Here is a 55442-nt window from a genome sequence, read left to right as displayed (position 1 = left end):
AAGGCGCAGCGTGGGGGCTATTTTTGCCGCCGGGCCGCCCCAAGGCAAAAACGGTGTATGGACCGGGGACATGGGTAACAGGTGTACGAGGACATAGGTGACACTTTTCCGGGTTAGGTGCCCGGGAGAGTTCCATGCCTTGGAGTCCAGTTACCGTGAACGATCAGAAGACCGAGTTTGTGGCGTTGGCCGGGCAGGCTAACGCCAACATGAGCGAGCTGTGCCGGCGTTTCGGCATCAGTCGTAAGACTGGATATAAGTGGCTTGGCCGGCATGAACAGCACGGGCCAGCCGGGCTTGAACCGCTATCGAGGCGCCCTCGGCACACACCGGGGCGTACAGCCGAGGCGCTTGAGGCTCAGGTCCTTGAGGTCAGGCAACATCATCCGGCCTGGGGCGGGCGCAAGATCGCCCATGTGCTGCTACGCGATCAAGGGGTAAGGCTCGCACCCAGCACCGTCACGGAGGTGCTGCGTCGCCATGGATGTTTGGCAGATACCCCGCCCGGCTCAGGCAGGGCCTGGCATCGGTTCGAGCACGAAGCCCCCAACGACCTGTGGCAGATGGACTTCAAGGGTCACTTCGCCACGGACCGTCAGCGTTGCCATCCGCTGACGGTCATCGACGACCACTCGCGTTACAACATCGTTCTGCAGGCCATGGCTGCCGAACGCTTCGAGCCAGTGCAGGCCGCGCTACTGCAAGCGTTCTCCCGCTACGGCCTGCCCAGGCGCATCAACACCGATAACGGCACGCCTTGGGCCGCCTCAGGCATGGATGCGTTGACGCGGTTGGCTGTCTGGTTCATACGGCTTGGCATCGAGCTGACGCATAGCAGGCCCGCACATCCGCAGAGTAACGGTAAGGACGAGCGCTTCCATCGCACCTTCAAGGCTGAGGTCCTCGGTACTCGGCGCTTCCGAGATCTGGACGATGCCCAGCGCCAGTTCGATCCGTGGCGTCGAATCTACAACCACGAGCGCCCACACCAGGCGCTAGACATGCAAACGCCCGCGCAACGTTATCGGCCAAGCGTACGCTCGATGCCACGGGTTCTGCCGCCCATCGTTTACGCCGCGGACACGTTGGTGCGCAAGGTCCAGTACGGAGGGTGGGTCGACCTACAAGGGCGACAGTTGCGTCTATCCGCCGGATTACGGGGTCAATACGTCGCCTTCAGACCGAGGCGAGACGAGGATGGCTCCTTCGACATCCTCTTCTGCCATCACTGCCTCGGACAAGTGGATCTGAAGGCCATGAAGTAAGCTGATCAACCTGTTACCCATGTTCCCGTACACCTGTTACCTATGTCCCCGGTCTGTACACTGGCCCGCCTTGGGGCGGCCCGGCGGCGGGCCGGCCATTCTTGCGGAGGCAGTGGATGCTCCCCCCATGCCGCGCACGCTACGCGCATTGCTGCCCCCCAAGGGGGCTGGCCCGCCTTGGGGCGGCCCGGCGGCGGGCCGGCCATTCTTGCGGAGGCTGTGGATGCTCCCCCTATGCCGCGCACGCTACGCGCATTGCTGCCCCCCAAGGGGGCTGGCCCGCCTTGGGGCGGCCCGGCGGCGGGCCGGCCATTCTTGCGGAGGCTGTGGATGCGCCCCCCATGCCGCGCACGCTACGCGCGTTGCTGCCCCCCAAGGGGGCTGGCCCGCCTTGGGGCGGCCCGGCGGCGGGCCGGCCATTCTTGCGGAGGCTGTGGATGCGCCCCCCCATGCCGCGTGGGGGTGTCAGACACCCGGGGAGGTTTGCTTTAATGTGAAAGGGCGTCTCGTACGGGTGTCAGACACTTGCAGATTTGTGTCTGACACCCGTACGAGACGCCCTTTCATCGTACGCCGACGCCCCCGGGGTGTCTGACACCCCCAAAAAACCTAGCCCCCGGCGGCGCCCCGCACGATGCGCCGATACCAGAAATGCAGCAGGGCGGCCGACAGCGCCAGGCCGACCATGGCCATCAGCCACATGCTGCCGGCGCCCTGGGGCGAGCCGGGTACGAGGATGGCACGCACGCCGTCCAAGCCGCCCTGGCCGGGACCGAAGCCGAACCACCAGCCGCCGATCAGGCCCACGCCCGCCAGGGCCACCACCTGCAGCAGCAGGGGCACCACCGCCACCTTGTAGGCGCGCAGCAGGTAGGAGTTGATGCATTGCATCGAATCGAAGAGGTGGAACAGCGGCAGCACGGCCAGCAGCGTGGTCGCCACAGCCGCCACGCCGGGGTTGTCGGTATAGGCCGCCAGGATGAGCGGTCGACCGATAAGCAGCACCGCGGCCGTCAGCAGGGCGCCCAGGATGCCGAGCGCCAGGCCGGCCATGCCGGTGCGGTGCGCGTGGTCCAGGTTGCCGGCGCCGATGGCCTGCGCGGTCAGGGCTGCCGTGGCCACGCCCAGCGCCATGGGCATCATGTAGCAAAGCGCGGCCAGGTTCGACATGATCTGGTGGCCGCCGGTCACGAAAGTGCCTTCGCGCGCCACCAGCAGGGCCATGAACGTGAAGGCCGAGACCTCCACCAGGTACGAGCCACCCATGGGGATGCCCAGGCGCAGCAGTTCCTTCAGCGTCTTCCAGTCGGGCCTGCCTACCCGCAGCTTGAAGCGCCGGTAGTAGCGGTCGTGCGTGATGACCCACAACCCCAGCCCTAGGCTGATCCACGAAACCATGGCGGTCGCGAGGCCGGCGCCGGTGGCGCCCATGGCCGGCAGGCCCAGCTTGCCGTAGATGAGCACCCAGTTGAAAAAGGCCTTGAAGCCGATGGCCGTCAGGTTGATCGCCATGACCAGCTTGGGACGCGATACCGAGGTGCCCAGCGCGTAGATGGTGCGGAACACTAGCGCGGCGGGCAGGGCCAGCACCAGGGCCTGCAGATAGGAGCCGACGCGCGCGCGCACCGCCGGGTCGACTTCGCCCGACAGCGATAGCCACATGTCGGGGAACAGCATCAGGGCCGCGCCCACGACGGACAGGCCGAGGGCCAGCCAGACGCCCTGGCCCCAGCTGCGTCCCACTTCGAGATTCTGGCCCGCGCCGAAGTGCTGGGCCAGGATGGGGATCAGGGCATGCACCACCCCCATCAGCCCAACGAAGATGGTGATGTAGATGGAGGCGGACAAGGCCATGGCGGCCAGGTCGTTGGCGCTGGAATGGCCCGTCATGGCGGTATCCAGCACGCCGAAGGAAATGCCGGCCCATTGGCTGACCAGCACCGGCCAGGCCTGCTTGGCTATGCCTCGCAGGGTGGCGCCGAAGGTCATCGGCGCGGGGGACGCCGGCGTCATCGGTTCGAACCGATGCGAAGCAGGCGGAATACTTCCTGCCGGTCCGCTCGCCGGCCACCTTGCCACAGCACGTCGGCGCCTTCGCTATAGGCGGCGGTGTTGTCGCGCAGGCTCTGGTTGCTGGTCTGCTGCAGGATCAGAGTGCACTTCGCGTCGAACGTGAACGTCAGGTTATTGAAGATCAGGAATGAGGCGCGCTGGCCGCTGCCCAGGCTCAGGCCGCGCACGCATTCGCCCGGACGGATGTTCTGCTCCAGGGCCTGGGCCAGTTGCCCTGATACGGTGCGGTAGCTGCGCGCATAGTCGACCGCCGGCTGCCACAGCAGCACGAGCAGGATCCAGGTCACGGTCAGCCCGCCGGCCGACAGCACGGTGCCGCGCCATAGCGCTTGCGGTTTCACGCGCAGCCGCCACACGACCAGCGCGATCCAGGCCAGCGTGAACACCACGGCCAGGGCGAAAGCGACCCAGGAAATGACCGGCTCGTAGCCCGTGGTCTGGCGGGCGATGTTGCGCGAAATCTGCGCGGGCCAGTGGAAGTGCAGGGCCACCCAGCCGAGCCAGACGGTGGCCGCGGTCAGCGAAAAGCACATGACGGCGAACCAGTCCAGCGTGTTGACCACGCCGCGGCGCAGCGTCGGCAGGGAAAAGGCGGCCAGCACGGCGCAGGGGGCGGCCAGCAGCACGTACTCGGCGTCAGTGGCCTCTTCCAGGCCGAACAGCACCAGCGTGGAGCAGGCGAGCAGGGTCAGGGGCAGCCAGATGTGTGGCGCGTAGATCCAGGAGCGCCAGCGCCAGATGGCCAGCAGGGCGAGCGGCCAGGTCGGCCACAGATACCAGGGGAGATCGCGCAGCGTGCGCCCCATGTCGTGCCAGGACGGCAAGGCGAAGGACGACAGGTTCCAGGTCTTCCAGTTGCGGATCCAGTATTCGCTGCCGTGGCTGGCGGGGATCCACCAGGCCAAGATCAGGACGACGGTGACCAGCGCCGCCCAGGGCAGCCAGCGGCGGCACCGCCACAGCTGGGTGCGCGGGTAGAAGGCAAGCAGCGAGCCGGCCATGATGGGGATCGCGCCCACCCAGCCGCGGGTCAGGAAGCTGGCGGCCAGGGCGATGCCCAGGGTGGTGCAGCCCGTGAAGGGACGGTCCACGCTGCGGGCGAGCGAATAGAAGGCCAGCGCCTGCCACGCCATGATGGCGGGTACGACGGTGGTTTCATGGGTGCGCTGCAGGATGCCGACGGTGGCGAGCAGCAGGAGCAGCGCGGCATCCGCCAACATGCGGCCGTAGTCGCGCGGCTCGGGTTCGCCGCCGAAGGGCAGGGCCAGGGGCTGGGCTTCGGCGCGGCGGCCCAGCAGATAGGTGCCGTACCAGACGCTGGTGGTGGTGATCGCGAACCACAGCAGATTGGGCAGGCGGCCGGCGGGGATGTCGCCGATGATCGGGCCGAACAGCCAGATGCAGAATGCGCCCACCCAGGTGATCAGCGGGCCTTCCTCGGCATGGGCCAGCAAGCCGACCTGCGGCAGCAGCCAGGTGATGCCGCCCTCGCGGATCGCCGTGATCATGGTCGCCAATCCGACCGCATCGTCCGTTTTCCACGGGTCGCGCATGAACAGGCCGGCCACGATATAGGCCAGCAACAGGCCCAGGAGTATCAGCCGGGGCAGTTTCGCGGTGGCCACGGACGTCAGCCGGGCCGGCGTGGAAAAGGATAGTGGGGACACGGGCGTTAATGTAACCGAGTGGTCGGGTTGCGCTAACCCCCAGCACAGGAATAGGCAGCTAGGGAGGAAAAAAAAGCAGCCCGAAGGCTGCCTTTTTGCTGTGGCTCCTGCGGGAGCGACAGGATCAGGAAGCGGACTTGACCGTGCCAGCGGTACGGGCGAAGCGGGCGCGGAACTTTTCCACGCGGCCGGTTTCGACGATACGCGTCTGGGCGCCCGTGTAGAACGGGTGCGATTCGGAGGTCACGTCGCACTTGAAGAGCGGGTACGTCTTGCCGTCCAGATCGATCGTTTCGCGCGTTTGCACGGTCGAACGGGTGATGAACTTGTTGCCCGTTTGCAGGTCGGCGAAGACGACTTCGCGGTATTCGGGGTGAATGCCTTCTTTCATGGTGCTTTCCTAGGGCTCTTTCGAGCCTTCCTCGGTTGTTAGGGTCGCCAGCCAGGACGCCAAGCATCCAACATCGGCGCTAGCCACGTATCCAAAAAGTAACCCTGAATTCTAGCACGGGAATTTTTTGCGGACCATGGAAAACCGACGGGTAGCGCCCGGACGATGCCCGTCGAAATTGGGGTCATAAGGCGCGCATTCCTTAGAGATCGGTGCGCAGCTTCCAGATTTCGGGGAACAGCACCACTTCCAGCATGCGGCGCAGGTAGGCGACGCCGGAGGTGCCCCCCGTGCCGCGCTTGAAGCCGATGACCCGTTCCACCGTCGTGACGTGGCGGAATCGCCACAGCCGGAACGCGTCTTCCAGGTCCGTCAGCTTTTCGCCCAGCTGATAAAGGTCCCAATAGCGCTCGGGCTGCCGGTAAACGGTCAGCCAGGCCGCCTCGACCCCTTCCGAGGATTGATAGGGCTGGGTCCAGTCCCGCTGGAGATGGTCCGCGGGCACGTCCAGGCCCTGGCGCGCCAGCAGCCGCAGCGCTTCATCGTACAGGGAGGGCGCCTCGTAGGCGCTCTGCACCTGGGCCAGCAGGTCCGCCCGGTGCCCGTGCGGCTTGAGCATGGCTGCGTTCTTGTTGCCAAGCAGGAATTCGATCTGGCGGTACTGGTAGCTCTGGAATCCGCTGGAACGCGCAAGATAGGGGCGCAACGCGGAATACTCGGGTGGCGTCATGGTCGCCAGCACGTCCCAGGCGTGCACCAACTGCTCCATGATTTTGCTGACCCGGGCCAGCATCTTGAAGGCGGGCTGGAGGCGGTCGGCCGCCACGTTGTCGATGGCGCCGCGCAATTCATGCAGCATCAGCTTCATCCAGAGCTCGCTCGTCTGGTGCTGGATGATGAAAAGCATTTCGTTGTGCTCGGGCGACAGCGGATGCTGCGCGCCCAGCAGGGCGTCCAGGTGCAGGTAGTCGCCGTAGGTCATGTCGCGCGTGAAATCCAGCTGCGCCTTTTCCTCGCGGACGATGTCTTCGGGGCGTTCGGTCTGGCTCATGCGCGGCCTCCTTGGCAGGGCGGGGCGGCACGGCGCGCCGATGCGGGCAGCGCGCGCCAGCAGGGCGCATGGACGCGGGCGCAAGCCAGTGCCGCGCGAGGGGCTAGATGATGTCTCATTGTGGTGCTTCCAGAATGGGGCGGCGGGAAGATCGCATTGCGCCGCCCGAAGGCCGTCGGACCAGCCTACAGTTCGCGCAGGACTGCGCGGACCGGGCTGGCATCCGCCTGGACCAGCGCCAACGGCAGCGCGATCAACTCGTAATCGCCTTCCGGCACGGCATCGAGCACCAGGTTTTCCAGTACCCGCATATCGTGCCGCAAGATCGTGTGGTGGCTGTCCAGGGTCTTGCTGGAGGCGGGGTCGATGCTGGCCGTATCCAGCCCGATCAGCATGACGCCGCGTTCGGCGAGCCACTCGATGGTCTGGGGGGCGTAGGCGGAAAAATCGTCGGTCCACCAGTCTTGCGCGGCATGCTTGGCCGTGCGGACCAGCACGCGGGGCGGCAGGTTCAGGGCGGCATGGGCCAGGTGGTCGACGGTGATGAGCGGGCCGCAGTCGATGGCGTGGATGACGCGGCAAGGGCCCAGGAAGGGCTCCAGCGCGACGGACCCGATGGCGGCGGCGCCATTCTGGTAGTGCAGGGGGGCATCGGCATGCGCCCCGATATGCGGCGACAGCGTGATTTCGCTGACGTTTACCGGACAGCCGGGCTCGAGCGACCATTTCCATTGCTGGCGGTACGGCGTGTCGCCTGGAAAGACAGGCGAAGCAGCGGAGACGGGCGGGGAAATATCCCACAGGCGCTTCATGTCGGGCGGAAATGTCGGGCGGAAAAAGGGGAGCGCAATGCTGGAATTAGGTTAAGCCTAAAGCAATAACGGGCGGTAGTCTAACGAATTCCGGCGCGTGGCGCAGTGCCTACAGGGTGCCCCGTTCCGCCATGGACACCACGGTGCCGCCGGCGACCACCAGATGGTCCACGAGCTTGATGTCCACCAGGGCCAACGCTTTCTTCAGGTGCTGGGTAAAGCTGTGGTCGGCGGCGCTGGGCTCGGCCACGCCCGAGGGGTGGTTGTGGGCGATGATGAGGGCGGCCGCATGGTGGCGCAGGGCCTCGCGCACGACTTCGCGGGGATAGACCGAGGCTTGCGACAGCGTGCCGCGCGCCAGTTCGCCGGTGGCGATCAGCCGCAGCTGGTTGTCCAGGTAGAGGGCGATGCAGTGCTCCACCCGGCGGTGGCCCAGCGCGACTTTGCAATATTGTTTTACCTGCCAGGGGTGGTCCAGGCTGCTGACCTGGGGCAGTTCCTCTTCGATGGCGCGGCGGGCCAGCTCCAGCAGTGCGGCAAGCATGCAGGCCTTGGCGGCTCCCAGGCCGGGAACCGCCATCAGTTCTTCGGGCGCGGCCCCCAGCAGGCCCCGCAGGCCGCCGAACTGCCTGAGCAGCCGGTTACATAATTCCACTACGTGCAGGCCGGGAATGCCCGTGCGCAGGGTGACGGCGAGCAGCTCCGCGTCCTGGAGCGCGGCGGCGCCGTGACGCAGCAGCCGCTCCCGGGGACGCTCGTGTTTTGGCAGCCGGACGGACAATTTCATAAGAAGCTCTAAAATCAAGGTTCATTCAATTGCCTATACGGTGGCAGATCTTGAGCACCGCCTCTAATGAAGTGAACGTTTTGGTCCGTCCGGATTCCTACCTGACGCTGCACTACCGGATTACGCTGGCCTCCGGCCCAGGCAAGGATTCAGTGTTCGCCGACACCTTCGACGGCCGTCCCGGCACGCTGCAGATGGGCAGCGGCCAGTGGGCGCCCGGCCTGGAAGCGGCGCTGATCGGCCGCGCCGAAGGCGAGCGCTTCAGCGTTACCGTGGCGCCCGCCGACGCCTATGGCGAGCGCAATCCGGAACTCATCCAACGCGTCACGCGCGCGATGCTCGCCGAGCACGCCGGCGCCGACGCCACGTTCGAACCGGGCGACCTGGTGGAATTCGCCGCGCCCAATGGCGGACGCTATTCGGGCGTTCTGAAGGAAATCAACGAGGAATCGGCGCTGTTCGATTTCAACCACCCGCTCGCGGGCATCAGCCTGCGGGTCGACGTGGCGCTCCTGGGGGTGCTCTGATGAGCCAGGCTGTAACCGCTTCCGACGCCGAAGTCCTGCTGGCGCAGCCGCGCGGCTTCTGCGCGGGCGTGGATCGCGCCATCGATATCGTCGAGCGCGCGCTTGAATTGCACGGCGCGCCGATCTACGTGCGCCACGAGATCGTCCACAACCGTTACGTGGTGGACGACCTGCGCGCCAAAGGCGCCGTTTTCATCGACGAGCTGGACGATGCGCCTTCGGGTTCCATCGTGGTGTTTTCGGCCCATGGCGTGTCCAAGGCGGTGCGGGCCGAGGCCGAGGCGCGAGGCCTGCAGGTGTTCGACGCCACGTGTCCGCTGGTCACGAAAGTCCATATCGAAGTCGCGCGCATGAGGGCGGCGGGGCGCGAGATCGTCATGATCGGCCACAAGGGCCATCCCGAGGTCGAAGGCACGCTGGGCCAGGCCCAGGGCGGCATGTACCTGGTCGAGACGGTGGAAGACGTCGCCGGCCTGCAGGTGGCCGATCCGGAGAACCTCGCCTACGTCACGCAGACCACCCTGTCCGTGGATGACGCAGCGGCAGTGTCCCAGGCCCTCAAGGCGCGCTTCCCCAGCATCGTCGAGCCCAAGAAGAGCGATATCTGCTACGCCACCCAGAACCGCCAGGACGCGGTCAAGGTGATGGCGCCGGATTGCGATCTGGTGCTGGTGGTCGGCAGCCCCAACAGCTCCAACTCGAACCGCCTGCGCGAGGTGGCCGAACGCAAGGGCGTGGCGTCTTTCCTGATCGACGGCGCGCAGTCCATCGATCCGGCCTGGCTGGTCGGCCGCAAGCGCATCGGCGTGACGGCGGGCGCCTCGGCGCCCGAGATTCTGGTGCAGCAGGTGATCGATCGCGTCAAGGAGCTGGGCGCGGTGTCGGTGCGCACCATGCCGGGCCTGGAGGAGAACGTGGCGTTCCCGCTGCCCAAGGGCCTGTCGCGCAAGTCGGCGCAAACGGAATCGCTGGAATAGGCGCGGGCGCCGCCGCGGGCGGCCCCGGATCAGAACATCAAGGAGACTTCATGCAGTTGTACAGCTACTTCCGCAGCTCGGCCGCGTACCGGGTGCGCATCGCCCTCAACCTGAAGGGCCTGCCCTACGAGTACGTGCCGGTGCACCTGCTGAAGGACGGCGGGCAGCAGTTGTCGGCCGAGTATCGCAAGATGAATCCGACCGGCCTGGTGCCGACGCTGGTCGACGGCGACGCCGTCATCGGGCAGTCGCTGGCCATCATCGAGTACCTGGAAGAAACGCATCCGCAGACGCCGTTGCTGCCGGCCGACGCGATCGGCCGCGCGCGCGTGCGGGACCTGGCCCTGGGCATCGCCTGCGATACCCATCCGCTGAACAATCTGCGCGTGCTCAAGTATCTGAAGCACACCCTGGGCGTGGACGAAGACGCCAAGACCGCCTGGTACCAGCACTGGGTGCACCAGGGCCTGGAAGCCCTGGAGACGCAGCTGGCGAACTCCGGCGCCACCGGCCGTTTCTGCCACGGGGATGCGCCGACGCTCGCCGACGTGTGCCTGGTGCCCCAGGTGGCCAACGCGCAGCGTTTCGGCTGCGATCTGTCGGCCATGCCCAATATCGTGCGCATCGACGCGGCCTGCCGCGAGCTGCCCGCCTTCGATGCGGCCGCGCCGGGCAAGCAGCCCGACGCGGAATAACGCCAGCCCCCGGAAGGAGGGCTGTCCGGCTTCAGCCGATCTGCACCGGCACGAAGATCTTGTCTTCGCCGCGCTGCACCAGCAGGGCAACCGTCTTGCCGGCCTTGGACAGCGCCTCCTTGACCTGCCCGACGTTGTGCACGGGCACCCCGTTCAGGGACAGCAGCACGTCGCCGGCTTCGATGCCGGCCTTGGCGGCCGGTCCGATGGACCGTTCGATCAACAGGCCTTCGGCGCCCGCCGCCTGCTGCTCCTGCGGGCTCAGCGGCCGCAGCGCCAGGCCCAGCTGGCCGCGCTGCACTTCCTGGTCTCCCGCCGACGCTTGCGTCTTGTCCGCGGGGACGCCGCCCAGGGTGGCGACCAGTTCCTTGTGCGCGCCGTTGCGCCAGATGTCCAGCTTGATCTTCTCGCCGGGCGAGGCCAGCGTGATGGTGGAAGCCAGGTCGCCCGACGACACGATGGTCTTGCCGTCGATCTGCCGGACCACGTCGCCCGGCTGCAGCCCGGCCTTGGCGGCGGCGCTGCCCTTTTCGACGCTGGACACGAGCGCTCCCGTGGGGGAATCCAGCTTGAAGGAGTCGGCCAGGTCCTGGTTCACTTCCTGCACTGTCACGCCCAGCCTGGCGTGGCGCACCTTGCCATGTTCCAGGATCTGGTCCTTGACCTTGTAGGCCACGTCGATCGGGATCGAGAAGGACAGGCCCTGGAACCCGCCCGTGCGGCTGTAGATCTGCGAATTGATGCCCACGACTTCGCCGCGGTCGTTGAACAGCGGACCGCCGGAGTTTCCGGGGTTGACCGCCACGTCCGTCTGGATGAAGGGGACCGAGGTGTCGTCGGGCAGCGAGCGGCCCTTGGCGCTGACGATGCCCGCCGTGGCCGTATTCTCGAGGCCATAGGGCGAGCCGATGGCCAGCACCCATTCGCCCACCTGCAACTGGTTGACGTCGCCCACCTTGACCACGGGCAGGTTCTTGGCGTCGATCTTGATGACGGCGACGTCCGTCTGCGGGTCCGAACCCAGCACCTTGGCCTTGTATTCGCGGCGGTCCGTCAGCTTGACGGTGACTTCCTTGGCGTCCTGCACCACGTGCGCATTGGTCAGGATGATGCCGTCGCTGCTGACAATGAAGCCGGAGCCTTCGCCGCGCATGGGCACTTCGCGGGAGGGCATCTGGCCGCGTCCGCCGGGGAACTGGCCGAAGAACTGGGCGAACGGGTCCATGTCTTCGGCGGACACCTTGCGGGTGCCGCTGACGCTGATATTCACCACGGCCGGGCCGTAGTCGCGCGTGATCTGCGCGAAGTTGGGCGGGCTGGACGGATTGATCGCCTGGAAAGAGGAGGCGGCCGGCGCGGTGGCCGCCATCGAAACGCCGCCGATGACGGCGGTCGCGCCGGCGCCGCCTATGGCGCCTGCTGCCAGCAGCGCCATCACCAGGCGCGAGGGCTTCATTTGGGAGGTCTTCATGTCGGCTCCTGCGTTCATGTTGAAGGACATGGCGCTATCTTCGGGCCTGACACTTAGGGGAGTCTTAAGCCGGGAAAACCACCTTCACACGCAGGCCCTGGCCGGACGGCGCGTCTTGCAGCTCGATCGTCGCTCCGTGCCGGTCGGCGATGGCGCGCGCGATGGCAAGCCCCAGTCCGCTGCCGTGCTCGCCATTGCCCTCGATGCGGTAGAAGCGGTCGAACACGCGTTCGCGCTCTTCCGGCGCGATGCCGGGGCCTTCGTCATCGACCAGCAGCGTGGCCTGCCCGGGAGCCTGCTCCAGGCGCAGGCGGATGCGCTTGCCGGCGGGCGTGTATTTGATCGCGTTGTCCAGCAGGTTGCGGGCAAGCAGGGCAAGCGCGTCCCGATGGCCCTGCACCCAGGCCTGCTGGGCGCCGTCCAGGTCCACCGTGATCGATTTCGCGTTGGCCTGGGGCAGCGTTTCGGACAGGGCCTGGCGCAGCACGTCCGCCAGGTCCACCGACTCGGCGGGCGCGTGCCCGGCCGTGTTTTCATGGCGCGCCATGGATAGCAGCTGCTCCACCAGCCGCGTGGCGCGGTCGATGCCGGCCGTCAGGCGCTGCTCGGCCACCCGGCGCGCGTCGGCGTCGCTCGCGCGCTGCAAGGCCTGCGACTGCAGGCGCAGCGCCGCCAGCGGAGACCGCAGTTCATGCGCGGCGTCGCCCACGAATTGCTTTTGCTGCGCGAAGGCGCCCCGCATGCGCTCGAGCAGCAGGTTCAGCTCCTGGACCAGCGGCCGGATTTCGTCGGGCAGCCCTTGCACGCTGACGGGCGACAGGTCCTCCGGCTGCCGCGCCGCCACTTGCGCGCGCGCCCGTTTCACGGGCCGCAGCGACCAGCTGACCACGCACCAGATGATCAGCATCAGCAGCGGCGCCGCGGCCGCGATGGGGGCGACGGTGCGCAGCGCCAGCGCGCGCGCCATGTTTTTGCGCACCTCCATGTCCTGCGCGACCTGGATGACCTGGAAGGGCGTGGCCAGCGAGTACACGCGGTAGGTGCTGCCCTCCATTCTTGCGTCGGAGAATCCCAGGATGATCTGGTCGGGCAGGGGGCGGCGCGAACGCGAATTGAAGACGCGCACGCCGTCCGGCGTCCAGATCTGGATGATGAGGTCGTCGGCCATGGGCGAGCCCGCGCCGCGCGCATGCCGAGGCCCCGCGCTGAGCAGTCCGTCGCCGGTGCCCAGCGACAGGGCGGTGCGTTGCAGCAGTGAATCGAAGATATCGTCGGCCTGCGCCAGCGTGCTGCGATAGGCGATCGCGCCTTGCACCAGCGCGCCGACCACGATCGCGGCCAGCAGGAAGAAAAGCAGCCGGGCCCTCAGCGAATAGCTAAGCGGAATGCTCATGTTTTGGGGATGACATAGCCGACGCCTCTGACGTTCTGGATCAGGTTGGGACCCAATTTCTTGCGCAGGCCATGAATATAAACCTCAACCGCGTTGCTGCTGATGCTGTCCTTCCAGCTATACAGTTTTTCTTCCAGCTGGGCGCGCGAGAAGATCATGCCCGGGCGCGCGATCAGGGGTTCGAGCACTGCCCACTCGCGGGCAGTCAGCGCCACGGGGGCGCCATCCACCATGGCGGCATGGGATTGCGGATCGATGGTGATGCCTTCGTGCTCGAACACCGGTTCGGCGCGGCCCGCGCTGCGGCGGATCAGCGCGCGCATGCGGGCCAGCAATTCGTCCACGTCGTAGGGCTTGACGATGTAGTCGTCCGCACCGGCGTCCAGCCCGGCGATCCGGTCGCTGACCGCGTCGCGGGCGGTGGCGATCAGCACCGGCGTGCGGTCCTTGCGCGAGCGCAGGTCGCGCAGCAGCGCAAGGCCGTCGCGCCTGGGCAGGCCCAGGTCCAGCAGGATCAGGTCGTAGGCGTCGGTGCGCAGCGCGAGTTCCGCGGCATTGCCGTCCTTGACCCAGTCGACGGCATAGTGCTCCGCGCGCAGGCAGTCCAGCACGCTTTCGCCGATCATGATGTCGTCTTCGACAAGGAGAATGCGCATGGCGGTGTCCGCAGGATGGTCCGGTAAGTTGGACGCGTGCTGGCGGGCGGGAGTTCCCTGGGAAGGGGGGCTCAGGTAGCGCGCCGCAGGTAGTGCACTCGGAAATGAAAAAAGCAGCCCGGGTGGGCTGCTTTTTGAATTCTGGTGCCGGCAATAGGAGTCGAACCTACGACCTTCGCATTACGAATGCGCTGCTCTACCAACTGAGCTATGCCGGCAAGACCATTTGCTTGGGTTCCATTGAGTTCCGGGCGACGCCGAAACAGGAAAGCAAAAATCTTTCTTAGTGCTTTCTCCGGATCGCTTGCCCTTGTTTATGGGGGCTGATCTGGAAAGACCGAAATCATATCAGAGTTTTTTGCCGATGTGAAACAGGCAGGGGAAAAGTTGCGAAAAAAGTGTGGACTTGCATAAGCCGAAAATTTCGTTCATAATTTCGTTCTTAGCAGTTCCCCGATAGCTCAGTCGGTAGAGCGACGGACTGTTAATCCGCAGGTCGCTGGTTCGAGCCCAGCTCGGGGAGCCAAAGAATTCAGGGCCATTCACGCAAGTGAATGGCCCTTTTGGTTTTCGCCGCAGCCCGTAACTTGGCTGCAGGGCGGTTGCTTGGGCGGCGCGCCGGGGTGGGCAGGGTCATCGGATGGTTCATATGGAAAACGACAAGCGCATCGGCGTCACGGTGATTTCCGGCTTTCTGGGCAGCGGCAAGACGACGCTTCTCAATCGCCTGCTGCGCGACCCGGCCTATTCCGACGCGGTCGTGATCGTCAACGAATACGGCGAAGTGGGCGTCGACCATCACCTGGTCCGGCAGGCGCGAGACAACGTCGTCCTGGTCGAGGGCGGATGCCTGTGCTGCGTGGTCAGCGGCGCCGTGGTCGATACCTTGCGCGACCTCTTCATGCAGGCCGTCAGCCGCCGGATCAAGCCGTTTCGCCGCGTGCTTATCGAGACCAGCGGGCTGGCGGATCCCGCGCCCATCCTGTTCACGCTCAAGCATGACCGCTTCCTGTCCGAACGCTACGACTACCGGGGAGCGATCGTGCTCGTGGATGCGCGCCATGGCGTGGATCAACTGGCGGGGCAGCCGGAAGCGTCGCGGCAGCTTGCCCTGGCCGATGCCGTGGTATTCAGCAAATCGGACCTGGTGCATGCCGAGCAGCTGCGCCGTGTCGAGCAGGCTGTCGTGGCAGTCAATCCGGGCGCGCAACGTTGCGTGCAGCGACCCGACGAGCCCCTCGTTGATGTGCTGCGAGGCGGGCCGGCCGCGCACGCCGGGCGCGACGGCGTCGCGCTGGCGAATTGGCTGCGCCCTTTTTCGGCGCGGCCGCCGGCCGGGCATGCGCACCAGGCGGCCAGTTTTTCGCTGGTCCTGGACGTGCCCATCAGCCGGCCGGCCTTTCTTGCCGGGGTATCACGGATCCAGGAGCGTTTCGGGCCGGCCTTGCTCCGGATGAAGGGGTTGGTGTGCTTCGAGGGCGAGGTTTTGCCGTGCGAGGTGCACGGGGTGCATGGCGAGCTCTATCCGATCCGGCAGCTGGCCCAATGGCCGGACGATGACCACGCGTCGCGGCTTGTGTGCATTCTGCGCGGCCAGGACGGCGGCGAGCTCCGGGACGCCGTCAGCGAGGCGTTGGGGCAGCGGGCGGCCTGACGGCGCCGGGTGGCGGCCCTGGGTCCGCCTGCCTTCGATTTCTGATGTCGGTGTTGCACGGAAATACGGTATAACCGATCGGTCTGATGCAAAAATCGAGACAATCATGGATCGTCTGAAAGCCATGCAGGTGTTCGTCGAGGTCGCCGACAGGGGTAGTCTGTCGGCGGCGGCGGTGCATCTGGATATGTCGCGCGCCATGGTGTCGCGCTACCTGGCGGAAATGGAGCAGTGGGTCGGCGTGCGCCTGTTGCACCGCACGACGCGCCGCCTGAGCCTGACCCCGGCGGGCGCCGAAACGCTGCCACGCTGCCGGCAGATGCTGGACATGGTGGGGGACTTGCGCGGCGCGGTCGCCACGCCCGACGATACGCCGCGCGGCCTCCTGCGCATCACCACCAGCATGTCCTTCGGTTCCCGTCATCTGGCCAGCGCCATTACCGATTACGTGAAGCTGCATCCGGGCGCCTCGGTGGACCTGATGCTCGTCGACCGGGCCGTCAATCTGGTTGAAGAGCGCGTCGACCTGGCCGTGCGCATTACCAATGACCTGGATCCCAATCTGATCGCCCGCAAACTGGCAGTTTGCCGTTCGGTCGTCTGCGCGTCGCCGGAGTATCTGGAGCGCGAGGGGACGCCTGCGCGGATCGAGGACCTTTCCTTGCGCAATTGCCTGACCCATTCCTACTTCGGCAAGAGCCTGTGGCGTTTCGAGCGCGATGGCGTGCCCGTGGACGTGCCGGTAAGCGGCAACATCAGCGCGAACGAAGTGTCGGTGCTGACGCGCGCCGCGCTGGAGGGAGCGGGTATTGCGATGCTGCCGACCTACTATGCCTCCGAGTACGTGGCGGCCGGCCGGCTGCGGGCCATCCTGACGCACTGCAAGCCCCAGGAACTGGGCATCTACGGCATTTACGCGTCGCGCCGCCAGATGCCGCTGATTTTGCGTTCGATGCTGGATTTTCTGGTCGAACGGCTGGAATCCACGCCCTGGGACAAGCCCGCGGCGTAGCCGCCGGGGCGCCTTTGCGGAAGGCCGGCGCTTGAGGGCAGGGTAGTTGACGGTATAATTTGGCGACGGCTTGAGCGGGGCCCGGCGCGGTTGGCCGGGGCTTGTACCGGAAAGCCGTTGTGCGGCAGGCGGATGCCCGCCGTCATGTGGTCTTGGAAAATATCTAAGAATCGTAGTTTCGGCTCGGGGAAGAGCCGCGGCATCGCGGAACCGGTTTCCGGGTGCACGAGGGGAGGCGCATCGGGCTTCCGGATTGTGGCGGATCGTCCGCCGCGCCGTGGCGTTCGATGCCTGGCGATTCAGGTCCTTGATATCGTTGCCGCGGAAGGCGGTGCCGGGTTGCTGGCGTGCTCCGCTGGCTTGTTGGCGATTTATGCCAGCTTTTCCAGAAATTGCTTAAGGTGTTTGCCGCGCAGGGTCGCGGCAGGCATTCCGCCCAAGTCCGATTGGCGCGGCCGTTTCGGCGCATGGCCGAAGCGGGTGGCGGTACACACAGGAATCCAGTGAGAACTTCGCAAACCAACGCTGTCTGTTGCTGGCTCGCCATTGAGGCCGTTCGCCAGGCGGCGGGGCGCGCGGGTTTTGGCGCAGGCCTTGGCGGGGCGAAGCGCCGCGCGATTGGCGCGCCGCAAATGAAAAAGGCCCGGCGAATTCGCCAGGCCTCGATCAATTTGGTTGCGGGGGCAGGATTTGAACCTACGACCTTCGGGTTATGAGCCCGACGAGCTGCCAGACTGCTCCACCCCGCGTCTGAGAAATGAATAGTAGCCTTATTTTCAACCTAGCGCAAGTTAGCCCTTTTGAATTTGAATGTCGATGAACGATAGCGAGGCAATAGTCGTGCTCGAAACCGCGCTTTTATGCGCGGCGCAGCCGATGCAACTGTCCGAAATGCGCAAGCTATTCGGGGACGATGAACTATTCGACAATAGCGCGCTGCGCGCGCTGCTGGAGACGCTTCAGAACAACTGGGCGGATGGCGGCCTGGAGCTGGTGCAATTGGCGACCGGATGGCGCTTCCAGAGCCGTCCGCGCATGCAGCGCTATCTCGAACGGCTCAATCCGGAAAAACCGCCCAAGTATTCCCGCGCCGTCATGGAAACGCTGGCCATCGTGGCGTGGCGCCAGCCGGTCACGCGGGGCGATATCGAAGACATCCGCGGGGTGACCGTGTCTTCGCAGATCGTGAAAGCCCTGGAGGACCGCGGCTGGATCGAGGTCATCGGCCATCGCGATGCTCCCGGACGTCCCGCGCTGTTCGGCACGACGCGGCAGTTTCTCGATGACCTGGGGCTGCGCGCCCTGGACGAGCTGCCCGCGCTGGAGTCCGCGCAGGCCGCCGCGGCGCTTGCCGGCCTGGATCTGGGCGAAGTGCAGCAGGTGATGGGCGAATCTGCGGGCGATGCCGAGGAAGAGGCGGGGGGCGAAGGCGGGGCTGTTGCTGCTGAAGGCGAAGCCGTTGCCGGCGCCGGAGATGATGCCGAGGCTCGGGGCGATGCCGAGGTCCGGAGCGATGCCGAGGCTGGCGGCGAGAGCGGCGGTTCCGCCGAGGAAACCGCCGCGGATGATGCGCCCGCAGCGGCTATTCCAGTTGCGGAATTGTCTGTTTCGGAACAGGATATACCCATAGACCCGGTCGATAGCGTAGAATTCCGGCTTTCGCGCACAGAAGAAGGCGCGGATCCCGCCGACGAATCCACCGTCCGGGAGCAAGCCGAAGGCTTGTCCGATACGCCAGCCGCGCCCGGTTTTCCCGACGGCGAGGCCGGCAGCGACATTTCCGATATGGCCGCCGATGCCCCTGAGGCCGGTGCTGCAAAGGAAAGCGTCGAGAACGCAAAACACGCGGAACCGACCGACCCGATTGACGAGACCGATACCGCGGCGCCTGCCGCTGCCGGGCATGAGCCCGCATCCGGTCTTGCCGATCCTGTTCGGCCTGGCCCGGATGCCGCCTCCCCGGAATCGGACGAGGCAGGCCTTGAGCGGCCCGAGGCCGACCGAGAGTCGGCGTCCCCCGATGATGACGAGCCTGCCCCCGGCAGGCCTCCCCAAGTTTGAAATTCGGAGCTGTCCCAGTGACAACGAATACAACAGTGCAGGACGACAATCCCCGTTCGGATGACGCCGCTACGAGCGGCCAGCCGGAATCCTCCGCCGCGCGCGAGCCGGCGGCCGAAGGCGAGGCCGGTGCGCGTGGGCGCGGCCGCAAGCTGAGGACGCCTTTTCGCCGCCGCCGCGGCGACGCCTCGGCCGAGCAGGCGCCCGCTGGCGATGTCCAGCCCGCAGCGGCGGAAGCCGCCGCCCCGGTCGAGTCCCCGGATTCCCGAGGCACCGAGCAGGAAGCCGAGCAGGCCTTGTCGTACCTGGATACCGCCGACCGCATGGAGCAGCGGCTGGGCAAGTATCTGAACAGCGAGGCGGTCATGCCCAAGCTGCACAAGGTGCTGGCCGATGCTGGCATCGGGTCGCGCCGAGAAATGGAAGAGCTGATCGTTGCGGGCCGCGTGTCGGTCAACGGCGAGCCGGCGCACATCGGCCAGCGCGTCGCGCCCAACGACCAGGTCCGCGTCAACGGCAAGCCGATCGTGCGGACGAACACCAAGAAGCCTCCGCGCGTCATCCTGTACCACAAGCCCGCCGGCGAAATCGTCAGCCACGACGACCCTGGCGGCCGGGCGAGCGTCTTCGCCCGCCTGCCCAAGCTGCGCACCGGGAAGTGGCTGTCGGTCGGCCGCCTGGACCTGAATACCGAAGGCTTGCTGATCTTCACGACTTCCGGCGACATGGCCAACCGCATCATGCATCCGCGGTACGGCACGGAACGCGAGTACGCGGTCCGCGTGCTGGGCGAGATGGATGAGGCGCAACGCCAGTCGCTGGTCGACGGCATCCAGCTGGACGACGGCATGGCCGCATTCGGTTCCCTGGATTACCTGGGCGGCGACGGCAGCAACCGCTGGTACCGCGTCACCCTCCAGGAAGGCCGCAACCGCGAAGTCCGCCGCATGTTCGAAGCGGTGGGCGTCACCGTCAGCCGCCTGATCCGCACGCGTTTCGGCGACATCGTCCTGCCGCGCACGTTGCGCCGCGGCCGCTGGGACGAGCTGGATCCCTCCCTGGTCAGCGCGCTGATGGTCCAGTTGGGGCTGTTGCGCGAAGATGACGAGTCCGGCGGCAACCGCCGCCGTTCCAAGCAACCCCAATCCCATGACAGCGCCTTGCCGCCGGGCTTCGGCACGATGGACCGCAATGGCATGAACGGCGCTCGCATCGGCCGCCGCGGCAAGCTGCAAGGCGGCCGCCAGGGCAGCGCCGGCCAGGCGCAGGCTTGTCCCTCCGATCCCTTCGGCACCGGCCTGATGTTTGCGGGCGGCTATGCCAATGGCCACCCGCTGTCCGGCGAGGGCGGCAACCGCAAGGGCGGCAAGTCCGCGGGCGGGCGGGCGCAGCCGGCGGGCGGCAAGCCGGGAGGCAAGCCCGGCGGTAAGTCTGGCGGCAAGGGACGCGGGCCGCGCTCCGCCTCGGCGAACGGCCCCGCGGGCAACGTGGCGTCCGGCAATGTGGCCGAGGCGCCGGCCGGCGCCGGCCGCAAGGCCGCCGGGGGTGGAAAGTCCGGCGGCGGCAAGCCGGCGGGCGCTCGAGGCGGCAATGCGGGCCGCGGCGGCAAGCCGGCGGCGGCGGGCGGCCGTGGCGGAAACAAGGCCGAGGGCGCGCGTTCCGGCGGCAACAAGGGCCCGGGCGCCGGCGGCAAGCCGCGCGCGCCGCGCAGTGCGTCGCCGCGCGGCGATGACTGGCAGCCTCGCGGCGCTTCCGCGCACGAGTCGCGGCTTGGCGTGATGGGCGGACGCAGCCACCGGGGGCGTTGACCGGGGCAAAGCGGCGCGCTGGCCGCGCCGCCGGGTCCGATATGTCCCACATAAACGTAAGCCCGTGACGAATCAGGCGTTTTTCCAGTTTATCTGGTAAAATCAATGGTTTTCATGGCTTTCGCGTCTTTGCCTAGCCCGATGGTTGCCTCAGGCCGCCCAGCGTGGTTCAGGATTTCCGGGGGCGGCCCGATTGATGGGCCGTTGCGGCGCAGGCCAAAATTTAGGTCGCAATATAGGGCACTGCCCAGCATTGCTCCTTACGTGCAGTAGGGTGGCGGCTGGGCTCTGTGCAATACGGTGGGCTGGGCGTGCAGCCCATTTTTTTTGAGTATATGGCTGATTTATTCGCATTGACCAAAGAGGCTCTGGCCGGCATGGACGTCGAACTCGTCGACGTCGAGCGTGCCGCCCTGGGCCTTTTGCGCGTCACGATCGATCGGGTCGGCGGTGTGCGCATCGAAGACTGTGAGCAGGTATCCCGCCAGTTGTCGCGGGTGTTTGAAGTCGAGAACATCGACTACAAGCGGCTGGAAGTCGGTTCGCCGGGCGTGGACCGCCCGCTGCGCAACGAGGCCGACTTTCGCCGTTTCGCAGGCGAGCGCATCGAAATCAAGCTGCGCGAGGCATTGGACGGACGCAAGGTCTTTTCCGGCACGTTGACCGTGCCCGAAGAGGGCGCCGCAGCCTCCGACGCGGCTGCTGGGATGCAAAAGACCGTGTTCGGTCTCGAATTTGAGGCAAAAAAGAACGAAGTCCAGGTGTTGAATTTCACGGTCGAGGATATCGAACGTGCAAAACTGGATCCCGTTCTGGATTTCAAGGGCAAAAAGCGATGAGTCGCGAAATTCTTCTGTTGGTCGATGCCTTGGCGCGTGAAAAGAACGTCACGCGCGACGTCGTGTTCGGCGCGCTGGAAAGCGCTCTGGCCTCGGCGATGAAAAAGCGCTTCAAAGATGATGCGGACATCCGTGTCGCCATCGATAGGGATACGGGCGATCACGAAGGCTTCCGCCGCTGGCTGGTCGTGCCCGACGAGGCGGGCCTGCAAGAACCCGACAAGCAGGAAATGCTGTCGGACGCGCAGGAAATCGTCCCTGGCATCCAGGAAGGCGAATACATCGAAGAGCCGCTCGAACCCATCGAGTTCGGCCGCATCGGCGCGCAGGCGGCCAAGCAGGCCATTCTGCAGAAGATCCGCGACGCGGAACGCGAGCAGGTGCTGAACGATTTCCTGGAACGTGGCGAAACCATCGTGTCCGGCACGATCAAGCGCATGGACAAGGGCGACGCCATCATCGAAACCGGCAAGATCGAAGCGCGTCTGCCGCGCTCCGAGATGATCCCGAAGGAAAACCTCCGGGTGGCCGACCGCGTCCGCGCCTTTGTGTTGCGTGTCGACCACGCCGCGCGCGGCCAGCAGGTGATCCTGTCGCGCACCTCGCCCGAGTTCATCCGCCAGCTGTTCGAGAACGAAGTTCCCGAGATCGAGCAGGGCCTGCTCGAGATCAAGGCGGCTGCCCGCGACGCCGGCGTGCGTGCGAAGATCGCCGTGGTGGCATACGATAAGCGTATCGATCCGATCGGCACGTGCGTGGGCATGCGCGGTTCGCGCGTGACCGCAGTGCGCAACGAGCTGGGCGGCGAGCAGGTCGACATCGTGCTGTGGTCGGAAGACCCGGCGCAATTCGTCATCGGCGCCCTGGCGCCGGCCAACGTCGAGTCCATCGTCGTCGACGAAGACAAGCACGCGATGGACGTCGTTGTGGACGAGGAAAACCTGCCCAAGGCCATCGGCGCCAAGGGTCAGAACGTCCGCCTGGCTTCCGAGCTGACCGGCTGGCAGATCAACATCATGACGCCGGAAGAAAGCCTGAACCGCCAGGAAGTCGAGCGTTCGGGCCTGCGCGCCACGTTCATGAGCAAGCTGGACGTCGACGAGGAAGTCGCCGACATCCTGATCGATGAAGGTTTTACCGGTATCGAGGAAATCGCCTACGTTCCCATGCAGGAATTGCTGGAAATCGAAGCGTTTGACGAAGATACCATCAATGAGTTGCGCGCCCGTGCCCGCAATGCGCTGCTGACCGAGGCGATCGCCCAGGAAGAGCGCCTTGAGACCGCACAGGATTTGCTTGAACTCGAAGGCATGACGCCGGAACTGGCCGCCAAGCTGGCCGAGCGCCAAGTGCATACGCGTGACGATCTGGCCGAATTGGCGACGGACGAACTGGCGGAGATCGCCGGCTTGACCGAGCAGGACGCCAGCGACCTCATCATGCGTGCCCGCGCCCATTGGTTCGACGAAGAATAACCAAGGACACGGGTCTGCGGCGGATGGATGCGTCCATCCTTTCCGCAAGTTCACGTTGTTTGTAATAGCTGCATATAGGGAAGAGAGAGCCTAATGTCGAGTAACACCGTCGCCCAGTTCGCTACCGAGCTGAAAATGCCTGCCAATGTGCTGCTGGATCAGCTGCGCTCGGCCGGCGTTGACCTCAAATCGGTGGACGATGCCGTCACCGACAGCGACAAGGCGAAATTGCTCGAATCGCTGCGCCGCGCCCACGGCGCAACCGAAGGCAAGAAGATCACCCTGACGCGTCGCCAGACGTCCGAGATCCGGCAGGCCGATGCCACCGGCCGCTCGCGCACGATCCAGGTCGAAGTGCGCAAGAAGCGCGTGTTCGTCAAGCGTGATCCCTCCGAAATCGCCCTGGAACAGGCCGCGTCCGCGCGCGCCGAAGATGAAGCCTCCGTCGAAGAGGCGCAGCAGGTGTCCGCGCCGGCTGCCCCCGAGGCTCCTGCCGTGGCCGAACCTCGCGAGGCCGCGCCCGCCGTCCAGGCGGAGGCTCCCGCCCCCGCCAAGGCGGAAGAGCCCGCTGCTGTAGAAGCGCCCGCGCCGGTAGAAGCGCCCGCGCCTGTTGAATCCGTCGCGGCCGAAGTGCCCGCCCCCGTCGAGGCGAAACCCGCCGAGGTCCAGGCCCAGCCTGAACCCGAACCGACGCCGGCGCCTGCTCCTGCCGAACCCGTGGCCCAAGAGGCCAAGCCCGAAGTCAAGACCGAATCCACCGAGCCCAAGGCTGAAGAAGCCAAGCCGGAACCCGTTGTGCTAGCCAATAAGTCCGAACCAACTTCCTCCCAGGCCGCCGCGCCTGCCGCCCAGGCCGAGCAGCCTGCCGCGAAGTCCGAACCCGTCAAGGCCGCCGCGCCCCAATCGGCCGCTCAGCCTGCCGCCAAGGTGGGCAACCGCGCCGACAATCGCCGCGCGGCGCCGCCGCTGGCGGCCTCCGCCTCGTCGACGGCCGCTCGCGATGAAGCCCGCCGTGCCGCCGAGGCCGAAGCCGCCGCCCTGCGCGAGATGCTGAATCGCCCGCGCAAGGTGCTGCGCGCTCCCGAGCCGGAGGCGCCCGCCGCCGCGCCGATCTCGGGCACGCTGCACAAGCCGGCCGGCAAGCCCGGCGCTCCTGGCGCCAAGAAGGACGCCAAGCCCGCCGCTCCCGGCAACAAGAAGACCATCAAGACGGCCGAAGTCGCTTCGACCTGGTCCGACGACGCTTCGCGCAAGAAGCCCGCGGACAAGGCAGCCGCTCCGGCCAGCCGCGACGGCTGGCGTGCCGGCGGCAAGGGCGGCAAGGGTGGCGGCCGAGGCGGCCGCAACCAGCAGAACGATCGCCGCAACGAGCCGGCGCCGCAGGAATTCATCGCGCGTGAAGTCCACGTGCCGGAAACCATCAGCGTGGCCGACCTGGCCCACAAGATGTCCGTCAAGGCGGCCGAAGTCATCAAGCAATTGATGAAGCTGGGCCAGATGGTCACCATCAACCAGGTCCTGGACCAGGAAACGGCCATGATCGTGGTCGAGGAACTGGGCCACGTCGCCATCGCCGCCAAGCTGGACGATCCGGAAGCCTTCCTGGACGAATCGGCCGCCGGCACCGAGGCAGAAATGCTGCCGCGCGCCCCGGTCGTTACCGTCATGGGCCACGTCGACCACGGCAAGACTTCGCTGCTGGACTACATCCGCCGCGCCAAGGTCGCCGCGGGCGAAGCCGGCGGCATTACGCAGCACATCGGCGCCTACCACGTCCAGACCGAGCGCGGCATGGTCACGTTCCTGGATACCCCGGGCCACGAGGCGTTCACCGCCATGCGTGCCCGCGGCGCCAAGGCCACCGACATCGTCATCCTGGTCTGCGCGGCCGACGACGGTGTGATGCCGCAGACGCGCGAAGCCATCCACCACGCGAAGGCCGCCGGCGTTCCGATGGTCGTGGCCATGACCAAGATCGACAAACCCACCGCCAACCCCGACCGCGTCAAGCAGGAACTGGTCGCCGAGGAAGTGGTGCCGGAAGAATACGGCGGCGACGTGCCGTTCGTGTCGGTATCGGCCAAGACCGGCGAGGGCATCGACGACCTGCTCGAGAACGTGCTGCTGCAAGCCGAAGTGCTGGAATTGAAGGCGCCGGTCGATGCGCCCGCCAAGGGCCTGGTGATCGAAGCCCGCCTCGACAAGGGCCGCGGCCCGGTCGCGACCATCCTGGTGCAAAGCGGCACCCTGCATCGCGGTGACGTGGTGCTGGCCGGCGCAAGCTTCGGCCGCGTGCGCGCCATGCTGGACGAGAACGGCAAGCCCATCCAGGAAGCCGGCCCGTCCATCCCCGTCGAGATCCAGGGCCTGACCGAAGTGCCGGCCGCTGGCGACGAACTGATGGTTCTGTCCGACGAGCGCAAGGCACGCGAGATCGCGCTGTTCCGCCAGGGCAAGTTCCGCGACGTCAAGCTGGCCCGCCAGCAGGCCGCCAAGCTCGAGTCCATGTTCGACAACCTGGGCGAAGGCACGCAGACCCTGGCGCTGATCGTGAAGACGGACGTCCAGGGTTCGCAGGAAGCGCTGGTGCAGTCGCTGACCAAGCTGTCGACCGACGAAGTGCGGGTGCAGGTCGTGCACGCCGCCGTGGGCGGCATCTCGGAAAGCGACATCAACCTGGCCATCGCGTCGAACGCCGTGGTGATCGGCTTCAACGTCCGCGCCGAAGCCAGCGCCAAGAAGCTTGCCGAGACCAACGGCATCGATGTGCGCTACTACAACATCATCTACGACGCCGTGGACGAGGTGAAGGCGGCCATGTCGGGCATGCTGGCGCCCGAGAAGAAGGAAGAGGTCATCGGCCTGGTCGAGATCCGCGAGGTCTACAGCATTTCGCGCATCGGCAATATCGCCGGCTGCATGGTGCTCGACGGCCTGGTGCGTCGCGACTCGCAGGTCCGCCTGCTGCGCAACAACGTGGTCCACTGGACCGGCCAGCTCGATTCGCTGCGCCGCTTCAAGGACGACGTCAAGGAAGTCAAGTCGGGCTTCGACTGCGGCCTTACGCTGCGCGGCAACAACGACATCCAGGTGGGCGACCAGCTGGAAGTCTTTGAAATCAAGGAAATCGCGCGTACGCTGTAAGGCGTCGCGAGGCATTATTTCTAATGAGCCGTCACAAGTCCAAAGCCATTCCCGGCCGCAATCTGCGGCTGGCCGACCAGATCCAGAAGGATCTGGCCGGGATCATCCAGCGCGAGATCGACACGACCCGCGCTGGATTGATCACGCTCTCTGGTGTGGAACTGTCGACCGACTACGCGCACGCGAAGGTGTATTTCACGGTTTTGGGCGCCGAGCCCGAAGCCGCGACCACCTTGCTGAACGAGAAGGCCGGCTGGCTGCACTCGCAGCTCTACAAGCTGTTGCACATTCACACTGTCCCCACTTTGCGTTTCATCCACGACGAGCAGATTGCCCGTGGCATCGAAATGTCGATCCTGATCGACCGCGCAAACCGGCCCGGCCCGCACTCGGGCGTGCCCGACGAACCTGAAGACCAGTCCTGATCGGGCTGTCGTCACTGCTTTACTACCGGATTCCGACGATGGCTAAACGACGCGGGCTTACGCTCGACGGTGTGCTGTTGCTCGACAAACCCGTGGGTTTGTCGAGCAACCACGCGCTGCAGCGCGCCAAACGTGCCATGGATGCGGCGAAAGCCGGCCATACGGGCACTCTGGACCCCTTCGCCACCGGCCTGCTGGTGTGCTGCATGGGCAAGGCAACTAAAATTTCCGGCGCGATGCTCAACGCCGACAAGGCATATCGCGCTACGCTGCAATTTGGGTCGGAAACCGACTCCGGCGACCTGACAGGCAACGTGGTGTCCACCGCCGAGCCCGGCTTCGCCGTGGACGAGCAGGCGCTGCGCGAAGCGCTGTCACGTTTCTCGGGCACGATCGAACAGATTCCGCCCATGTATTCGGCGCTCAAGCGCGATGGCAAGCCCTTGTACGAGTACGCGCGCGCCGGCATCGAGCTGGAGCGGCCGCCGCGCCAGGTCACGATTTACCGCATCGAACTGCTATCCCTGAGCGGAACGCAGGCAGAGATCGATGTGGCATGCAGTAAAGGCACATACATCCGCACTCTGGCCCAGGACATCGGGCGCGTGCTGGGCTGTTACGCCCACCTGACGGCGCTGCGGCGCACGCACGTCGGGCCCTTCTCTCTGGAACGCGCCGTTGCGCTGGAAGCCTTGCAGGCCATGCCAGACCCCAAGCAGGCATTGCTTGCATTGAACGAATTGCCGGCGGGCTTGCTGCCCGCCACCTGACCTTAAAGGACTAGCTATGACTCGCGCCCTGCGCAACGTCGCCATCATCGCCCACGTCGACCACGGTAAAACGACCCTGGTCGACCAGCTGCTGCGCCAATCCGGCACCTTCCGCGAAAACCAGGCGCTGACCGAACGGGTCATGGACTCGAACGACCTGGAAAAAGAGCGCGGGATCACCATCCTGGCCAAGAACTGTGCCGTTGAATACCAAGGCACGCACATCAACATCATCGACACCCCGGGACACGCGGACTTCGGCGGCGAAGTCGAACGCGTGCTGTCCATGGTGGACGGCGTGCTGCTGCTGGTGGACGCGGTCGAAGGCCCCATGCCCCAGACCATCTTCGTGACCCGCAAGGCGCTGGCCCTGGGCCTGAAGCCCATCGTCGTGGTCAACAAGGTGGACCGCCCGGGCGCCCGCACCGATTTCGTCATCAACGCCACGTTCGACCTGTTCGACAAGCTGGGCGCCACCGATGAGCAGCTGGACTTCCCTGTGGTGTACGCCTCGGGCCTGTCGGGCTACGCCGGTCTGAACCCGGACGTGCGCGAGGGCGACATGCGCCCCCTGTTCGAAGCCATTCTCGAGCATGTGCCGCAGCGCGACGACGATCCCAACGGTCCGCTGCAGATGCAGATCATCTCGCTGGACTACAACAGCTACGTCGGCAAGATCGGCGTGGGCCGCATCAACCGCGGCCGCATGCGCCCCGGCATGGAAGTGGCCTACAAGTTCGGTCCCGAGGGCCAGGGCGGCCGCGGTCGCATCAACCAGGTGCTGAAGTTCCATGGGCTGGAGCGCGTGGTGGTGGATGAGGCCGAAGCCGGCGACATCGTGCTGGTCAACGGTATCGAGGAACTGGGCATCGGCTGCACGGTGATGGATCCGGTGACGCAGGAAGCGCTGCCGATGCTGCGCATCGACGAGCCCACCCTGACCATGAACTTCATGGTGAACACCTCGCCGCTGGCCGGCCGCGAAGGCAAGTTCGTGACCAGCCGCCAGCTGCGCGACCGCCTGGACCGCGAACTGAAGTCCAACGTGGCGCTGCGCGTGCGCGACACGGGCGACGACACGGTGTTCGAAGTGTCGGGCCGCGGTGAACTGCACCTGACGATTCTGCTGGAAACGATGCGCCGTGAAGGCTATGAGCTGGCCGTGTCGCGCCCGCGCGTGGTGTTCAAGGAGATCGACGGCGTGAAGTGCGAGCCGTTCGAGTCCCTGACCATCGACGTCGAAGACGCCCACCAGGGCGGCGTGATGGAAGAGCTGGGCCGCCGCAAGGGCGATCTGCAGGACATGCAGCCGGACGGCCGCGGCCGCACCCGCCTGGAATACCTGATTCCGGCCCGCGGCCTGATCGGTTTCCAGAACGAATTCCTGACGCTGACGCGCGGCACCGGCCTGATGAGCCACATCTTCCACGAATACGCGCCCATCAAGGAAGGCTCGATCGGCGAGCGCCGCAACGGCGTGCTGATCAGCCAGGACCATGGCGACGCCGTGGCCTACGCGCTGTGGAAGCTGCAGGATCGCGGCCGCATGTTCGTCAGCCCGGGCGACGCGCTGTACGAAGGCATGATCATCGGCATCCACAGCCGCGACAACGACCTGGTCGTGAACCCCATCAAGGGCAAGCAGCTGACCAACGTGCGCGCCTCGGGCACCGACGAAGCCGTGCGCCTGGTTCCGCCGATCCAGATGTCGCTTGAGTACGCAGTCGAGTTCATCGACGACGACGAACTGGTGGAAATCACGCCCAAGTCGATCCGTCTGCGCAAGCGCTACCTGCTCGAAAACGAGCGCAAGCGCGCGGCTCGCGAAGCCGCCGTTTGATGAGAGGGGCGATCGCCCCTTTTATGCGCGGCAACAAGACCGCCTCCTCATGGGGAGGCGGTTTTTTTTGAGTTCGCGGCCAGGCCTGGATGAGCCCTAGCGGCTCAGCCACTCCAGGAAGTCCCGGCCGGGGCCGCGGTCGCGGACGACCGCGCCTATCGGCTGGAACGAGCCCGGCGAGGCGATGGACAGGCGCTGGAAGTGCCCGCGCTGGATGTACCAGTTGGCCAGGGTCAGCGGCGCCATCGCCAGGGCCTGCTGGGCCTGCATGACGGCGATCAGAAGCGGCATGGGCGGGGCGGCGCTGGCCAGCCTGCACAGGCGCGGAACGACGCCGGCGTGTTCGAAGAATGCCTTGAATACCGCATGGATGGCCAGTTCGGGGCGCGGTTCGATCCAGAGCTGGCGAGCGACTTCCGCTGGCGTGGGCGCGTCGCCGACTTTCAGCAAGGGATGGCCCGGCGCGGCGACGATCACGGCCTCGTCCTGCTGCAACGGCACGAATTGCAGGCCCGTGGGGACTGCGTCCGGCTGCCGGCACAGCAGCATGTCCAGGCTGCCGTTGGCTGCCTGCGGCAGCAGTTGCTCGCGGCTGCCTTCCACGATTTCGACCTGCAGTTCCGGGCGTGCCGTCATGTAGGCCGGCAGGCGCTCGGCCAGCAGGCCGCCGCTGGCCGCCGGAATGGCGCCCACACGCAGATAGCCGGTGGCGCCTCGGCGCAGGGCGGCGACGGAGTCGGTGGAGGCCCGCAGGGTCGTCAGCATGCCCTGCGCGCATTCCGCCATGAGCTGGCCGCTGTGCGTGGGCCGCATGCCGCGCGCGTGGCGCTCGAACAGGCGCACGCCCAGCAGCTCTTCGATGTCGGCGAGCGCATGCGTGGCCGCGGGCTGGCTCATGCCGATGTGGCCGGCGGCCTGCTGGATGCTGCCGAGTTCGGCGATGCCGGCGAGCAGCTGGAGGTGGCGCAGGCGGCCTTTGGCGAGCAGGCGGGCCAGGAGAGTGGCTGGAGCGACGTCCATGAGGGCGATTCTAGATATTCAAAATATGAATATATCTACGCATTAATGTATTTGAAATAAGGATATGCCCTCGCCACAATGCAGCGATTCCTTTCAAAGCTTCCTTCCCCAAGGAGTGGCCCGTTCATGAAGTACCGCCTGCTGCATATCCTTGTCTGCGCCGTAACCATTGGCGCGTGTTCCCTGGCCGCCGCCGAGGGGATGTACCCGTCCCAGCCGGTACGCCTCATCGTGCCCTTCGCGCCGGGCGGATCCACGGACGTGCTGGCCCGCGCGGTGGCGGACGGTCTGCGCAAGGAGCTGGGCCAAAGCGTAGTGGTGGAAAACCGCGCCGGCGCCGGCGGCCTCATCGGAACGGAAGCCGTGGCGCGAGCCGAAGCGGACGGCTATACGCTGGGCATGGCGACGGTCAGCACAATGGCCGTCAACCCGCTGCTGTACGGCACCAAGCGGGTCGATCCGGCGACGCAACTGACGCCGGTGGCCTCGGTGGCGACGGTCCCCGTGGTGTGGATGGTGAACCCCGCATTCCCCGCGCAGGATTTCGCGCAGTTCCTGGCCGAACTGCGGGCGCACCCGGGCAAGTATTCCTACGGTTCGCCGGGAGTGGGTTCGCTGGGGCACCTGAACCTGGCGGCCATGAACGCCGATCTGAAGGTGGACGTGCTGCACGTGCCGTACCGCGGCATGGGGCCGGCGCTGACGGCGGCGGTGGGCGGGGAAGTGCAGGTGCAGCAGGACCAGTACGCCTCGGCGCAATCGCTGATCAAGGCCGGCAAGCTGCGCGCGATCGCCGTGTCTGCGCCCGCGCGGCTGCCGGACATGCCGGAGCTGCCCACCTTGGCGGAGCTGGGCTACCCGCAGTTGAACGCCTTGGGCCAGACCTGGTTCGGATTGGTCGCGCCCGCAGGGACGCCCGACGCCGCCGTGCAGCGCTTGAACCTGGCCGTGGGCCGCGCGTTGGCCGATCCCGCGCTGGTGCAGCGCCTGGCCACCCTGGGCGCGCAGCCCGACGCGGGCACGCAGCAGGCCTTCGCCGAACGCATTGCGCGGACGCTGGCCGCCAACCGGAAAATCATTGAAACTGCCGGAATCAAGCTAGACGAGTAGGCAGGGCTTTTCCCGCCGGGCCTCCCCAAGACAAAAACGCCCCTTGGGGGCAGCAAACCCGCAAGGCGGGTGCAGCGGGGCTTTTTATTGGAGGTCCGGCTCCTGGCGGCGCAGCAGGGCCCTCGCCCGCGGCAGCCGGCTCACACGACACCAGCCACAGGAGAAACCATGGGTGCCATCGACAAACTCGCGCCGTTCATCGACGCGCGCAGCGAGCGTTACGCGGATCTGAGCGACCGCATCTGGAGCCTGGCGGAATTGCGCTACGACGAGCACAAGTCCGCCGAACTGCACATCGCGATGCTGGAAGAGGCGGGCTTCCGCATTACGCGGGACGCCGCCGGCATTCCCACCGCATTCGTGGCCGAGGCCGGCAACGGCGGCCCGGTGATCGGCATCCTGGGCGAGTACGACGCGCTGTCCGGGCTGAGCCAGGAAAGCGGGGCGTACGCCTGCATGCCCTCGCCGGAAACGCCCAGCGGCAACGGCCACGGCTGCGGCCATCATTTGCTGGGCACGGCCGCGCATTTCGCTGCGGTGGCGGTGAAGGAATTCCTGGAGGCCAACGGGCTGCCCGGCACCATCCGTTTCTACGGCTGTCCGGCGGAAGAGGGCGGATCGGGCAAGACCTTCATGGCGCGGGCGGGCCTGTTCGACGATCTGGACGCGGCGCTGACCTGGCATCCGGCTTCGCACACGGGGATATTCCACCAGTCCTCGCTGGCCAACATCCAGGCCTATTTCCGCTTCCGCGGCATCGCCGCGCATGCGGCGAACTCGCCGCACCTGGGCCGCAGCGCGCTGGACGCGGTCGAGCTGATGAACGTGGGCGTGAACTACCTGCGCGAGCACATGGTGCCGGATGCCCGGGTGCACTACGCCGTGACCAATAGCGGCGGGATTTCGCCCAATGTGGTGCAGGCGCGGGCGGAAGTGCTGTACCTGGTGCGCGCGCCCATCAATTCCCAGGCGGCCGAACTGTACGGGCGCGTGCAGAACGTGGCGCGCGGCGCGGCGCTGATGACGGGATGCGAACTGGAGATCGTCTTCGACAAGGCGTGCTCGAACTACATCCCCAATGGGGTGCTCAACGAGATCATGTACGCCAACATGCAGGCGCTGCAAGGACCCGCCTACACGGAAGGCGAGCAGCAGTCCGCGCGCCGCATGTGGGATGCGATCTCCGAGGACGACATCGACAACGCCGGCAAGAACCTGGGCGCGGTGCTGCGCAATCCCACGCCGCTGTTCCAGGGCGTGGCGCCCTACCAGCCGGGCAAGATCGAGATCACCTACGGATCCACCGATGTCGGCGACGTGAGCTGGGTCACGCCTACCGCGCAATGCTGGGGCGCGTGCTACGCCTACGGCACGCCTTTCCATTCCTGGCAGATGGTGGCGCAGGGAAAGATGTCCATGGCGCACAAGGGCATGGTGCACGCGGCCAAGATCATCGCGGCAACCGCCGCCGATCTCTATTCCCGCCCGCAGGACCTGGCGCGCGCCAAGGCCGAACTGATGGAAACCCGGCGCGGACAGCCTTATGTCTGCCCTATCCCTGAGGATGTGCTGCCGTCGTTCATGCGAAAAGGGTAGGGAAGCGAGGCGGATCTTCCGTATGGGTGTCAGTCGCGTTATGGCTTGCGCAAGTGTCTGACACCCGTACGAGCGGCCCTCCCGGGCTGAAATCGATGCTTCCCGGGTGTCAGACACCCAGGCGAACTGGCTTCAGCGTGACGGGCATCTCGTACGGGTGTCAGACACCAGGTCACGCGCTGGCACGCGCAAGTGTCTGACACCCGTACGAGACGCGCTTCCAGGTTGAAACCGATGCTTCCCGGGTGTCAGACACCCAGGAGAACTGGCTTCAGCGTGACGGGCATCTCGTACGGGTGTCAGACACCAGGTCACGCGCTGGCTTGCGCAAGTGCCTGACACCCGTACGAGGCGCGCTTCCGGGTTGAAACCGATGCTTCCCGGGTGTCAGACACCAGGTCACGCGCTGGCTCGCGCAAGTGTCTGACACCCGTACGAGACGTGCTTCCGGGTTGAAACCGATGCTTCCCGGGTGTCAGACACCCAGGAGCGCTGGTTTCAGCGTGACGGGCATCTCGTATGGGTGTCAGACACTGCATCTCCCAGAACGTGCATCTGGTAGGGGCGTCGGGCGCTCCCCGGCGGCAGACACTGCCCTGCGCCGTCCTGGTTCATGCGAGGGTCGACGCGGCCATCCCTGGGGATGGCCGGTGTCCGGTTCAGGCCGGCAGGGACGGCGCGTATTGCGCGTCGGAATTGACCTTGGTGTGGAATTCCACCACCTTGCGCACCACCTTGACCGGATCGTCCTCGATGATGAAAAGATCCAGGTCGTGCGCGCCGATCATGCCATTGGCCAGCACCTGACTGCCCAGCCAATCGACCAGGCCGTACCAGTATTCGCTGCCCACCAGTACGATAGGGGCGGGCGGGACCTTGCCGGTCTGGATGAGCGTCAACGCTTCGAAGAGTTCATCCAGGGTGCCGAAACCGCCAGGCATCGCCACATAGGCGAAGCTGTGCATGAAAAACGTAGCCTTGCGGGAGAAAAAGTACTCGAAAGAAAGGCTGATGGTCTGGTATTCGTTGTTGTGGGCTTCGTGCGGCAGGCTGATGTTCAGCCCGATGCTGGTGCCGCCTGCTTCGAACGCGCCCTTGTTGGCTGCCTCCATGATGCCGGGACCGCCACCGGCGATTACCGCGAATCCGGCTTCGGCCAGGGCGGCCGAGATCGCGATGGTGGTTTCGTAGTGAGGGGAATTACGGCTGACTCGCGCACTTCCGAAGACACTGACCGCAGGCCCGATGTTCGCGAGCTTTTCTGCCGCCGTCCGTATCTCTGACATAATCAGCGGAATTTGTTTGTTGGCGGGTGTTTCCGCGGCTATTGCCATATCTGCCTTTGTAACCATGAAAAAAACCTTATTACTGGTCGACGGTTCAAGTTACTTGTACCGCGCTTTCCACGCTATGCCTGATTTGCGCAACGCGCAAGGCGAACCCACGGGTGCGCTCTACGGCGTGGTGAATATGCTGCGCAAGCTTGTATCTGATCATAAGGCAGAGTATGCCGCATGTATTTTCGATGCCCGCGGCAAGACGTTCCGGGACGATATCTACCCTGAGTACAAGTCCCATCGTCCTCCCATGCCGGAAGACCTGGCGTCGCAGATCGAGCCCATCCATCGCGCGGTGCGTGCGCTGGGCTGGCCGGTGCTGGCCATCGAGGGGGTCGAAGCCGACGACGTGATCGGCACTCTGGCCAAGCGGGCCGCCGAGCACGACGTGCACACCATCGTGTCCACCGGCGACAAGGACCTGGCGCAGTTGGTGAACAGCCATGTCACCCTGGTCAATACCATGAGCGGGGAAGTGCTGGATGAGCCCGGCGTGGTGAACAAGTTCGGCGTTCCGCCCGACCGCATCGTCGATTACCTGATGCTGGTGGGCGATACGGTGGACAACGTCCCTGGCGTGACCAAGGTGGGCCCGAAGACGGCCGCCAAATGGATTACGGAATTCGGCTCCATCGAAAAGCTGGTCGAAGGTGCGGACGGGATCAAGGGCGTCGCAGGCAACAATCTGCGCGACGCCATTCCCAAGTTCCCCCTCACGCGCCAGCTGTTGACCGTGAAATGCGATTGCGACCTGGCTGGCCACGTCGATGGCGTCGACGACCTGACGCCCCGTCCGCGCGACGACGCCGCACTGACCGAAATCTACGAACGCTACGGCTTCCGCACCTGGCTGCGCGAGCTGACCGGCGACGTCGAACGCGTGCCCGCGGGAGACGCGCGCATCGCTCACGACGCGCCCGCCGCGCCCACGGAGCTGGACTACCAGATCCTTTCGGATTGGGCTGCTTTCGACGCCTGGATGGAACGGCTGGAAGGAGCGTCGCTGGTAGCGCTGGACACCGAGACCACGTCGCTGGACGAAATGCAGGCCCGCCTGGTGGGCATGTCGCTGGCGGTGGCTCCTGGCGTGGCGTGCTACATCCCGGTTGCCCACCGCGGCCCGGATGGCGCGGCCCAATTGCCCAAGGACGAGGTGCTGGCGCGGCTGAAGCCGTGGCTGGAGGATGCTACGCGCGCCAAGCTGCTGCACCACGCCAAGTACGATACGCACGTGTTCGCCAACGAAGGCATCCGGCTGTCCGGCGTGGCCGAGGACACCATGCTGCAGGCTTATGTGCTGGAGTCGCACCGTGGCGTGGGCCTGAACGATCTGGCCCAGCGCTATCTCGGCCGTAGCGGCGTGTCCTACGAGGACCTGTGCGGCAAGGGCGCCAAGCAGATCGGCTTCGACGAGGTGGCGGTCGACAAGGCCGGCCACTATGCCGCCGAGGATGCGGATTTCACCCTGCAATTGCACCAGGTGCTGCGTCCGATGGTGGCGGCCGACCAGGGGCTGAACCGCATCTATCTGCTGGAAATGCAGGTGTCGGCGGTGCTGACCACGATCGAGCGCAACGGCGTCAAGGTGGATGCCGCCGAGCTGGGGCGGCAGAGCCACAAGCTGGGCCAGGAGATGCTCCAGCTCGAACAGAAGGCGTACGCCCTGGCGGGACAGCCGTTCAACCTGAATTCCCCCAAGCAGCTGGGCGAGATCCTGTTCGGCCGCATGGAGTTGCCGGTGGTGCGCAAGACCGCCAGCGGCGCGCCCTCCACCGACGAGGAAGTGCTGAGCAAGCTTGCCCAGGATTACCCGTTGCCGCAGGTCCTGCTGGAGTACCGCGGCCTATCCAAGCTGAAGTCCACCTACACGGACAAGCTGCCGCGCATGATCAATCCGGATACGGGGCGCGTGCACACGCACTATTCGCAGGCCGCCGTGATCACGGGGCGCCTGGCCTCGTCCGATCCCAATCTGCAGAACATCCCGGTGCGCACCGAGGCCGGGCGCCGCGTGCGCGAGGCGTTCGTGGCCGAGCAGGGCATGTTGCTGTCGGCCGACTATTCGCAGATCGAGCTGCGCATCATGGCGCACGTCTCGGACGACGCCAACCTGCAGCGCGCCTTTGCCGCGGGCGAGGACATCCACCGCGCCACGGCGTCGGAGGTGTTCGGCGTGGCGCTGGCGGATGTATCCGCGGAGCAGCGCCGCGCGGCCAAGGCCATCAACTTCGGCCTGATCTACGGCATGGGGGTGTTCGGCCTGGCGTCCAACCTGGGTATTACGCGCGACGCCGCGCAAGCCTACATCGACCGGTATTTCGCCCGTTATCCGGGCGTGGCGATGTACATGGACGACACCCGCCGGCGCGCACGCGAGCAAGGCTATGTGGAAACCGTCTTCGGCCGCCGGCTGCAATTGCCGGAAATTCGGGGCGGGTCAGGTCCGCGCCGCCAGGCGGCCGAGCGCGCGGCCATCAATGCGCCCATGCAGGGCACCGCGGCCGACCTGATCAAGATGGCCATGGTTGCGGTTCAAAACTGGCTGGACGCCGAAAAGCTCCAGACGCGCATGATCATGCAGGTGCACGACGAACTGGTGCTGGAAGCGCCGGACGCCGAACTGGAGCTGGTCAAGGCCACGCTGCCCGGCCTGATGTGCGACGTGGCCACCCTGCGCGTGCCGCTCGTCGCCGAAGTGGGCGTAGGCAAGAACTGGGAGCAGGCCCACTAGGGCAGGCCTCCGCGCTGGCCGATCGATGGGCCGCCCCTGGGGCGGCCCATTTCCGCTTTTGGGATTGCAACAATATAATGTTGCGCTTCCCCCGCCTATAAATACGTCCCCCAAAATGTTGCTGCTCTGGGTCCTGCTCGCCACCGTCACAGGCGGGCTCATCGCGGTGCTTGTCGCCAGCTGGCTGGCCTACAAGGTCTTCGCGCAATACCTGCACCACATGGTGAGCCTTTCGGTGGGGGTGCTGCTGTCGGTAGCCCTGCTGCATCTCTTGCCGGAAGCATTCGAGACCGGCGTGGCCGACGCCCATGTGCTCTTCGGCTTGATGCTGGCGTCCTTGATCGGCTTCTTCGTGCTGGAGAAGATCGCGCTGCTACGGCACAGCCACCATCACGAGGGCGACGGCCATCACCACCACAAGGGGCACGACCGCCACGAAGCGGGCCGCGGCGGCGTGCTGATCCTGATCGGCAGCTCGCTGCACAACCTGTGCGACGGCGTCCTGGTGGCCGCGGCTTTCCTGACGGACCCGCTGCTCGGCGTGCTGACGGCCGCGTCCATCATCATCCACGAAGTGCCGCACAAGCTTGGCGATTTCGTCGTGCTGCTCAACGCGGGACTGGCGCGCCGCCGCGCCTTCGCCCTGATCCTGTTCACCAGCTTGTGTTCAGCCGTGGGCGGCATAATAGGGTACTTCGTGCTGCAGCAGGCGCAGGGTTGGGTTCCGTATATTCTGGTGGTTGCCGCGAGCAGCTTCCTCTATATCTCGGTGGCCGACCTGATGCCGCAGATGCACGAGCGGGTATCCCTGTCCGACGCCGTCCCGCAGTTGCTGCTGGTCGGGGTGGGCGTGGCGCTGATCTACAGTGTGACGACGCTGATGCACCATGGGCACGACCATGGCGCCGAAGCGGGCGTGGAGGCGCCTCACTCGGAGCATGTCCACCGGCACTAGGACGATCTTGGATATCCGGCCTTGTCGACCCAACACAGGAGTTCTCCATGAGTTTTTCCGCCGCAGCCGGCAATGTCGCTCCCACCGTGATCCATACGGACACCCAGGGACTGGTCCACGGGGATTTCAGGCTGCCCGTGGCCGACGGATCGATCGACGCCTACTACGCCGCGCCCGAAGGCAAGCGTGACCTGCCCATCGTGCTGGTGGTGCAGGAGATCTTCGGCGTGCACGAGCACATCAAGGATTTGTGCCGCCGCGTGGCCAAGGCGGGCTACCTGGCCGTGGCCGCGAACCTGTACGAGCGCCAGGGCGACGCCTCGGCCTACACCGATATCCCCAAGCTCATCTCGGAACTGGTCAGCAAGGTACCGGACGAGCAGGTCTACGCCGACCTGGACGCCAGCGTGGCCTGGGCCGCCCAGCACGGCGGGGACGCCAAGCGCGTGGCGGTGACGGGTTTCTGCTGGGGCGGGCGCCTGACCTGGATGTACGCGGCGCGCAATCCGGACGTGAAGGCCGCCGTGGCCTGGTACGGCAAGCTCAGCGTGGGCCATGGCCCTCTGATCAAGCGCGTGGCTTTCGACGTGGTGAACGAGCTGCACGCTCCGGTCCTGGGCCTGTACGGCGCCAAGGACGCCAGCATCCCGCTGGCCGACGTCGAAACCATGAAGGCCAAGCTGGCCGCAGGCAACGACAACGCCAAGCGCTCGGAATTCGTGGTGTACCCCGATGCTGACCACGCCTTCCTGGCGGACTACCGGCCCAGCTACAAGGCCGAGGCGGCAAAGGACGGCTGGCAGCGCATGCTGGACTGGTTCAAGCGCTATCTGTAGTGCAGGTGTCTCGTGCGGGGCGGGTGTCTGACACCCGGGAACACCGCTTCCAGCCTGGATGAGCATCTCGTACGGGTGTCAGACACTACTCTCGGAGGGCAGCGTCGGGACCCGCGCCGCTGGCGGGGAGCCCTAAAGCGGGCACAGCTCCTTTGGGGGCAGCAAGCTCGCAAAGCGCGCGCAGCGTGGGGGCCCGCGCCGCCGCCAGGCCGCCCTAAGGTGGCGCAGCCCCGTTGGGGGGCAGCAAGCGCGCAAAGCGCGCGCAGCGTGGGGGCCGGCGCCGCCGCCAGGCCGCCCTAAGGCGGCGCAGCCCCGTTGGGGGGCAGCAAGCTCGCAAAGCGCGCGCAGCGTGGGGGCCGGCGCCGCCGCCAGGCCGCCCTAAGGCGGCGCAGCCCCCTTGGGGGGCAGCAAGCGCGCAAAGCGCGCGCAGCGTGGGGGCTCTCTTCAATTTCCCGCTTCGCGCAGGCGGCTGGGCAGCAGCTCGCCGTGGCGGGCGAGCAGGGGATAGGCCGCGGCGCCCACCAGGTGCGAGTTGATGCCCTTCATGTCGCGCAGGATGTCCAGGTAGAGCGCGCCCACTTCGGCCGCGTCGACCTCGCCGGCCTTGATTTTTTGCAGATGCGTGTCCGCGGCGGTGGTTTCTATCGTGCGGAAGCGCGCCTTTTCGCCCGCCAGAGAGCGAGCCTGGCGCAGGTCGTCGTTGACGAACAGGGCGGCGGCCGTGCGCTGGTTGGCGATGAGCTGGCCCAGCGTTTCATCCAGGTTCGCGCGCTGTTCCGGCGAGAAGGTCCAGCCCTGTTTGCGCAGCTTGGCGACGTGGCTGAGCAGGCCGTGGTGGGCGATGTCGCCCGCATGGCCGACGTTGCTGATGAAGGCCAGGATGTCGTCCAGGCGCTGCAGATCCTCGCGCGTCATGTTTTCCTGGTCCAGCGTGGCCAGGTAGGTCGTAATGGCGTTTTCCAGCTTGTCCAGGGCGCTGTCCAGCTGGCGCGCCTGCACCATGCGGTGGCGGTTGTCGCGCTTGAAGCCCGCGCGGGCGTATAGCAGCAGGGTCTGCAGCATGTCGGCCATGCGCAGGCCTTCACGCGCGGCGTTGCCCAGGGCGACGGCGGGCACGTCGTGGGCCCATTCGTCCAGGTACTGGGGGCGGGAAGGATCGTTCGGATCGGCGCGCTTGGGCAGCCAGCGGGTGAGCAGGGCGGCGTAGGGTGTCAGCAGCGGCAGGAACACCAGGGCGATGACGGCGTTGAACAGCGTGTGGAAGTTGGCTACCGCGCGGGCGGGGTCGTTTGCCAGGTCGCTCATCAGCGGTTGCAGGTAGGGCAGCAGGATCAGTCCGGCCAGCACGCCGATCACCCGGGTAAGCAGGTTGCCCAGCGGCAGGCGGCGCGCGGCGGGGTCGTCTCCGGTGACGCCTTCGATCATGGGGTTGATGGCGGTGCCCAGGTTGGCGCCCAGCACCAGCGCGAACGCCACGTGCGGCGCCACCATGTGGTGGGTGGCCAGCGACATCACCAGCACGACCACGGCCACGCTGGAGTGCGCCGCCCACGTGAAGGCGGCCGACAGCAGCACGGCGGCGACCGGCTGGGTCGACAGCGCCTCCAGGATCATGCCCAGCATCGGCGCGGTCTGGAAGGGCTGGAACAGTTCGACCAGCTGGTGCAGGGACAGCAACAGGAGGCCCAGGCCGATGAATACCCGGCCCAGGTCGCGAGTGCGTCCCGGCGGATAGCGGCGGAACATCCAGACTCCCGCCAGGATCAGGATGGGGGCGAGCGAGGTCAGGTCGAACGACAGCAGCTGGACGATGAGCGTGGTGCCCACGTTGGCGCCCAGCATGGCGGACAGCGCCGGCACCAGGCTGACGACCCCGCCGGCCGCGAAGCCGGTGATCATCAGGCCCGTGGCGGTGCTGCTCTGCAAGGCGGCGGTGATGCCCAGGCCGGCGGCGAAGGCCCGCAAGCGGGTGCCCAGCGCCCGGCCCAGCGCCGCGCCGAGCGCGGCCCCGAAGGCGCGTTGCACGCCCGTTTGGACCATGTGCACGCCCCAAAGCAGGAGGGCGACGTAGCCGGCGAAGTCAAGCAGCGTGATAAGTCCGGACATCCTGGGGTGTTTCCATTCTTTTTATGACAAGAAATAATTCTGTAATGATCGCATGCGGGGACAGGGCTGGGGAACCTGTCCCCGCAATACAGCATACGCCCGCCAGGGCTTTGCTGCGCGCGTCATGGGCAGCGCGTATCATTGCCTGACCATTCGTCAGATGTACTGGAGTTTTGCGTGGCGGTTTCCGTATTCGACCTGTTCAAGATAGGCATAGGCCCGTCTAGCTCCCATACGGTGGGGCCCATGCGGGCGGCCCTGTTGTTCGCCCAGGGACTGGAGCGCGACGGCCTCATGCCGCGCGTGGCTTCCGTGCGCGCCGAGCTCTACGGGTCGCTGGGCGCCACGGGCAAGGGCCACGGCACCGACAAGGGCGTGCTGCTGGGCCTGATGGGCGAAGCCCCCGACACCGTGGATCCCGCCGCCATTTCCGGGATGATCGCGTCGGTGCGGGCCAGCCGCCAATTGCCGCTGCTGGGGCGCTACCCTGTCCCCTTCGTGGAAAAGGAACACATGATGTTCTACCGCCGCGAAGCCATGGCGGAGCATCCTAACGGCATGAAGTTTCACGCGTTTGACGCCGAGGGCGAGCCGCTGCGCGAGTCCCGCTACCTGTCGGTGGGCGGCGGCTTCGTCGTGACGGCCGGTGCGTCGAACAGCCAGGTCATCGCGGCGCATGACCAATTGCCCTATCCGTTCAGGATGGGCCGGGAGCTGCTGTCCATGTGCCGCGAAAGTGGCCTGTCGGTGGCCCAACTGATGATGAGGAACGAACTCACCTGGCGGGACGAGGCCGAGGTGCATGCCGGCCTGGACCGCATCTGGCAGGTGATGCAGGAATGCGTATCGCGAGGCTGCGGCATCAATTACCCCGAAGCTGACGGCGAACTGCCCGGCCCCCTGCGCGTGCGCCGCCGTGCGCCCGAGCTCTACCGCAACCTGACGCAGCGCGCCGAGCGCACGCTGTCGGATCCCCTGTCGGTCATGGATTGGGTCAATCTGTACGCCATGGCGGTCAACGAGGAGAACGCCGCCGGCGGCCGCGTGGTCACGGCGCCGACCAACGGCGCGGCGGGCATCATCCCCGCCGTGCTGCACTATTACGACCGTTTCGTGCCGGGATCCAACCGCGACGGCGTGCGGGATTTCCTGTTGACGGCGGCGGCCGTGGGGCTGCTGTACAAGTACAACGCATCGCTTTCAGGCGCCGAGGTCGGCTGCCAGGGCGAGGTCGGCGTCGCGTGTTCGATGGCGGCGGGCGGCCTGGCCGCGGCCCTGGGCGGTACGGTGGAGCAGGTCGAGAATGCGGCCGAGATCGGCATGGAGCACAACCTGGGCCTCACCTGCGATCCCGTGGGCGGCCTGGTGCAGATTCCCTGTATCGAGCGCAACGCCATGGCGTCCATCAAGGCCGTGAACGCGGCGCGCATGGCGCTGCGCGGCGATGGCCAGCACTATGTATCGCTGGACTCCGTCATCAAGACCATGCGCGAAACCGGCGCCGACATGAAGACGAAGTACAAGGAAACGGCGCGCGGCGGCCTTGCGGTGAACATCGTCGAGTGCTGAGGTAGGGCCCCCACGCTGCGCGCGCTTTGCGCGCTTGCTGCCCCCCAAGGGGGCAGCGCCGCCTTAGGGCGGCCTGGCGGCGGCGCGGGCCCCCACGCTGCGCGCACGCTGTGCGCTTGCTGCCCTTCAAGGGGACTGCGCCGCCTTGGGGCGGCCTGAAGATGTAAAAAGCCCCTTGAGCAGCGCTCAAGGGGCTTTTTACCGTTCGGCAGGCGCCCGTCAGATCATGCGGGCGTTTTGCAGCGCGGCGATGCGGGCCGGAATCGGGGGGTGCGAGGCGAACATCGCGGCGATGCCGCCCTTGCCGGTGATGCCCGAGGCTTCGAAGGACTTGGGCAGGTCGCCGGGTTCCAGGCCGCCCAGGCGGGCGAGGGCGCGGATCATGGGTTCGCGGGCGCCCATCAGGTGGGCCGAGCCTGCGTCGGCGCGGTATTCGCGCTGGCGCGAGAACCAGGCGACGATGATCGAGGCCAGGACGCCGAAGATGATTTCACAGACCAGCACCGTGATGTAGTAGCCGGCGCCCACGCCGCGCTCGTTCTTGAATACCGCGCGATCGATGAAGTAGCCGACCACCCGGGCCAGGAACACGACGAAGGTGTTCACCACACCCTGGATCAGGGTCAGCGTGACCATGTCGCCATTGGCGATGTGCGCCACTTCATGGGCCAGCACCGCGGCGACTTCCTCTTCGCTCATGCTTTCCAGCAGCCCGGTGGACACGGCGACCAGCGAGTCGTTCTTGAACGCGCCGGTAGCGAAGGCGTTGGGGGCGCCTTCATAGATGGCGACTTCCGGGCGGCCGATGCCGGCGCGGTCGGCGAGCTGGTGCACGGTGTCGACCAGCCAGGCCTCGCGCTGGTTGCGGGGTGAGTTCGGGTCGAGCACCTGCGCGCCCGTGCTCCATTTGGCCATCGGCTTGCTGATCAGCAGCGAGATGATGGCGCCGGTGAAGCCCACCACCAGCGAGAAGATCAGCAGGGCGTTGAGGTTCAGACCGTTGGCGGTGATGTAGCGGTCTACGCCCAGGATGCGCAGCGTGGCCGACAGCACAAGCATGACGGCCAGGTTGGTGATGACGAAAAGGATGATGCGTTTCATGTTGTTTTGTTCCTCTGCGAGCGGGAATTGCCAAAATTCGACATGGCGGCGGCCCGCCAGTTCCCCGAGCCGGCGGCACCGCTCCGGTGACGGAGAGTATAGTATCGCTTTCCCCTATTTCCTCTCACTTTCCCTTAGCGCAGATCCCCCCATGCAGGCTCTCTGGATGTTATTGGCGTCCGCCATGTTCGCCATCATGGGATCGTTCGTGAAGCTCGGTACCGAGCATGGCGCGTCGTTGCCGCAAGTGGTGCTTTTCCGCGGCCTGCCTTCGGTCATCCTGCTGCTGATCTGGGCCCGTGCCGGCCGCCAGTCCATCATCCCGACCAGCTGGCGGTTGCACCTGTGGCGCAACCTGTCCGGCGTCACCTCGATGTGGCTGGGCTTTTTCGCCATTTCCCACCTGCCCCTGGCCACGGCCACCAGCCTGAACTACACGGCGCCGCTCTTCATCGCCTGTTGGATGCTGGGCTGGGGCGGCGCGCAGCGCGACCCGGTGCGCATCGTGGCGGTGGCATTGGGTTTCCTGGGCGTGATCGCGGTATTGCGGCCCAGCATCAACGACGACCAATGGTTGGCCGCGCTGCTGGGCATGGGGGCGGGCGCCATGTCGGCCATCGCCATGATGCAGATCCGCCAGCTGGGCCGCATCGGCGAGCCCGAATGGCGCACCGTGCTGTTCTTTTCCGTGGCCGTGTGCGTGTCCAGCCTTGCCGGGCTGGCTTTCGAGGGCTGGGGCCAGGCCGACTGGACGGGCTATCTTTCGCTGGTGGGCGTGGGGGTGGCAGGCCTGTTCGGCCAACTGGCCATGACGCGGGCGTTCGGCATGGGCTCCGCGCTGCTGACGGCGGCCCTGCAATACAGCACCATCATTTTCGCGGCCTTGTTGGGCATGGGCCTGTGGGGCGACCATCTCGACGCCCTGGCCTGGGCTGGCATGGGCCTGATCATTTTCGCGGGCCTGCTGTCGGTGTGGCGCACCATGCGCGACCCCAAGGCGGCCTGACCCGCGGCCGCCCTCATTTCATACAGGAGCACACCGAATGACGATGACACTGATTTCCGCGGCCCGCCTGGCCGAGCGTCTGGACTCGCCCGATGTCCGCGTGTTCGATGTGCGCCACGATCTGACCAATCACGCGGCGGGCCGGCAGGCCTATGAGGCCGGCCACATCCCCGGCGCCCGCTACCTGGACCACGAAACCGAGCTGTCCGCGGCCCGCACCGGCAAGAATGGCCGTCATCCATTGCCGTCCCGCGCCGAGTTCGGCGCGCTCATGGCCGCCCACGGCGTGACGCCCCGGACCCTGGTGGTGGCCTACGACGCCAGCGGCGGCATGTACGCTGCGCACTTGTGGTGGATGCTGCGCTGGCTGGGGCACGGCCAGGCGGCCGTGCTGGACGGCGGCTGGCAGGCCTGGACCGCCGCCGGCCTGCCCACCACGACCGAAGCCGCTGCCGCCGTGCGCGCGGGCCAGCCGGCCGAGCCGGGCCCCTCGCTGGCCGGTTCGGTGGACGCCCAGGCCGTGCTGGACAACATCGCGCGCCCGTCGTTTACCGTGATCGACGCGCGCGCGGCCAACCGCTACCGCGGCGAGGTCGAGCCCATGGACCCCGTTGCCGGCCACATCCCGGGCGCGCTGAACCGTCCCAACGGCGAGAATCTCCAGGCCGACGGCCGCTTCAAGCCGGCCGAACAGCTGCGCGCCGAATTCGCCAGCCTGCTGGACGGCCGCGATCCCGCGTCCATCGTGCATCAGTGCGGTTCGGGCATCACGGCCTGCCACAATCTGCTGTCCATGGAGATCGCGGGCCTGTCCGGTTCGAGCCTGTATCCGGGGTCGTGGAGCGAGTGGTGCAGCGATTCGTCCCGTCCGGTGGCCAAGGGCGCGTAGGGCGTGAAGAAAACGGGGCGCAGCGCCCCGTTTTTCTTGCTGGCGCATGGGGCATGGTGGGATAGCCCGGCGGAGCTTCCTACCGCGCGGATCGGCCCGCAGGCCCGGATGCCTTGCCGTCCGGGAACACTCTCGAACCCAGAAAGTCCACCAGCGCCCGTACCTTGGGCGACGGATGCTTGCTGGCGGGCCACAGTATGTGGAAAACGTTGCTGCGCTCCACCTGCCCCGGCAGGACCGGAACCAGGCTGCCGTCCGCCAAGGATTCGCGGATGGCGAAGTCCGGCAGGTAGGCGATCCCCAGCCCTTGCAGCGCGAAGCAGGTGCGCGTTTCGATGTTGTTGCAGATCATCGACACGGGCAACTGCAGTTCCGGCTGGTCCGCCGCTTGCCGTAGCGCCCAGGTCTGCAGCTTGCCACTGCTGGGAAAGCGGTAGTGCAGGCAACTGTGCTGCAGCAGATCGGCCGGCGTCCTGGGAGTGCCCCGGCTTGCCAGGTAGGCGGGCGAGGCGACCAGCAGGATCTGGAAGGAACCCAGGCGGCGGGCCGACAGCCGGGAATCGGCTGGTGCGCCCGTGCGCACCACGGCGTCGAAGCCTTCCTCGATGACGTCGACCAGTCGGTCGGAGAAGTCCAGGTCGAGTTCGATGTCGGGATACTCGCGCATGAACTCGCCCAGCACCGGCAGCACCAGCCCGCTGACCAGAGGCAGGCTGACGCGCAAGCGTCCGCGCGGCGCGCCTGCCGCTTGCGACAGTTCCAGTTCGGCCGCCTCGATCTCGGCCAGAATGCGGCGGCTGCGTTCCAGGAACAGCGCGCCTTCGGCCGTCAGCGTCACGCTGCGCGTGCTGCGGTGGAACAGGCGCACGCCCAGTTTTTCTTCCAGCCGCGCCACGCTCTTGCCGATGGCGGACGCCGACACGCCCAGCAGCCGGCCGGCGGCGACGAAGCTGCGGGTTTCGGCCACCTGCACGAACACGACAAAGCCATTCAGGCTGTCCATCATTTCCCTTGATTACGGACATTTTGGTCCGCATAAGAAGGAAATGTAGCCTACTTTTTCTTTAATTGCGGGGCTTCTATCGTCTGGGCTCTCCAGATTCAACCGAGATGTCCAGCATGAAAAATTCCACGTCTTCCTCGCGCCAGGGCTCGTCGCCCGCGCATCCTCCCTCTGCCGATCGGGAGCGCCTGCCATTGGGCGCCTTGCTGGCGTTGGCCATGGCGGGCTTCATCACCATCCTGACCGAGGCGCTGCCGGCTGGGCTGCTGCCGCAGATGGCGCAGGGCCTGGCCGTATCCCAGGCCCGCATCGGCCAGACGGTCACGATCTATGCGATCGGCTCGCTGGTGGCGGCGATTCCCCTGGTCGCCGCGACCCGGGGGATACGGCGGCGTCCGCTGCTGCTGGCGGCGATCGCCGGATTCGTGCTCGCCAATACGGTGACGGCTTTGTCATCCAGCTATGTGCTGACCATGGCCGCGCGCTTCCTGGCCGGCGTGTCGGCGGGGCTGCTGTGGGCGCTGCTGGCCGGCTACGCCGCGCGGATGGTGCCCCCGCACCAACAAGGCCGCGCGATCGCGGTGGCGATGGTGGGCGCGCCGCTGGCGCTGTCGCTGGGCGTGCCGGCCGGGACCTTCCTGGGCGCGTTGTGGGGTTGGCGCATCGGTTTCGGCATCATGAGCGGGCTGGCCTTGGTCCTGATGGTCTGGGTGCGCCTGCGGGTGCCGGACTATGCCGGACAGGGGCGGGGTCGGCAGCTGTCGCTGCGCCGGGTGTTCCTGCTGCCGGGCGTGCGTCCGGTGCTGTTCGCGGTGCTGGCATTCGTGCTGGCGCACAACATTCTGTACATCTACATCGCGCCGTTCCTGGCTTCGGTGGGGATGGCCGGACGCACCGAACTGGTGCTGTTGGTCTTCGGGCTGAGTTCGCTGTTCGGCATCTGGGTGGTCGGGACGCTGATCGACCGCCATCTGCGGACGCTGACCCTGGCCTGCATCGCGCTGTTTGGCCTGGCCGCACTGGTGCTGGGCATCGCGGGCGGGGTGCCGGCCTTGCTTTATCTGGCGGTGGGCGCCTGGGGCGTGGCGTTCGGCGGCTCGCCGACCTTGTTCCAGACCGCGCTGGCCAAGACGGCGGGCGATGCCGCGGACGTGGCGCAGTCCATGCTGGTCACGGCGTGGAACACCGCCATCGCCGCGGGCGGGGGCGTCGGCGGCGCGCTGCTCGAACGCGTGGGCGTGGCCGCGTTCGTGCCGGTCTTGCTGATGCTGCTGGCGGCGACGCTGGCGGCCGTCCGGGCCGCCAGGACGCACGGATTTCCCGCCAGCCCTACCAGATGGCGGCCAGCTTGACCCGCCCCGAGACGCTTTCGGCGATTTCGAGGAAGTGATCCAGGGACGGAGTCGCCAGCCCGGGCACCTTGGCCATGTCGTCCCAGCGCCTCAGCCGTATCGCGTCCGGCGCGCCCGGCATGCTCGCAAAATCCACCGCCTGGCCCGCATCGAAACTCCCCCCTTGCAGCGCCAGGCTGCGCTTCGAATCCTCCGACAGCGACGCTTCATATTGCGGTTCCACATAGCAGAGGTAGCGCTTGGCCTCCACATGCAGCCGGATCGGGTTCAGCACTGCCGGGCTGAACAGGCCGCGCAGGAAGGGCAGCACGAAGTACTGGTGCTTGTCGTCGATGCCGCGCAGGGTCGGCGTGCCCGGCCGGTCGGCGATGAGATGGCCCAGGTCGTGCAGCAGGCATGCGGTGATCAGGTGGGGGCCGGCGCCATTGCGCTCGGCAAGCGCCGCCGTCTGCAACGCGTGCCGCAGATGGCTGACGGACTCGCCGTGGTACGAGCGGTGTCCGCGCTCCAGGAAAATCTGTTCGATATCTTGCAGGGTCAAGGCCATGGTCGTCTCCAGGGTGGCCGCAAAGGGGAGGTGGCGGGCTGGGGCTGCTCGTGGTCAGTCCGCGGACGGCGCCATCTCCAGAAAGCGCGCGATCAGCTGCACCGGCTGGCGCTCGCGCAGGCAATACAGGTATTCGTGCATCACGATGTCGGCGCCCTGTATGTCCAGGGCCGCCAGGTCGGGGTGCGACGGGATTTCACGCGAGGGGATCAGGCTGATCCCCAGTCCGCACAGGATGGCCTGGCGGATGGATTCCCGGCTGCCGATTTCCAGCGTGCGCGGCACCGCGACGCCGGCCGACTGCAGGGCGTCTTCCGTGAGTTGCCGCGTCATGGAGCCGGGCTCGCGCAGGAGCAGGGCGTGTTCCGCCAGATCGGCCAGGCGCACCTGGCCGCGGCGGGCCAGCGGGTGGTCGCGGTGGGTCACCACGCGGATGGGGTCGGCCGCGATCATCCGCCGGTACAGGTGCTTGTCATCCATCAGAAAGGACGAGGTGGCAATCTCGATGCGGTAATCGTGCAGGGCCTGCAGCATGCTCTGCGAATTGCCGATGGCGAGGGTCAGGTCGATGCCCGGGTAGCGCTGGTTGTAGCTGCGCACCGTATCCATGATGTAGTAGGGGCCGGTGGCGCCGATCCGCAGGTTGCCCTCGCGCAGGTCGCTGGCGTCGCGTAGCCGGAAGTCGATCTCGGTTTCCTGCTGAACCAGCTTTTCCACCATGGGCATCAGGCTCTGGCCCGCGTCCGACAGCCGCATGCCGCGGCCTTGCCGGTGGAACAGCTCTACTCCATAGCGTGACTCCAGCTGGCGCAACTGCCCCGTCACCGTGGGCTGGCTGACGCCCAACTGGGCGGCGGCCTTGGTAACGGTGCCGCAGCGGGCCACGGCATAGAAGGATTTGAGTTCGGCGACAAGCACGGTGTTCGGGGTCGGCAAATGGACGCAATGCGCAAGACCGCCAGTACACCAAAATAATTTGATGTTTTTATTACTGCATTTGCGCGAAGTGTCATAAACACTCAATACGCGTCTTCCATACTGCGTGCGTTCCCAAACCGGAGGCCCCATGGCCGAACGCGACAACGCATTTCTCTCCGTCAGGCATCTCGTGAAGCGGTTCGGCAGCCACACCGCGCTGTCGGACGTCTCGCTGGATATCCGGGCCGGAGAGCTGGTCTGCCTGCTGGGTCCCTCGGGCTGCGGCAAGACCACCTTGCTGCGCGCCATCGCCGGGCTCGAGCGGCAGGACAGCGGCACGATCGTGCTGTCCGGCCGCGATATTTCGCATGCCGAGCCGCAAGCGCGCGACTACGGCATCCTGTTCCAGTCATACGCCTTGTTTCCCAACCTGACCGTGGCCCAGAACGTGGCCTACGGGCTGAGCGGCAAGCGCGCCCATCGCAGCCACGTCGCCAGCCGCGTCGAGGAAATGCTGACGCTGGTGGGGCTGGCGGGCGCGGCCGGAAAGTACCCGGGTCAGATCTCCGGCGGGCAGCAGCAGCGCGTGGCCCTGGCCCGCGCGCTGGCGCCTTCGCCGTCCCTGCTGTTGCTGGACGAGCCCATGTCCGCCCTGGACGCCCGGGTGCGCGAGCACCTGCGCATCGAGCTGCGCGCGCTGCAAAAGCGCCTGTCCATCACCACGCTGATGGTGACGCACGACCAGGAAGAGGCCATGGTGATGGCCGACCGCATCGCCGTCATGAACGGCGGCGTCATCGAACAGTACGGCACCCCCAGGGAGCTCTACCGCCAGCCCGGTTCGGCTTTCATCGCCGATTTCGTGGGCGAGGCGAACTGGCTGCCGTTCGAGCGCGTGGACGCCCACCGCGCGCGCGTGGGCCGCCAGGAGCTGGCCGTGGACGAGGCGCTGGACGCCCGCAGCGGCAGGCTCTTCGTGCGGCCCGAGGCCGTGCGCGTCAGCACCGCGCGGCTGGAACAGCCGAACGCCATGCTGGCCGACGTGCTGGACGGCGTGTTCCTGGGCCGGGGCTACCGCCTGGCCCTGCGCCTGGAGGGCGTGCCCGGCGCCACGGTGCATTCCATCGTATCCCCCGAAATCGGAGACGCCCTGCTGGGCCCTCACGCCGCCAGCCGCTGCTGGGTGGAGCTGCCGCGCCATGCGATACGCGCCTACGCTTGACCCCGCCATGATCCATGCATCCAATGCGCCCGCTCCGGCCGCGGCCACTGCGCCAGCGCTGGGCCGGCGCCCCTTGCCCGCCTGGATCGGCGCCGCCGGCCTCGCGGGCGGGCAGGGCGCTCTGGCCTTGTGCCTGCTGGTGTTCCTGGCGCTGCCGCTCATGGCGATCCTGGCCAAGTCCGTGACCGACGGCAACGGCGATTGGGCCGGCCTGTCGGTGGTCGCCGGCATCATCGGCGGCGATGGTTTCCTGGGCATGGTCGGGCGCAGCCTGGCGGTGGGCATCGTGACGACATTGCTGGTGGTGCCCTGCGCCTACGCCTTCGCCTATGGCCTGACGCGCACGCGCCTGCCGGGCAAGGGGCTTCTTCGCACCGTCGCCTTGCTGCCGCTGCTCGCCCCGTCGCTGCTGCCGGGCATCGCCCTGGTCTACCTGCTGGGCAACCAGGGGCTGCTCAAGGGGCTGACCGGCGGCGCAACCATCTACGGCTTCTGGGGCATCGTCGTGGGCGAGGCGTTCTATACCTTCCCGCACGCGCTCATGATCCTGCTGACGGGCCTGGCCCTGGCCGACGGCCGCCTCTACGACGCAGCGCGCGCCATGGGCGCGGGCCCTTTGCGCACGTTCATGACCGTGACCCTGCCCGGCACCCGCTACGCGGTGTTCTCCGCCTGCTGCGTGGTGTTCACGCTGACGGTGACGGACTTCGGCGTGCCCAAGGTCGTGGGCGGCGATTACAACGTGCTGGCGATGGAGGCTTACAAGGCCGTGGTCGGACAGCAGAACTTTCCCAAGGGCGCGGCCATCGGCATTCTCCTGCTCGTGCCCGCCATCCTGACCTTCGCGCTGGACCGGCGGCTGCGCGCCCGGCAGGGCGCCCAGATGAGCGGCCGGGCCCAGCCCTACGCCGCGGGCGTCAACCGCCGCCGCGACGCCGCGTTCCTGGCGCTGGCGGGCCTGCTGGCCGCATTCCTGCTGCTGATCATCGGCGTGGCGGTGTGGGCTTCGTTCGTGAAGATGTGGCCCTACAACCTGTCCATGTCGCTGCGGTCCTACGATTTCGACAATATGGACGGCGGTGGCTGGCTGGCCTGGCGCAACAGCCTGGAACTGGCATTCTGCACCGCCCTGGTGGGCACCGCCGTGGTTTTCACCGGCGCGTGGATGATGGAGAAAGTGCCTGCCCGCAGCGCTCCGGCGCGCGGCCTGCGCGGCCTGCTCGGCATGCTGGCGCTGATGCCCATGGCCGTTCCAGGCCTGGTGCTCGGCCTGGGCTACATCTTCTTCTTCAACAGCCCGATGAACCCGCTGAACGTGCTGTACGGAACCATGCCGCTGCTGGTCCTCTGCACGGTCATCCACTTCTACACCAGCGCGCACCTGACGGCCTCCACGGCGCTCAACGCGCTGGATCCCGAGTTCGAAGCGGCTTCCGCGTCGCTGAAGGTGCCGCGCCTGACCACGTTCCTGCGCGTGACCCTGCCGATGTGCCTGCCAGCCGCGCTCGACGTCGCCCGCTATCTGTTCGTTTCCGCCATGACGACGGTGTCCGCCGTGGTGTTCCTCTACAGCCCGTCCACGGTGCTGGCCGCGGTCGCGGTGCTGAACATGGACGATGCCGGATTCATCGGCCCCGCGGCGGCGATGTGCACCGTGATCATGGCCAGTTCGGCCGCTGCGGCGCTGGTCCTGCACTTGGCAAGCCGCGCCCTGGTGGCGCGCAGCCAGGCCTGGCGCCGCCCCTCCGCGCAATGACCGACTATTTTCTTGAAGGATGACCTCATGACTGTTTCGCCTTTGCCCGTCCGCTTGGAAGCGGTGATCTTCGATTGGGCCGGAACGCTGGTCGATTTCGGTTCCTTTGCGCCCACCAAAGTGTTCGTCGACGCATTCGCGCAGTTCGGCATGGACGTGTCGCTGGCGCAGGCCCGCGGCCCCATGGGCATGGGCAAGTGGGACCACATCCGCACGCTGTGCGACCAGGCGGCCATCGCCAGCCAGTACCAGGCCCAGTTCGGCCGGCTGCCCACCGATGACGACGTGACCGCGATCTATGAGCGCTTCCTGCCGATGCAGCTGGAGAAGGTCGCCCAGTATTCGGCGGCGATACCGGGCGCGGCCGAGCTGCTGCGCGCGCTGCGCCAGCGCGGCCTGAAGATCGGCTCCTGCTCCGGCTATCCGGACAGCGTCATGCGCCGCGTGATCGAACGCGCCGCCACGGAGGGCCTGGAACCCGATTGCATCGTCGCCAGCGACGACGTGCCGCGCGCCCGTCCCGCGCCCGCGATGGCCCTGAAGAACGTCGTGGAGCTGGGCCTGTCGGACGTGGCCGCCTGCATCAAGGTCGACGACACCGCGCCGGGCATCGAGGAAGGGCGCCGCGCCGGCATGTGGACGGTGGGCCTGCTGCTGTCCGGCAATGCCGCCGGCCTGACGCTGGACGAATACCTGAGCCTGGACGAGGCGGGCCGCCAGGAGGCGCGCTCGCGTGCCAGCGCCGAGCTATCGCCCGCCGCGCCGCACTACCTGATCGACACCGTTGCCGACCTGCCCGCCGTGATCGCCGACGTCGAATCCCGCTTGTCCGCAGGCCAGCGCCCTTAACCGCCCACTGACATCCCCCTTTGCATGCGGGACCGGCCCAGGCCGGCCCCGGGGGCCCTTTTCAGCCTTTTTTCCGCTTACCCACGGAGTATCCTCATGAATCGCTACAAGCTGCTTGCACTGGCCGCCGCCCTGACGGGCGTGATGGGCGCCGCCTCCGCCGAGACCACCCTGACCGTCTACACCGCGCTCGAAGCCGACCAGATCAAGGTCTACCAGGCCGCGTTCGAGAAGGCCAATCCCGACATCAAGATCCAGTGGGTCCGCGACTCCACCGGCATCATCGCCGCCAAGCTGCTGGCCGAGAAGAGCAATCCCAAGGCCGACGTGATCTGGGGCCTGGCCGGCACGGCGCTGGGCCTGATGGACAAGGAAGGCATGCTGCAGCCCTACGCCCCCAAGGGCCTGGACCAGATCGCCGCCAACATGCGCGATGCCAAGGCCGAGCCGTCGTGGGTCGGCATGGACGGCTACGCCGCCGCCATCTGCTTCAACACCATCGAAGCCGAAAAGCAGAAGCTGCCCAAGCCCACCTCCTGGGAGGACCTGACCAAGCCGGTCTACGCCGGCAAGATCGTGATGCCCAATCCGGCTTCCTCGGGCACCGGCTTCCTGGACGTGAGCGCCTGGCTGCAGATCTTCGGTGAAGAGAAGGGCTGGGCCTACATGGACGCCCTGCACGAGAACATCGGTTCGTACACGCACTCGGGTTCCAAGCCTTGCAACATGGCCGCCGCGGGCGAGTTCCCGATCGGGGTGTCGTTCGACTATCGCGCCGCCAAGCTGAAGGCCGACGGCGCGCCGGTCGAAGCCGTGTTCCCGTCGGAAGGCCTGGGCTGGGAAGTGGAAGCCACCGCCATCATGAAGGGCACGAAAAACCTGGAGGCCGCGCGTAAGCTGGCCGACTTCTCGGCCAGCCGCGAGGCCAACGAGCTGTACAAGGCCAACTTCGCAGTGCTGGCGATTCCTTCTATCGCCACGGTCAATCCCAACCTGCCGGCCGACCTGACCAAGCGCATGATCAAGAACGACTTCGTCTGGGCCGCCACGAACCGCGAACGCATCATCGCCGAGTGGACCAAGCGCTACGACGGCAAGTCCGAGCCGAAGAAGAAGTAAGCCGGCAAGCCGGCGCCCGGCCGGCGCTGCCCAAGTGGCCAGTCCGTTTCACATTTGATTTCTCCGCCGCGTCGACACGCCTCCCGCCATGGCCTGGCGGGGCCGCACGGATCCGGCTTTGCCGGTCCGTAGCGGCGCCCCCTCGAAGGGGGAGGCGCGCAGCGCTCCGGGGGTGGGTTCTACCTATGAAGAATTTCGACGTAGTCGTGGTGGGCGCGGGCATGCTCGGCATCGCGCACGCCTGGGCGGCCGCCAAGCGCGGCCTGTCCGTGGCCGTGATCGAGCGCAGCCGCCAGGCGCACGGCGCCACGATCCGCAATTTCGGCCAGGTCATCGTAACGGGCCAGGCGCCCGGCATGATGCTGTTGCATGCCCAGCAGGCCCGCGAGCTGTGGCTGGACCTGGCGGCCAGGGCGGGTTTCCATGTGCGGGCCAACGGCGCCCTGGTGCTGGCGCGCAATGCCGACGAGGCGGATGTGCTGCAGGAGTTCGCGGACACCCGCATGCATCAGGAAGGCTATCGCGCCGAACTGCTGTCGGGCCGCGACGTCGCCCGCCTGTATGGCGGCAGGCTGTCGCATCACTGCGCGGCCCTGCAAGGGCATGACGATCTGCAGATCTATTCGCGCGAGGCGCTGCCGGCCATCACGCGCTACCTGGCGGAGTCGCTGGGCGTCGCCTTCATCACCGGCACGCTGGCGCGCGCCGTGGAGGGCGGGCTGGTCTGCACCACGGCCGGTGAATTCCAGGCCGGGCACGTGTTCGTCTGCCCCGGCCATGACTACCTGACCCTGATGCCCGAACTGTTCGCGCCGTTGAACCTGGAGGTGACGCGCCTGCAGATGCTGCGCGCCGCCTTCGAGACGGACCCCATCGCGCTGGACCGCCCCCTGCTCACGGGCCTGTCCTGCGTGCACTATGGCGCGTTTTCAGACCTGCCGTCGGCGCTGGCGTTGCGCGACGTGATCCAGGCGCGCACGCCCATGTTGCTGGAAAACGGCATCCACTTGTTGATCAGCCCCACGCCCTACGGCGAACTGATCATCGGCGATTCGCATCGCTATGGGCAGGACGCGCCGCCGTTCAATGACGAAGCGGTCGATGAGGCGATGCTGGACCTGGCTTCGCAGGCCCTGGGCGCGCGCCTGCGCGTGCTGGAGCGCTGGCAGGGCGTATATGGCGCCCACGGGCCGGCGCCGTTCTCGGTAATGCCGGTCGACGCGGCCACGACGGTGGCGGTCATGCACTCGGGCGTGGGCATGACGGTGGGGCTGGCCATCGGCGAGCGCGCCGTGGCCGGAGCGCTCGGCCGCTGATCCGGCTTTGCTCCGCCAGAAAAAAGGCCTCGCAGTCGCGAGGCCTTTTGCTTTTGCAGGGGGGGCGCCGAAGCCTGGGGCTTCAGAGCTGCTCCTGCATGATGCGGCGATACCATTCATGGAAGTGCTGCATGCCGTCTTCCATGGGCGATTGGTAAGGGCCGGTTTCGTTCACGCCGCGCTGCATCAGGGCCTTGCGGCCGGCGTCCATGCGTTCGGCGATCTCGTCGTCCTCGATGGCCGTTTCCATGTACGCGGCGCGTTGCGCCTCGACGAATTCGCGCTCGAAGGCGGCGATTTCCTCGGGGTAG

At 66.7% G+C, this 55442-nt stretch carries 45 protein-coding genes and 3 tRNA genes (1 of these 48 cut by a window edge); 29 read left to right on the top strand and 19 right to left on the bottom strand.

Annotated features, from left to right (window positions below; all coding sequences use genetic code 11):
• Nucleotides 1–134 precede the first annotated feature (134 nt).
• Entirely contained in the window at nt 135–1265 is a 1131-nt protein-coding gene (locus tag JL37_RS29640) for an IS481 family transposase (RefSeq protein ID WP_043549060.1), read from the top strand.
• 609 nt (nt 1266–1874) lie between these two features.
• Here the strand turns inward: JL37_RS29640 and JL37_RS29635 are convergent.
• The 6 genes from JL37_RS29635 to radC all read right to left on the bottom strand — a co-directional run bounded on the left by JL37_RS29635 (nt 1875) and on the right by radC (nt 8046).
• Entirely contained in the window at nt 1875–3278 is a 1404-nt protein-coding gene (locus JL37_RS29635; protein WP_043549056.1) for an MATE family efflux transporter, read from the bottom strand.
• The gene (locus JL37_RS29630; RefSeq protein WP_043549054.1) at nt 3275–5005 is read right to left on the bottom strand and encodes a glycosyltransferase family 39 protein; all 1731 of its coding nucleotides are present in this window, start codon (nt 5003–5005) and stop codon (nt 3275–3277) included. Before JL37_RS29630 ends, JL37_RS29635 begins: the two co-directional genes overlap by 4 nt.
• 124 nt (nt 5006–5129) lie before the next feature.
• The gene (locus JL37_RS29625) at nt 5130–5396 is read right to left on the bottom strand and encodes a type B 50S ribosomal protein L31 (RefSeq protein ID WP_043549053.1); all 267 of its coding nucleotides are present in this window, start codon (nt 5394–5396) and stop codon (nt 5130–5132) included.
• Between the two features lie 202 nt (nt 5397–5598).
• Nucleotides 5599–6447, bottom strand: coding sequence for a tryptophan 2,3-dioxygenase (gene kynA / locus JL37_RS29620; protein ID WP_043549052.1), 849 nt, complete (start codon nt 6445–6447; stop codon nt 5599–5601).
• A 185-nt stretch (nt 6448–6632) separates the two neighbouring features.
• A complete protein-coding gene (gene kynB / locus JL37_RS29615; protein ID WP_043549050.1) occupies nt 6633–7259 on the bottom strand; it encodes an arylformamidase in 627 nt (208 codons plus the stop codon).
• 109 nt (nt 7260–7368) lie between these two features.
• Nucleotides 7369–8046 carry a DNA repair protein RadC gene (radC, locus tag JL37_RS29610; protein ID WP_043549049.1) on the bottom strand — a complete coding sequence of 226 codons (678 nt, stop codon included), beginning with the start codon at nt 8044–8046 and terminating at the stop codon, nt 7369–7371.
• Nucleotides 8047–8096: 50 nt separating this feature from the next.
• Between radC and JL37_RS29605 the strand changes: the two genes are divergently transcribed.
• The 3 genes from JL37_RS29605 to maiA are packed head-to-tail and all read left to right on the top strand — an operon-like array spanning nt 8097 to nt 10245.
• On the top strand, nt 8097–8573 hold the full coding sequence (locus JL37_RS29605; protein WP_081955266.1) for a peptidylprolyl isomerase: 477 nt from the start codon (nt 8097–8099) through the stop codon (nt 8571–8573).
• Nucleotides 8573–9550, top strand: a complete 978-nt coding sequence (gene ispH / locus JL37_RS29600) for a 4-hydroxy-3-methylbut-2-enyl diphosphate reductase (protein ID WP_043549045.1) — start codon at nt 8573–8575, stop codon at nt 9548–9550. The genes JL37_RS29605 and ispH overlap by 1 nt, the downstream gene beginning before the upstream one ends.
• A 50-nt stretch (nt 9551–9600) precedes the next feature.
• Nucleotides 9601–10245 (top strand): maleylacetoacetate isomerase, encoded by a 645-nt coding sequence (maiA, locus tag JL37_RS29595; RefSeq protein WP_043549044.1) that lies wholly within the window; start codon nt 9601–9603, stop codon nt 10243–10245.
• Nucleotides 10246–10276: 31 nt separating this feature from the next.
• On the opposite strand, the gene JL37_RS29590 is transcribed toward maiA, so the two are convergent.
• From JL37_RS29590 to JL37_RS29575, 4 genes are all read right to left on the bottom strand, one after another.
• Nucleotides 10277–11716: a DegQ family serine endoprotease gene (locus JL37_RS29590; protein WP_043549071.1), complete on the bottom strand. Its 1440-nt coding sequence runs from the start codon at nt 11714–11716 to the stop codon at nt 10277–10279.
• Nucleotides 11717–11780: 64 nt separating this feature from the next.
• A complete protein-coding gene (locus tag JL37_RS29585; protein ID WP_043549041.1) occupies nt 11781–13109 on the bottom strand; it encodes an ATP-binding protein in 1329 nt (442 codons plus the stop codon).
• Nucleotides 13106–13765, bottom strand: a complete 660-nt coding sequence (locus tag JL37_RS29580; protein WP_043549040.1) for a response regulator — start codon at nt 13763–13765, stop codon at nt 13106–13108. The genes JL37_RS29585 and JL37_RS29580 overlap by 4 nt, the downstream gene beginning before the upstream one ends.
• Nucleotides 13766–13907: 142 nt before the next feature.
• A tRNA-Thr gene (locus JL37_RS29575) sits at nt 13908–13983 on the bottom strand.
• A 232-nt stretch (nt 13984–14215) separates the two neighbouring features.
• Between JL37_RS29575 and JL37_RS29570 the strand changes: the two genes are divergently transcribed.
• The 3 genes from JL37_RS29570 (at nt 14216) to JL37_RS29560 (ending at nt 16431) form a co-directional block, all read left to right on the top strand.
• Nucleotides 14216–14291, top strand: a tRNA-Asn gene (locus JL37_RS29570).
• Nucleotides 14292–14405: 114 nt separating this feature from the next.
• Nucleotides 14406–15419, top strand: coding sequence for a GTP-binding protein (locus tag JL37_RS29565; RefSeq protein WP_043549037.1), 1014 nt, complete (start codon nt 14406–14408; stop codon nt 15417–15419).
• Nucleotides 15420–15525: 106 nt separating this feature from the next.
• A complete protein-coding gene (locus JL37_RS29560; protein WP_081955264.1) occupies nt 15526–16431 on the top strand; it encodes a LysR family transcriptional regulator in 906 nt (301 codons plus the stop codon).
• Between the two features lie 672 nt (nt 16432–17103).
• Here JL37_RS29560 and JL37_RS29555 read toward each other — a convergent pair.
• Nucleotides 17104–17180 (bottom strand) — tRNA-Met (locus tag JL37_RS29555).
• Nucleotides 17181–17241: 61 nt separating this feature from the next.
• On the opposite strand from JL37_RS29555, the gene scpB reads away from it, so the two are divergent.
• From scpB to typA, 8 genes are all read left to right on the top strand, one after another.
• Complete coding sequence (scpB, locus tag JL37_RS29550; RefSeq protein ID WP_043549036.1) at nt 17242–18492, top strand: SMC-Scp complex subunit ScpB; 1251 nt, start codon at nt 17242–17244, stop codon at nt 18490–18492.
• Nucleotides 18489–20300, top strand: a complete 1812-nt coding sequence (rluB, locus tag JL37_RS29545) for a 23S rRNA pseudouridine(2605) synthase RluB (protein ID WP_052097699.1) — start codon at nt 18489–18491, stop codon at nt 20298–20300. The genes scpB and rluB overlap by 4 nt, the downstream gene beginning before the upstream one ends.
• Before the next feature lie 335 nt (nt 20301–20635).
• A complete protein-coding gene (gene rimP, locus JL37_RS29540) occupies nt 20636–21139 on the top strand; it encodes a ribosome maturation factor RimP (RefSeq protein WP_043549031.1) in 504 nt (167 codons plus the stop codon).
• A complete protein-coding gene (nusA, locus tag JL37_RS29535) occupies nt 21136–22614 on the top strand; it encodes a transcription termination factor NusA (protein ID WP_043549030.1) in 1479 nt (492 codons plus the stop codon). Before rimP ends, nusA begins: the two co-directional genes overlap by 4 nt.
• A 93-nt stretch (nt 22615–22707) precedes the next feature.
• On the top strand, nt 22708–25758 hold the full coding sequence (gene infB / locus JL37_RS29530) for a translation initiation factor IF-2 (protein WP_043549029.1): 3051 nt from the start codon (nt 22708–22710) through the stop codon (nt 25756–25758).
• Between the two features lie 23 nt (nt 25759–25781).
• Nucleotides 25782–26183 (top strand): 30S ribosome-binding factor RbfA, encoded by a 402-nt coding sequence (gene rbfA, locus JL37_RS29525; RefSeq protein WP_043549028.1) that lies wholly within the window; start codon nt 25782–25784, stop codon nt 26181–26183.
• A 38-nt stretch (nt 26184–26221) separates the two neighbouring features.
• Nucleotides 26222–26953, top strand: a complete 732-nt coding sequence (truB, locus tag JL37_RS29520; RefSeq protein WP_043549027.1) for a tRNA pseudouridine(55) synthase TruB — start codon at nt 26222–26224, stop codon at nt 26951–26953.
• Between the two features lie 16 nt (nt 26954–26969).
• Nucleotides 26970–28793: a translational GTPase TypA gene (typA, locus tag JL37_RS29515; protein ID WP_043549026.1), complete on the top strand. Its 1824-nt coding sequence runs from the start codon at nt 26970–26972 to the stop codon at nt 28791–28793.
• A gap of 96 nt (nt 28794–28889) precedes the next feature.
• On the opposite strand, the gene JL37_RS29510 is transcribed toward typA, so the two are convergent.
• Entirely contained in the window at nt 28890–29813 is a 924-nt protein-coding gene (locus JL37_RS29510; protein ID WP_043549024.1) for a LysR family transcriptional regulator, read from the bottom strand.
• 126 nt (nt 29814–29939) lie between these two features.
• Here JL37_RS29510 and JL37_RS29505 point away from each other — a divergent pair, with 126 nt between their 5' ends.
• Both JL37_RS29505 and JL37_RS29500 read left to right on the top strand, forming a co-directional pair.
• Nucleotides 29940–30923 (top strand): tripartite tricarboxylate transporter substrate binding protein, encoded by a 984-nt coding sequence (locus JL37_RS29505; RefSeq protein ID WP_043549022.1) that lies wholly within the window; start codon nt 29940–29942, stop codon nt 30921–30923.
• 168 nt (nt 30924–31091) lie between these two features.
• Nucleotides 31092–32519 carry a M20 family metallopeptidase gene (locus JL37_RS29500; protein WP_043549021.1) on the top strand — a complete coding sequence of 476 codons (1428 nt, stop codon included), beginning with the start codon at nt 31092–31094 and terminating at the stop codon, nt 32517–32519.
• 659 nt (nt 32520–33178) lie between these two features.
• Here JL37_RS29500 and JL37_RS29495 read toward each other — a convergent pair.
• Nucleotides 33179–33805 (bottom strand): TIGR00730 family Rossman fold protein, encoded by a 627-nt coding sequence (locus JL37_RS29495; RefSeq protein WP_043549020.1) that lies wholly within the window; start codon nt 33803–33805, stop codon nt 33179–33181.
• Nucleotides 33806–33869: 64 nt separating this feature from the next.
• On the opposite strand from JL37_RS29495, the gene polA reads away from it, so the two are divergent.
• The 3 genes from polA to JL37_RS29480 all read left to right on the top strand — a co-directional run bounded on the left by polA (nt 33870) and on the right by JL37_RS29480 (nt 38378).
• The gene (gene polA / locus JL37_RS29490; protein WP_043549017.1) at nt 33870–36587 is read left to right on the top strand and encodes a DNA polymerase I; all 2718 of its coding nucleotides are present in this window, start codon (nt 33870–33872) and stop codon (nt 36585–36587) included.
• A gap of 115 nt (nt 36588–36702) precedes the next feature.
• Nucleotides 36703–37542 (top strand): ZIP family metal transporter, encoded by an 840-nt coding sequence (locus JL37_RS29485; RefSeq protein WP_043549015.1) that lies wholly within the window; start codon nt 36703–36705, stop codon nt 37540–37542.
• A gap of 47 nt (nt 37543–37589) precedes the next feature.
• Nucleotides 37590–38378: a dienelactone hydrolase family protein gene (locus tag JL37_RS29480; RefSeq protein ID WP_043549014.1), complete on the top strand. Its 789-nt coding sequence runs from the start codon at nt 37590–37592 to the stop codon at nt 38376–38378.
• A 444-nt stretch (nt 38379–38822) separates the two neighbouring features.
• On the opposite strand, the gene JL37_RS29475 is transcribed toward JL37_RS29480, so the two are convergent.
• Nucleotides 38823–40484: a Na/Pi cotransporter family protein gene (locus JL37_RS29475; RefSeq protein WP_043549012.1), complete on the bottom strand. Its 1662-nt coding sequence runs from the start codon at nt 40482–40484 to the stop codon at nt 38823–38825.
• Between the two features lie 177 nt (nt 40485–40661).
• Between JL37_RS29475 and JL37_RS29470 the strand changes: the two genes are divergently transcribed.
• Nucleotides 40662–42053 carry an L-serine ammonia-lyase gene (locus JL37_RS29470; protein ID WP_043549009.1) on the top strand — a complete coding sequence of 464 codons (1392 nt, stop codon included), beginning with the start codon at nt 40662–40664 and terminating at the stop codon, nt 42051–42053.
• Nucleotides 42054–42272: 219 nt separating this feature from the next.
• On the opposite strand, the gene htpX is transcribed toward JL37_RS29470, so the two are convergent.
• The gene (htpX, locus tag JL37_RS29465; protein WP_043549007.1) at nt 42273–43154 is read right to left on the bottom strand and encodes a protease HtpX; all 882 of its coding nucleotides are present in this window, start codon (nt 43152–43154) and stop codon (nt 42273–42275) included.
• A 151-nt stretch (nt 43155–43305) separates the two neighbouring features.
• Between htpX and JL37_RS29460 the strand changes: the two genes are divergently transcribed.
• Both JL37_RS29460 and JL37_RS29455 read left to right on the top strand, forming a co-directional pair.
• Nucleotides 43306–44160: a DMT family transporter gene (locus JL37_RS29460; RefSeq protein ID WP_043549005.1), complete on the top strand. Its 855-nt coding sequence runs from the start codon at nt 43306–43308 to the stop codon at nt 44158–44160.
• 37 nt (nt 44161–44197) lie between these two features.
• Nucleotides 44198–45049: a sulfurtransferase gene (locus JL37_RS29455; protein WP_043549004.1), complete on the top strand. Its 852-nt coding sequence runs from the start codon at nt 44198–44200 to the stop codon at nt 45047–45049.
• A gap of 79 nt (nt 45050–45128) precedes the next feature.
• Here the strand turns inward: JL37_RS29455 and JL37_RS29450 are convergent, their stop codons facing one another.
• On the bottom strand, nt 45129–46052 hold the full coding sequence (locus tag JL37_RS29450; RefSeq protein ID WP_043549068.1) for a LysR family transcriptional regulator: 924 nt from the start codon (nt 46050–46052) through the stop codon (nt 45129–45131).
• 218 nt (nt 46053–46270) lie between these two features.
• Between JL37_RS29450 and JL37_RS29445 the strand changes: the two genes are divergently transcribed.
• Nucleotides 46271–47404 carry an MFS transporter gene (locus tag JL37_RS29445; RefSeq protein WP_052097702.1) on the top strand — a complete coding sequence of 378 codons (1134 nt, stop codon included), beginning with the start codon at nt 46271–46273 and terminating at the stop codon, nt 47402–47404.
• On the opposite strand, the gene JL37_RS29440 is transcribed toward JL37_RS29445, so the two are convergent.
• Entirely contained in the window at nt 47382–47951 is a 570-nt protein-coding gene (locus tag JL37_RS29440; protein ID WP_043549003.1) for a phosphonate degradation HD-domain oxygenase, read from the bottom strand. The genes JL37_RS29445 and JL37_RS29440 overlap by 23 nt on opposite strands.
• Nucleotides 47952–48005: 54 nt before the next feature.
• Nucleotides 48006–48869 carry a LysR family transcriptional regulator gene (locus JL37_RS29435; protein WP_043549065.1) on the bottom strand — a complete coding sequence of 288 codons (864 nt, stop codon included), beginning with the start codon at nt 48867–48869 and terminating at the stop codon, nt 48006–48008.
• A 148-nt stretch (nt 48870–49017) separates the two neighbouring features.
• Between JL37_RS29435 and JL37_RS29430 the strand changes: the two genes are divergently transcribed.
• The 5 genes from JL37_RS29430 (at nt 49018) to JL37_RS29410 (ending at nt 55131) form a co-directional block, all read left to right on the top strand.
• Nucleotides 49018–50091, top strand: coding sequence for a putative 2-aminoethylphosphonate ABC transporter ATP-binding protein (locus JL37_RS29430; protein ID WP_043549002.1), 1074 nt, complete (start codon nt 49018–49020; stop codon nt 50089–50091).
• A 7-nt stretch (nt 50092–50098) separates the two neighbouring features.
• Nucleotides 50099–51847 carry a putative 2-aminoethylphosphonate ABC transporter permease subunit gene (locus JL37_RS29425; protein ID WP_052097697.1) on the top strand — a complete coding sequence of 583 codons (1749 nt, stop codon included), beginning with the start codon at nt 50099–50101 and terminating at the stop codon, nt 51845–51847.
• Between the two features lie 27 nt (nt 51848–51874).
• On the top strand, nt 51875–52696 hold the full coding sequence (gene phnX, locus JL37_RS29420; protein ID WP_043548997.1) for a phosphonoacetaldehyde hydrolase: 822 nt from the start codon (nt 51875–51877) through the stop codon (nt 52694–52696).
• 96 nt (nt 52697–52792) lie between these two features.
• Nucleotides 52793–53815, top strand: coding sequence for a putative 2-aminoethylphosphonate ABC transporter substrate-binding protein (locus tag JL37_RS29415; protein WP_043548994.1), 1023 nt, complete (start codon nt 52793–52795; stop codon nt 53813–53815).
• A gap of 185 nt (nt 53816–54000) precedes the next feature.
• Nucleotides 54001–55131 carry a TIGR03364 family FAD-dependent oxidoreductase gene (locus tag JL37_RS29410; RefSeq protein WP_043548992.1) on the top strand — a complete coding sequence of 377 codons (1131 nt, stop codon included), beginning with the start codon at nt 54001–54003 and terminating at the stop codon, nt 55129–55131.
• An 82-nt stretch (nt 55132–55213) separates the two neighbouring features.
• On the opposite strand, the gene JL37_RS29405 is transcribed toward JL37_RS29410, so the two are convergent.
• Nucleotides 55214–55442 carry the end of an aromatic ring-hydroxylating dioxygenase subunit alpha gene (locus tag JL37_RS29405; RefSeq protein WP_043548990.1) on the bottom strand. 920 nt of this gene lie beyond the right edge of the window, so only the last 229 of its 1149 coding nucleotides appear in the window; its start codon lies off the right edge, out of view; it ends in the stop codon at nt 55214–55216.

It is taken from the genome of Achromobacter sp. RTa, from assembly GCF_000757485.1.
Classification (GTDB): domain Bacteria; phylum Pseudomonadota; class Gammaproteobacteria; order Burkholderiales; family Burkholderiaceae_B; genus Achromobacter.
This window is presented reverse-complemented; position numbering and strand designations above follow the sequence as displayed.

Excerpts from the sequence above, each read along its gene's own strand:
- kynA (WP_043549052.1), bottom strand. The coding sequence starts at position 6,447 with ATGAGCCAGACCGAACGCCCCGAAGACATCGTCCGCGAGGAAAAGGCG.
- JL37_RS29635 (WP_043549056.1), bottom strand. The coding sequence starts at position 3,278 with ATGACGCCGGCGTCCCCCGCGCCGATGACCTTCGGCGCCACCCTGCGA.
- JL37_RS29565 (WP_043549037.1), top strand. The coding sequence starts at position 14,406 with ATGGTTCATATGGAAAACGACAAGCGCATCGGCGTCACGGTGATTTCC.
- JL37_RS29450 (WP_043549068.1), bottom strand. The coding sequence starts at position 46,052 with ATGGACAGCCTGAATGGCTTTGTCGTGTTCGTGCAGGTGGCCGAAACC.
- infB (WP_043549029.1), top strand. The coding sequence starts at position 22,708 with ATGTCGAGTAACACCGTCGCCCAGTTCGCTACCGAGCTGAAAATGCCT.
- JL37_RS29475 (WP_043549012.1), bottom strand. The coding sequence starts at position 40,484 with ATGTCCGGACTTATCACGCTGCTTGACTTCGCCGGCTACGTCGCCCTC.
- truB (WP_043549027.1), top strand. The coding sequence starts at position 26,222 with ATGGCTAAACGACGCGGGCTTACGCTCGACGGTGTGCTGTTGCTCGAC.
- scpB (WP_043549036.1), top strand. The coding sequence starts at position 17,242 with ATGTCGATGAACGATAGCGAGGCAATAGTCGTGCTCGAAACCGCGCTT.
- JL37_RS29415 (WP_043548994.1), top strand. The coding sequence starts at position 52,793 with ATGAATCGCTACAAGCTGCTTGCACTGGCCGCCGCCCTGACGGGCGTG.
- typA (WP_043549026.1), top strand. The coding sequence starts at position 26,970 with ATGACTCGCGCCCTGCGCAACGTCGCCATCATCGCCCACGTCGACCAC.
- JL37_RS29495 (WP_043549020.1), bottom strand. The coding sequence starts at position 33,805 with ATGTCAGAGATACGGACGGCGGCAGAAAAGCTCGCGAACATCGGGCCT.
- radC (WP_043549049.1), bottom strand. The coding sequence starts at position 8,046 with ATGAAATTGTCCGTCCGGCTGCCAAAACACGAGCGTCCCCGGGAGCGG.
- rimP (WP_043549031.1), top strand. The coding sequence starts at position 20,636 with ATGGCTGATTTATTCGCATTGACCAAAGAGGCTCTGGCCGGCATGGAC.
- JL37_RS29480 (WP_043549014.1), top strand. The coding sequence starts at position 37,590 with ATGAGTTTTTCCGCCGCAGCCGGCAATGTCGCTCCCACCGTGATCCAT.
- phnX (WP_043548997.1), top strand. The coding sequence starts at position 51,875 with ATGACTGTTTCGCCTTTGCCCGTCCGCTTGGAAGCGGTGATCTTCGAT.
- JL37_RS29445 (WP_052097702.1), top strand. The coding sequence starts at position 46,271 with ATGGCGGGCTTCATCACCATCCTGACCGAGGCGCTGCCGGCTGGGCTG.
- rbfA (WP_043549028.1), top strand. The coding sequence starts at position 25,782 with ATGAGCCGTCACAAGTCCAAAGCCATTCCCGGCCGCAATCTGCGGCTG.
- JL37_RS29580 (WP_043549040.1), bottom strand. The coding sequence starts at position 13,765 with ATGCGCATTCTCCTTGTCGAAGACGACATCATGATCGGCGAAAGCGTG.
- ispH (WP_043549045.1), top strand. The coding sequence starts at position 8,573 with ATGAGCCAGGCTGTAACCGCTTCCGACGCCGAAGTCCTGCTGGCGCAG.
- kynB (WP_043549050.1), bottom strand. The coding sequence starts at position 7,259 with ATGAAGCGCCTGTGGGATATTTCCCCGCCCGTCTCCGCTGCTTCGCCT.
- JL37_RS29425 (WP_052097697.1), top strand. The coding sequence starts at position 50,099 with ATGATCCATGCATCCAATGCGCCCGCTCCGGCCGCGGCCACTGCGCCA.
- JL37_RS29590 (WP_043549071.1), bottom strand. The coding sequence starts at position 11,716 with ATGAAGACCTCCCAAATGAAGCCCTCGCGCCTGGTGATGGCGCTGCTG.
- JL37_RS29485 (WP_043549015.1), top strand. The coding sequence starts at position 36,703 with ATGTTGCTGCTCTGGGTCCTGCTCGCCACCGTCACAGGCGGGCTCATC.
- JL37_RS29510 (WP_043549024.1), bottom strand. The coding sequence starts at position 29,813 with ATGGACGTCGCTCCAGCCACTCTCCTGGCCCGCCTGCTCGCCAAAGGC.
- JL37_RS29560 (WP_081955264.1), top strand. The coding sequence starts at position 15,526 with ATGGATCGTCTGAAAGCCATGCAGGTGTTCGTCGAGGTCGCCGACAGG.
- JL37_RS29455 (WP_043549004.1), top strand. The coding sequence starts at position 44,198 with ATGACGATGACACTGATTTCCGCGGCCCGCCTGGCCGAGCGTCTGGAC.
- htpX (WP_043549007.1), bottom strand. The coding sequence starts at position 43,154 with ATGAAACGCATCATCCTTTTCGTCATCACCAACCTGGCCGTCATGCTT.
- JL37_RS29440 (WP_043549003.1), bottom strand. The coding sequence starts at position 47,951 with ATGGCCTTGACCCTGCAAGATATCGAACAGATTTTCCTGGAGCGCGGA.
- nusA (WP_043549030.1), top strand. The coding sequence starts at position 21,136 with ATGAGTCGCGAAATTCTTCTGTTGGTCGATGCCTTGGCGCGTGAAAAG.
- polA (WP_043549017.1), top strand. The coding sequence starts at position 33,870 with ATGAAAAAAACCTTATTACTGGTCGACGGTTCAAGTTACTTGTACCGC.
- JL37_RS29410 (WP_043548992.1), top strand. The coding sequence starts at position 54,001 with ATGAAGAATTTCGACGTAGTCGTGGTGGGCGCGGGCATGCTCGGCATC.
- JL37_RS29505 (WP_043549022.1), top strand. The coding sequence starts at position 29,940 with ATGAAGTACCGCCTGCTGCATATCCTTGTCTGCGCCGTAACCATTGGC.
- JL37_RS29585 (WP_043549041.1), bottom strand. The coding sequence starts at position 13,109 with ATGAGCATTCCGCTTAGCTATTCGCTGAGGGCCCGGCTGCTTTTCTTC.
- JL37_RS29460 (WP_043549005.1), top strand. The coding sequence starts at position 43,306 with ATGCAGGCTCTCTGGATGTTATTGGCGTCCGCCATGTTCGCCATCATG.
- JL37_RS29640 (WP_043549060.1), top strand. The coding sequence starts at position 135 with ATGCCTTGGAGTCCAGTTACCGTGAACGATCAGAAGACCGAGTTTGTG.
- JL37_RS29430 (WP_043549002.1), top strand. The coding sequence starts at position 49,018 with ATGGCCGAACGCGACAACGCATTTCTCTCCGTCAGGCATCTCGTGAAG.
- maiA (WP_043549044.1), top strand. The coding sequence starts at position 9,601 with ATGCAGTTGTACAGCTACTTCCGCAGCTCGGCCGCGTACCGGGTGCGC.
- JL37_RS29625 (WP_043549053.1), bottom strand. The coding sequence starts at position 5,396 with ATGAAAGAAGGCATTCACCCCGAATACCGCGAAGTCGTCTTCGCCGAC.
- JL37_RS29500 (WP_043549021.1), top strand. The coding sequence starts at position 31,092 with ATGGGTGCCATCGACAAACTCGCGCCGTTCATCGACGCGCGCAGCGAG.